Annotated in this window: 44 protein-coding genes and 1 pseudogene (2 of these 45 only partly in view); 16 read left to right on the top strand and 29 right to left on the bottom strand. The window is 69.0% G+C overall.

Annotated features, from left to right (window positions below):
* The 3 genes from P8A18_RS27420 to P8A18_RS27410 all read right to left on the bottom strand — a co-directional run.
* Positions 1 to 3,117 carry the 5' portion of a bifunctional glycosyltransferase/CDP-glycerol:glycerophosphate glycerophosphotransferase gene (locus tag P8A18_RS27420; RefSeq protein WP_306058679.1) on the bottom strand. Its footprint begins 1,350 nt before the window's first position, so the window shows 3,117 of its 4,467 coding nt (coding positions 1-3,117); its start codon is at positions 3,115 to 3,117; the stop codon falls past the left edge of the window.
* The gene (locus P8A18_RS27415; RefSeq protein WP_306058677.1) at positions 3,114 to 4,292 is read right to left on the bottom strand and encodes a CDP-alcohol phosphatidyltransferase family protein; all 1,179 of its coding nucleotides are present in this window, start codon (positions 4,290 to 4,292) and stop codon (positions 3,114 to 3,116) included. Before P8A18_RS27415 ends, P8A18_RS27420 begins: the two co-directional genes overlap by 4 nt.
* A gap of 206 nt (positions 4,293 to 4,498) precedes the next feature.
* A complete protein-coding gene (locus P8A18_RS27410) occupies positions 4,499 to 6,004 on the bottom strand; it encodes a DUF8189 domain-containing protein (RefSeq protein ID WP_306058675.1) in 1,506 nt (501 codons plus the stop codon).
* A gap of 392 nt (positions 6,005 to 6,396) precedes the next feature.
* On the opposite strand from P8A18_RS27410, the gene P8A18_RS27405 reads away from it, so the two are divergent.
* Positions 6,397 to 7,494 (top strand): LCP family protein, encoded by a 1,098-nt coding sequence (locus P8A18_RS27405; protein WP_306058673.1) that lies wholly within the window; start codon positions 6,397 to 6,399, stop codon positions 7,492 to 7,494.
* Positions 7,495 to 7,636: 142 nt separating this feature from the next.
* Here P8A18_RS27405 and P8A18_RS27400 read toward each other — a convergent pair whose 3' ends face one another.
* On the bottom strand, positions 7,637 to 8,761 hold the full coding sequence (locus P8A18_RS27400) for a PLL family lectin (protein ID WP_306058671.1): 1,125 nt from the start codon (positions 8,759 to 8,761) through the stop codon (positions 7,637 to 7,639).
* A gap of 186 nt (positions 8,762 to 8,947) precedes the next feature.
* Here P8A18_RS27400 and P8A18_RS27395 point away from each other — a divergent pair, with 186 nt between their 5' ends.
* Entirely contained in the window at positions 8,948 to 9,343 is a 396-nt protein-coding gene (locus tag P8A18_RS27395) for a PIN domain-containing protein (protein ID WP_306058668.1), read from the top strand.
* A gap of 9 nt (positions 9,344 to 9,352) precedes the next feature.
* Here the strand turns inward: P8A18_RS27395 and P8A18_RS27390 are convergent, their stop codons facing one another.
* The 9 genes from P8A18_RS27390 to ngcE form a co-directional block, all read right to left on the bottom strand.
* On the bottom strand, positions 9,353 to 10,858 hold the full coding sequence (locus P8A18_RS27390; protein WP_306058666.1) for an amino acid permease: 1,506 nt from the start codon (positions 10,856 to 10,858) through the stop codon (positions 9,353 to 9,355).
* Between the two features lie 162 nt (positions 10,859 to 11,020).
* On the bottom strand, positions 11,021 to 12,943 hold the full coding sequence (dxs, locus tag P8A18_RS27385) for a 1-deoxy-D-xylulose-5-phosphate synthase (protein WP_306061176.1): 1,923 nt from the start codon (positions 12,941 to 12,943) through the stop codon (positions 11,021 to 11,023).
* Between the two features lie 222 nt (positions 12,944 to 13,165).
* Entirely contained in the window at positions 13,166 to 14,467 is a 1,302-nt protein-coding gene (locus P8A18_RS27380; protein WP_306058664.1) for a sugar ABC transporter permease, read from the bottom strand.
* Entirely contained in the window at positions 14,464 to 15,252 is a 789-nt protein-coding gene (locus tag P8A18_RS27375; protein WP_306058661.1) for an ATP-binding cassette domain-containing protein, read from the bottom strand. Before P8A18_RS27375 ends, P8A18_RS27380 begins: the two co-directional genes overlap by 4 nt.
* A 231-nt stretch (positions 15,253 to 15,483) precedes the next feature.
* Positions 15,484 to 16,551 carry a sugar ABC transporter substrate-binding protein gene (locus P8A18_RS27370; RefSeq protein ID WP_371933722.1) on the bottom strand — a complete coding sequence of 356 codons (1,068 nt, stop codon included), beginning with the start codon at positions 16,549 to 16,551 and terminating at the stop codon, positions 15,484 to 15,486.
* A gap of 123 nt (positions 16,552 to 16,674) precedes the next feature.
* Positions 16,675 to 17,874 (bottom strand): ROK family transcriptional regulator, encoded by a 1,200-nt coding sequence (locus tag P8A18_RS27365; RefSeq protein WP_306061174.1) that lies wholly within the window; start codon positions 17,872 to 17,874, stop codon positions 16,675 to 16,677.
* Positions 17,875 to 18,120: 246 nt separating this feature from the next.
* On the bottom strand, positions 18,121 to 19,038 hold the full coding sequence (locus P8A18_RS27360) for a carbohydrate ABC transporter permease (protein ID WP_371933721.1): 918 nt from the start codon (positions 19,036 to 19,038) through the stop codon (positions 18,121 to 18,123).
* 94 nt (positions 19,039 to 19,132) lie between these two features.
* On the bottom strand, positions 19,133 to 20,056 hold the full coding sequence (locus tag P8A18_RS27355) for a carbohydrate ABC transporter permease (protein ID WP_306058656.1): 924 nt from the start codon (positions 20,054 to 20,056) through the stop codon (positions 19,133 to 19,135).
* 50 nt (positions 20,057 to 20,106) lie between these two features.
* Positions 20,107 to 21,552: an N-acetylglucosamine/diacetylchitobiose ABC transporter substrate-binding protein gene (gene ngcE, locus P8A18_RS27350; protein WP_306058654.1), complete on the bottom strand. Its 1,446-nt coding sequence runs from the start codon at positions 21,550 to 21,552 to the stop codon at positions 20,107 to 20,109.
* Positions 21,553 to 22,050: 498 nt separating this feature from the next.
* Here ngcE and P8A18_RS27345 point away from each other — a divergent pair, with 498 nt between their 5' ends.
* Entirely contained in the window at positions 22,051 to 25,896 is a 3,846-nt protein-coding gene (locus P8A18_RS27345; RefSeq protein WP_306058652.1) for a GH92 family glycosyl hydrolase, read from the top strand.
* Positions 25,897 to 25,966: 70 nt separating this feature from the next.
* Here P8A18_RS27345 and P8A18_RS27340 read toward each other — a convergent pair whose 3' ends face one another.
* The 3 genes from P8A18_RS27340 to P8A18_RS27330 all read right to left on the bottom strand — a co-directional run bounded on the left by P8A18_RS27340 (position 25,967) and on the right by P8A18_RS27330 (position 30,433).
* Positions 25,967 to 27,034 (bottom strand): WxL protein peptidoglycan domain-containing protein, encoded by a 1,068-nt coding sequence (locus P8A18_RS27340; RefSeq protein WP_306058650.1) that lies wholly within the window; start codon positions 27,032 to 27,034, stop codon positions 25,967 to 25,969.
* Positions 27,035 to 27,108: 74 nt separating this feature from the next.
* Positions 27,109 to 29,082 (bottom strand): purple acid phosphatase family protein, encoded by a 1,974-nt coding sequence (locus P8A18_RS27335; protein ID WP_306058648.1) that lies wholly within the window; start codon positions 29,080 to 29,082, stop codon positions 27,109 to 27,111.
* A gap of 139 nt (positions 29,083 to 29,221) precedes the next feature.
* Positions 29,222 to 30,433, bottom strand: a complete 1,212-nt coding sequence (locus tag P8A18_RS27330) for a HupE/UreJ family protein (RefSeq protein WP_306058646.1) — start codon at positions 30,431 to 30,433, stop codon at positions 29,222 to 29,224.
* A gap of 170 nt (positions 30,434 to 30,603) precedes the next feature.
* On the opposite strand from P8A18_RS27330, the gene P8A18_RS27325 reads away from it, so the two are divergent.
* Positions 30,604 to 31,272 carry a type 1 periplasmic-binding domain-containing protein gene (locus tag P8A18_RS27325; protein WP_306058644.1) on the top strand — a complete coding sequence of 223 codons (669 nt, stop codon included), beginning with the start codon at positions 30,604 to 30,606 and terminating at the stop codon, positions 31,270 to 31,272.
* 160 nt (positions 31,273 to 31,432) lie between these two features.
* Here P8A18_RS27325 and P8A18_RS27320 read toward each other — a convergent pair.
* A pseudogene (locus P8A18_RS27320) lies at positions 31,433 to 32,044 on the bottom strand (histidine phosphatase family protein); the annotation flags it as partial.
* 192 nt (positions 32,045 to 32,236) lie between these two features.
* The gene (gene yicI, locus P8A18_RS27315; protein ID WP_306058642.1) at positions 32,237 to 34,492 is read right to left on the bottom strand and encodes an alpha-xylosidase; all 2,256 of its coding nucleotides are present in this window, start codon (positions 34,490 to 34,492) and stop codon (positions 32,237 to 32,239) included.
* 268 nt (positions 34,493 to 34,760) lie between these two features.
* Here yicI and P8A18_RS27310 point away from each other — a divergent pair, with 268 nt between their 5' ends.
* Genes P8A18_RS27310 through P8A18_RS27295 form a run of 4 tightly spaced genes read left to right on the top strand, consistent with a single transcriptional unit; the run spans position 34,761 to position 39,210 of the window.
* On the top strand, positions 34,761 to 35,990 hold the full coding sequence (locus tag P8A18_RS27310; RefSeq protein WP_306058640.1) for an ABC transporter substrate-binding protein: 1,230 nt from the start codon (positions 34,761 to 34,763) through the stop codon (positions 35,988 to 35,990).
* 12 nt (positions 35,991 to 36,002) lie between these two features.
* Positions 36,003 to 36,962, top strand: a complete 960-nt coding sequence (locus tag P8A18_RS27305; RefSeq protein WP_306058638.1) for a carbohydrate ABC transporter permease — start codon at positions 36,003 to 36,005, stop codon at positions 36,960 to 36,962.
* 5 nt (positions 36,963 to 36,967) lie between these two features.
* Positions 36,968 to 37,822 carry a carbohydrate ABC transporter permease gene (locus tag P8A18_RS27300; RefSeq protein WP_306058636.1) on the top strand — a complete coding sequence of 285 codons (855 nt, stop codon included), beginning with the start codon at positions 36,968 to 36,970 and terminating at the stop codon, positions 37,820 to 37,822.
* 8 nt (positions 37,823 to 37,830) lie between these two features.
* Positions 37,831 to 39,210 (top strand): GH1 family beta-glucosidase, encoded by a 1,380-nt coding sequence (locus P8A18_RS27295; protein ID WP_306058634.1) that lies wholly within the window; start codon positions 37,831 to 37,833, stop codon positions 39,208 to 39,210.
* Positions 39,211 to 39,285: 75 nt separating this feature from the next.
* On the opposite strand, the gene P8A18_RS27290 is transcribed toward P8A18_RS27295, so the two are convergent.
* The gene (locus P8A18_RS27290; protein ID WP_306058632.1) at positions 39,286 to 39,546 is read right to left on the bottom strand and encodes a GlsB/YeaQ/YmgE family stress response membrane protein; all 261 of its coding nucleotides are present in this window, start codon (positions 39,544 to 39,546) and stop codon (positions 39,286 to 39,288) included.
* A 269-nt stretch (positions 39,547 to 39,815) separates the two neighbouring features.
* On the opposite strand from P8A18_RS27290, the gene P8A18_RS27285 reads away from it, so the two are divergent.
* On the top strand, positions 39,816 to 40,667 hold the full coding sequence (locus P8A18_RS27285; protein WP_306058630.1) for an FG-GAP-like repeat-containing protein: 852 nt from the start codon (positions 39,816 to 39,818) through the stop codon (positions 40,665 to 40,667).
* Positions 40,668 to 40,807: 140 nt separating this feature from the next.
* A complete protein-coding gene (locus tag P8A18_RS27280) occupies positions 40,808 to 41,710 on the top strand; it encodes an FG-GAP repeat domain-containing protein (protein WP_306058628.1) in 903 nt (300 codons plus the stop codon).
* 88 nt (positions 41,711 to 41,798) lie between these two features.
* On the opposite strand, the gene acnA is transcribed toward P8A18_RS27280, so the two are convergent.
* Together acnA and P8A18_RS27270 are read right to left on the bottom strand one after the other, a co-directional pair.
* Entirely contained in the window at positions 41,799 to 44,513 is a 2,715-nt protein-coding gene (acnA, locus tag P8A18_RS27275) for an aconitate hydratase AcnA (protein WP_306058626.1), read from the bottom strand.
* Positions 44,514 to 44,802: 289 nt separating this feature from the next.
* On the bottom strand, positions 44,803 to 45,468 hold the full coding sequence (locus P8A18_RS27270) for an MOSC domain-containing protein (protein ID WP_371933720.1): 666 nt from the start codon (positions 45,466 to 45,468) through the stop codon (positions 44,803 to 44,805).
* Positions 45,469 to 45,682: 214 nt separating this feature from the next.
* Between P8A18_RS27270 and P8A18_RS27265 the strand changes: the two genes are divergently transcribed.
* The 3 genes from P8A18_RS27265 to P8A18_RS27255 all read left to right on the top strand — a co-directional run bounded on the left by P8A18_RS27265 (position 45,683) and on the right by P8A18_RS27255 (position 48,409).
* A complete protein-coding gene (locus P8A18_RS27265; protein ID WP_306058624.1) occupies positions 45,683 to 47,212 on the top strand; it encodes a helix-turn-helix domain-containing protein in 1,530 nt (509 codons plus the stop codon).
* A 130-nt stretch (positions 47,213 to 47,342) separates the two neighbouring features.
* The gene (locus tag P8A18_RS27260; protein WP_306058622.1) at positions 47,343 to 47,735 is read left to right on the top strand and encodes a hypothetical protein; all 393 of its coding nucleotides are present in this window, start codon (positions 47,343 to 47,345) and stop codon (positions 47,733 to 47,735) included.
* A 5-nt stretch (positions 47,736 to 47,740) separates the two neighbouring features.
* Positions 47,741 to 48,409 carry a nucleotidyl transferase AbiEii/AbiGii toxin family protein gene (locus P8A18_RS27255; protein WP_306058619.1) on the top strand — a complete coding sequence of 223 codons (669 nt, stop codon included), beginning with the start codon at positions 47,741 to 47,743 and terminating at the stop codon, positions 48,407 to 48,409.
* 71 nt (positions 48,410 to 48,480) lie between these two features.
* Here P8A18_RS27255 and P8A18_RS27250 read toward each other — a convergent pair whose 3' ends face one another.
* Positions 48,481 to 49,434, bottom strand: coding sequence for a hypothetical protein (locus P8A18_RS27250; protein WP_306058617.1), 954 nt, complete (start codon positions 49,432 to 49,434; stop codon positions 48,481 to 48,483).
* Positions 49,435 to 49,887: 453 nt separating this feature from the next.
* Between P8A18_RS27250 and P8A18_RS34460 the strand changes: the two genes are divergently transcribed.
* A protein-coding gene (locus P8A18_RS34460; RefSeq protein ID WP_445978199.1) for an IS630 family transposase occupies positions 49,888 to 50,954 on the top strand; the annotation gives its coding sequence in 2 pieces (ribosomal slippage) (positions 49,888 to 50,331 and positions 50,334 to 50,954; 1,065 coding nt in all).
* Between the two features lie 28 nt (positions 50,955 to 50,982).
* Here the strand turns inward: P8A18_RS34460 and P8A18_RS27235 are convergent.
* The 5 genes from P8A18_RS27235 to P8A18_RS27220 all read right to left on the bottom strand — a co-directional run bounded on the left by P8A18_RS27235 (position 50,983) and on the right by P8A18_RS27220 (position 53,895).
* The gene (locus P8A18_RS27235; protein ID WP_306058613.1) at positions 50,983 to 51,780 is read right to left on the bottom strand and encodes a tetratricopeptide repeat protein; all 798 of its coding nucleotides are present in this window, start codon (positions 51,778 to 51,780) and stop codon (positions 50,983 to 50,985) included.
* Positions 51,781 to 51,849: 69 nt separating this feature from the next.
* Entirely contained in the window at positions 51,850 to 52,221 is a 372-nt protein-coding gene (locus P8A18_RS27230) for an RHS repeat-associated core domain-containing protein (protein WP_306058611.1), read from the bottom strand.
* Positions 52,222 to 52,305: 84 nt separating this feature from the next.
* Complete coding sequence (locus tag P8A18_RS27225; RefSeq protein ID WP_306058609.1) at positions 52,306 to 52,596, bottom strand: barstar family protein; 291 nt, start codon at positions 52,594 to 52,596, stop codon at positions 52,306 to 52,308.
* Between the two features lie 40 nt (positions 52,597 to 52,636).
* Positions 52,637 to 53,017 (bottom strand): ribonuclease domain-containing protein, encoded by a 381-nt coding sequence (locus P8A18_RS34370; protein ID WP_371933719.1) that lies wholly within the window; start codon positions 53,015 to 53,017, stop codon positions 52,637 to 52,639.
* Complete coding sequence (locus P8A18_RS27220; RefSeq protein WP_306058607.1) at positions 53,011 to 53,895, bottom strand: hypothetical protein; 885 nt, start codon at positions 53,893 to 53,895, stop codon at positions 53,011 to 53,013. The genes P8A18_RS34370 and P8A18_RS27220 overlap by 7 nt, the downstream gene beginning before the upstream one ends.
* Before the next feature lie 571 nt (positions 53,896 to 54,466).
* On the opposite strand from P8A18_RS27220, the gene P8A18_RS27215 reads away from it, so the two are divergent.
* Positions 54,467 to 55,303: an alpha/beta fold hydrolase gene (locus tag P8A18_RS27215; RefSeq protein ID WP_306058605.1), complete on the top strand. Its 837-nt coding sequence runs from the start codon at positions 54,467 to 54,469 to the stop codon at positions 55,301 to 55,303.
* A 135-nt stretch (positions 55,304 to 55,438) separates the two neighbouring features.
* The gene (locus P8A18_RS27210) at positions 55,439 to 56,848 is read left to right on the top strand and encodes a lamin tail domain-containing protein (RefSeq protein WP_306058604.1); all 1,410 of its coding nucleotides are present in this window, start codon (positions 55,439 to 55,441) and stop codon (positions 56,846 to 56,848) included.
* 38 nt (positions 56,849 to 56,886) lie between these two features.
* On the opposite strand, the gene P8A18_RS27205 is transcribed toward P8A18_RS27210, so the two are convergent.
* Together P8A18_RS27205 and P8A18_RS27200 are read right to left on the bottom strand one after the other, a co-directional pair.
* Complete coding sequence (locus tag P8A18_RS27205) at positions 56,887 to 57,543, bottom strand: DUF6928 family protein (protein WP_306058602.1); 657 nt, start codon at positions 57,541 to 57,543, stop codon at positions 56,887 to 56,889.
* Between the two features lie 49 nt (positions 57,544 to 57,592).
* Positions 57,593 to 57,671, bottom strand: the 3' end of a protein-coding gene (locus P8A18_RS27200) for an ATP-binding protein (RefSeq protein WP_306058600.1). It continues 425 nt past the right edge of the window; 79 of the gene's 504 nt are visible here — the last part of the coding sequence; the start codon falls outside the window, past its right edge; the stop codon is at positions 57,593 to 57,595.

Raw genomic sequence — 57,671 nt, 5'->3', positions numbered from 1 at the left:
CAGGCGGATGCGGGCCCGGCCGAGGCGGTGCACGCCCTTGAAGCGGTGCAGCATCTGGCGGGCCTCGACCGCGATGTCGTGGCTGCGGTCGCCGTCGTGGACGCGGACCCGGGGCTTCAGGTCGCGGTTGGAGAGCGCGACGAGGTCGCCGGGGCGGGCGGTGGCGCGCCAGCCCGCGTACCAGTCCTGTTCCTTGCGGGCGCGCCAGCGGTCGCGGCGGTAGACCTGTTCGATCGGGAGGGCGGTCTCCCGGCGGCCGTCGCCCAGGACCAGTTCGAGGCGGTTGCTGAAGAGCCGGTCGATGTCGACGCCGGTGAGGACCAGGAGTCCTTCGAAGTGGAGGTGGTCGCCGTCGGGGACGACGGTCTCCAGGACGGCCTTCTGCCGGTCGACCCGCAGCAGGGTGGTGGTCTCGGTGCGGTCGGCTTCGAGACCGCGGTGCATGCCCGCGTCGTCGATGAGGAGCTGCGGCCGGTAGGCGGGCTTGGTGTACGGGTCGCAGAACAGCTCGTAGTTGCCGGTCCGCACGGCGTGGTGCTGGAGGCGTGACATCGGCACGCCCGCGTACTGGAGGATCAGCTCGTCGGGTATCGGCCGGTAGATGTCGACCAGGGCGGGGAAGATCCCGGCGATCTCGGTCCGGCTCATGATCCGGTGGATGTTGCGCAGGTGCGGTTGCATGGAGCGGACCACGAAGCGCATGGCGAGCCGGGCGCCGCGGGCGCTCAGCCGTTCCGTCATCCGGATGACGTGGCGGCAGAGGCGGATGAGTTCCTGGGTCTTGACCGGGTCGTTCCAGGTCAGGTCGAACAGCGAGTCCCGCCGCTCCGGGTCGCGGGCGAAGGAGGTGGCGGTGGGCGCGGTCGTCACCGTACGGGCGTGCAGCAGGGCCGGAACGGCGAGCCAGGCGTCCTCGAAGCCGGGGCCGTGCCCGGTGCGCAGGGCGTGCCGGCGCAGCAGCGAGGTGCGGAACAGCTTGGCGCCCAGTTCCGCGGAGAAGATCAGGTAGGGGGCGTCGTCCAGGCGGTCGATGCGGGGGGCGTCCGCGCCGAAGTAGCGCCGCCAGGGGGCGTCGGTGGAGCTGCGCGGGCCGGGGAAGTTGTCCTGGTCGCCGACCACGACGTCGGCCTTGCACCGCTGGGCGGCGGCCACGAGCCGGCCCATGCAGTTCTCGCCGAGGATGTCCTGCGCGCGGGCGAACATCACGTAGGGCGCGCGCACGTAGCGCAGGCCGTTGTCGAAGCTGGAGCGCGCGCCGAGCCTGATCTGCGGGATCACCTCGACATTGGCGTGGTACGCGGCGAACTGGGCGAGCTGCGCGGAGGTGGCGTCGGTGGAGCCGTCGTCGACGAGGACCACCTGGGTCGCGGCGAACTCGCGCTGCGCGAGCAGGGAGCTGAGGAACTCGTACAGGTTGTACTCGTCGTTGTGGCAGTGCGCCACGATCGCGGCGTCGTACGTCTCGCGGTGGGGTGCCGCGGGCTCGGCGGGCGGGCCGTCCTGCCACCACAGCCACGGGGTGCCGCGCGGGTGGTCGGCGGTCTGCTGCTCGGTGGTCTCCGGGCGCAGGGCGAGGTTCCCGCTGACGGTCTCGTAGATCTCGTACGTGTCGTCCGGGCCGCGGTAGCGCTCGCGCCGGATGTCGAGGCCGCTGATCGCCACGGTGGTGGTGGCCCGCTCCTTGCCGTGCCGCAGCTGCACGAACAGGTTCCAGTTGCCGGCCCGGCCCGCCGCTCCGAGGGTGGCGGCCAGGTCGACCATGGTGTGGTAGCGGATGAACTCGTCGTCGACGTCGACGCCGGTCACCTCGAAGGTGTGGTCGGCCTTGGTGCTGCGGCGGCGGAGTACCGCGGTCAGCTCCAGCTTGTCCTTCGGCCCGACCCTGGCGAACTGGTTGCGGATGTAGCCGGTGACGTGGAGGGTGCTGTCCCGGATCTCGACCAGGGTGGCCTGGTTGAACAGCCGGGAGTCGGAGAGGCTGTTGCCGGTGAGGTCGAGGTCGGTGACGTCCAGGAACCGTTCGGCCTGCGGCCGGCCGAGCAGGGAGGCGGACCAGTAGACCTTGTCGTCGCGCCGCACCAGGTCGGAGCTGAGCACGCTGCGTCGCTGGGTGTAGTCGGAGACGGTGAGCGCGAGGTCGACGCGGCTGTGCATCAGGCTGAAGGCGCGTACGCGTTCCAGGGGCCCGCACAGGTCGTAGACGTCGGGCGGCAGCCCTCTGAGGTACGGCGCGACGAAGCCGGCGAAGCCCGCCCGGTACTGCTCGTCGCCCGCGCGCAGCTCCGGGGTGTAGAGGCGCAGGTCGTGCGAGAGGAACTTGGCGGCTTTGTGGGCGAGCAGTTCGCGCTCCCCCTGGCGGAGGAGGAAGGCGTCCGCGTACTGGTGCACGAGGACCCGGTCGCGGATGCTGCGCAGTTCACCGCGCCGGTTGGTGATGGAGGGGGTGTCGGTCTCGCGCTCCCAGATCCACCGGTAGACGGGGGCCGGGAGCAGGGTGATGGAGCGCGCCGAGTACCAGGCGACGGTGGAGAAGTAGGTGTCCTCGAAGAAGAGCTCTTCGGGGAAGCGGATGCCGTGGTCGAGCAGGAAGTCCAGCCGGTAGAGCTTGGCCGCGGCGATCGGGTCCTCGAAGAGTTCCGGCATCGCCCGCAGCCCGCCGTCGACGGTGCGCTCGGTGCCGTAGAGCTGGGGCTGCCAGACGGTGATCTCGTCCTTGGCGAGGTTCACGCGCAGCGCGCGGCCGGCGGTGATGTCGGCGCCGGTGGCGACCGCGGACTCCAGCAGGGTCTCGCAGGCCTTGAGGGGGAGTTCGTCGTCGGCGTCGAGGAACATCACGTACTGGCCGGTGGCGGCCATGATGCCGTTGTTGCGGGGCGCGCCGACGCCGCCGCTGTTCTGCGGGCGTTCGACGATCCGGACGCGGGCGTCGCCGGCCGCGAACTCCCGGGCCACCTGGAGCGTTCCGTCGACGGAGGCGTCGTCCACGACGACGACCTCGACGGCGCGGTGGGTCTGGGCCAGTGCGGACTGGAGGGCCCGGCCGAGCGTGGCACTCGCGTTGTAGGCGGGGACCACCACCGTCACGGTGTACAGCGAGGGGTCGGCGGGCGCAGTCATCGCACGGACCCTTCGCTCTCCGCCCAGTAGGGCAGGGCCCGCAGCTGCTGGGTCTCGATGTCCGAGGCGTGCGGGGTGTAGGGCTCGGGGTACGGCTGGAAGCCGAGGTCGTCGTCCCGCTCGGGGAGCGGGAACTGCTGGGCGAGGGCGTCCCGCTGGTCGTCGTCGCCGGCGTCCCCGCCCCTGCGGTGGCGTCCCCGGTGCAGGTGCTCGGCGATCACACCGGCGTTGGACGGCTCGGTGGCGAGCTTCTCCATGAGCCGGGTGAAGTCACGGGTGGAGAGCCAGAACTTGTACATGATCACGAGCTCGAAGAGCCCGAGGGCCGCGGCCGATATCGCGGTCGTCCACAGGATCTGGCCGATGAGCGGTGCCACGATGAAGATGAACATCTGGAACTCGATGCCGCTGATCAGGTGCGGCCTGATGCGGCTGCGCAGCAGGGCCTGGCGGAACCGGGTGTACCAGGGGAAGCGGTTGCGGAACTGCGCGTGCAGGTCGACCACGTCGCCGCTCTGCTGCTTGAGCACCTCGGCCTCGACGCCGGGGTTCTCCCTGAGCAGGTCCTCGATGAAGACCACCTTGGGCTGCTCGGGCGCGCCGGCCGCGGCGGCGGCTGTCGCGTCCCGCTGGGCCTGCTCCTCCTCCAGCGCCTTGCGCTCCATCGTGACCTTCTCGATCTTCATGCGCATGGACATGCGCATCTTGTAGATCTGGAGGGCGTCGACGTAGCGGAGCATGTCGAGGAAGACGACGGCCAGGGCGGCGAGGAGGTAGAGCTCGTTGTGGGTGCTCAGGTACTGGCCGCCCATCAGGGCGAGCGCGCAGAAGAGGACCCGGATGCGGTCGAAGACGTAGTCGAGCCAGCCCCCGAAGACGGTGCCGTTGCCCTTGAGGCGGGCGAGTTTGCCGTCGATGCAGTCGAGGATGAAGCTCAGGTGGTAGAGGGCGGCGCCGATGACGAGGGAGGCGGTGTCACCCTTCAGGAAGAAGTACGCGGAGCCGAGGCCGACGAAGAGCGCCGACCAGGTGACCCGGTTCGGGGTGATGAACTTGAACTTGGCCATCCCGATCAGCATGCGCGTGGCGACCGGATCGACCAGTAGAACGGTCCACCAGGCATCGCGCTTCTTGCATGTCAGCTTCTGAACGGCACGCAGCGACAGCTTCCCCATAACCCCTCAGACAACACGACTCACGTGGGTAACGCGGCCCCATCGGCCTGCAAGAAGTCGCAATCAAGGGGCGTTCACATAATGGACACAGGAGCTTCACCTGTGATCCACATAAAGACAGGACGAGACCCTATCAAGATCAAGGTCAAACTAGAAACTGTCAAAAGCGGTCACGTACGTGCACGCGGCCACCTTCCGGGCAGAGGTCAGGTTTCGGACCCCACCCTGACCCAGGGGGTGAAGGCGAGACCGCTCGCCCCCTGCTCCTGACGTGCGAGCCGCAGCACACCGTCGTCCCCCAGCAGCGCGAGGACCGCCCGGCCCAGGCCGTCCACCGCCACGGCCGGCGGCACCACCGAGGCTTCCCCGGCGTCGAACCACCACACTCCGCTCTCCGGCCGCCCGTCCGCGTGCGCCCCGACACAGCACGCCCCCGACTCCCCGGAACGCACCAGCACCGTGCAGCCCCAGCCCTGGATGCCGACCCCGGCGGCCGCGGCCACCGCCCCGGTGCCCTCCGGGCCGCCCAAGCTCACCGCACCGGCGCCCGGGACCTGCACGCAGACCTCGTTGCTCCCGGAGTAGCGGTAGCGCACCGTCCCCGCCTCGGGGGCCGCCGACAGGGTGCCGGGGGCGGGGCTGACGCCGGCCGTGGTGTCCAGCGCCCAGTCGCCGGAGGGCGTCTCGCGGTGCCAGCGGATCGCGGCCGCCGCGTCCCTGGTCCTGGCCCACACCTCGGGCGTCCCCGAGGCGGCGGTCAGCGCGACCAGCTCGTCGGCCACGGTGGCGCCGCGCAGATGCTGCCAGCCGCTCCACCGGCCGTCCGGCGCCTGCCGCCGCGTGCTGATGCTGTGGCCGATGTTCCGTACGAAGACGTGCAGGTTGCCCTTGGCGTCGAAGGCCGCGGCGGGGAAGCCGGCCTCACGGCCCTTGGCCCGGTCGTTGCCGTGCGGGTTGCCCACCGGGTGCCAGGGCCCGATGGGGCGCCCGCTCTGGTACTGGGTGGTGTGGACCACGTCGACGTAGTCCTTGCCGTCCGCGCGCTTCCTGCGGCGCAGGCCGAAGAGGTGCACGTAGCCCTGGGCGTCCTGGACCACTTCGAGCCCCGGCAGCAGGTCGGGCCCTTCGAGCAGCTCGGGCCCGCTCCACTCGTCCCCGCCCGCCCGCCGCTCGGTCCAGCGCAGCACCCCGGCCGCCGACGGGAGGTAGGCGGAGAGCCGGCCGTCCACGCCCCTGACGAGCCAGCGCAGCGGCAGCGGATGACGCGCGGCACCCCGTGCGCCCAGCCGCGGGTCCGCACCCGCGCGATGGCACCGCACGAACACCGGTGAGCCGCACTCCCGCTGGTACGTGCGGGCGGCGGCGACTGTGGCGCGCGCCACACTGCCGCGCAGCGGCGGCTCGGTGACGACCGGCCGGTTGGCCTCCCGGTCGATCGAGGTGTGCTCCGGGTCCGGGTCCAGGGTGGCGACCCGCAGCGGCCGCAGCTCACGCAGGGCGTCGAGCACCAGCGCGGTGATCTTCCCCGGCTCGGCGTCGATGACCCAGGGCTCTCCCGCCACCCGGACACCGCGGGCCGCGCAGTCGGCGACGGCCCGGTCGAACGCCGCCCGTTCGTCGGGCGTGCCCGGCTGGGCGCAGACGATGTCGACCTGCGAGCCGCTCTCCTGAAGTGCCAGCAGGGCCGGGGCGTCCCCCGGTGTCGCGACCACGATCGCCACACCCCCCGCCCCACTCGCCGACGCACCGGAACGGCCCGGCACCCGCCTGCCGCGCTCCGGCCGGCGCTCCCCTCTGCGTGCCATGCGCCCCGACCCCCCTCGTGTGTGGAACCGGGCGCGATGGACGTCCCGGCTTCCAAGAAGATATGCACTGTCGCTTCCGGTCAGGAAATCAGCCCATTGCGCTCAGGTATCTACCGGACCCGGACAGACATGATCAATTCCGTTCTGTCACAGTTGCGCCACAGCCTTCGTACGTACACCTGATCGACTGCTTATAGTGCTCATCCCGGGAAAACGCGGACCGGCTCCACCCCCCACCCGAGTCCCACCCCCATCACCTGCGCCCTGACCAGGCCACAAGTTGTGAGGACTCACTCAGGATGACCCAAGACGCCACCACCCCCGGCCCGGGGAGTTCCCCGGAGAAACCCCGCCGCGGGCGCAAGCGCGTTCGGACACGGGGCCAGCGCATACGCCGGGCCGTCCTGCTGTCGGTCCTGGTGCTCGTCGTCGCCGCCGGCGGAACGGCCTACTGGCTCTACAGCAGCCTCGACGGGAACATCAAGGGCGTCGACATCGACAAGGCCCTGGGCGAGGACCGCCCCGAGAAGCTCCCCACCAGCGGGCAGAACCTCCTGGTCCTCGGCTCGGACTCGCGGGCCGGCGCGGAGAACAAGGAGCTGGGCGGCGGCGTCGGGGTCAGCGGGGCCCGGTCGGACACCGCGCTGGTCGTGCACATCCCCGAGGGCCGCAGCAAGGCCGTCGCCGTGTCCATCCCGCGCGACACCCTGGTGACCCGGCCCGACTGCGCCAAGGCCGACGGCTCGACGGTCGACGGCAAGGACCGTGTGATGTTCAACTCCGTCTACTCACAGGTCGGTCCGGCCTGCGTGGTCAAGACGGTCGAGAAGATGTCCGGTGTGCGCATCGACCACTACCTGGAGATCAACTTCGCCGGGTTCAAGGACCTCGTGGACGCCATCGGCGGTGTGACCGTCGACGTCAAGGAGGACATCCACGACAAGAAGTCCGGACTCGACCTGGCCGCCGGACCGCAGCGGCTCAACGGCACCGAGTCCCTGGCCTTCGTCCGCACCCGTTACAGCGTCGGCGACGGCAGCGACCTCGGCCGCATCGGGCTCCAGCAGCAGTTCCTCATGGCCCTCCTCAGCGAGGTCAAGAAGCAGGACCTGCTGGGCAGTCCGACGAGCGCGTACAAGGTCGCCAACTCGGCCACCAAGTCTCTGACCACCGACGAGGGCCTGGCCTCCCTCAAGTCCCTCACGCAGTTCGCCCGTTCGATGAACGGGGTCGACCCGGACACGATGGAGACGATCATGCTCCCCGTGGCCTACGACAAGGTCGACCCCAACCGGGTCGTGGCCGCCGAGCCGCAGGCCAAGACGCTGTGGAAGTCGATCCGCGAGGACGCCGCCATCCCCGAGTCGGCCAAGAAGTCGCCCGCCACGGGTGGCTGACCGGACATCACGGCAAGCGGCCGTGGAACCCTCCCGGTTCCACGGCCGCTTCCGGTCCCGCAGCCGCTTCCGGTTCCACGGCCGCTTCCCGTTCCACGGCCGCTTCCGGTCCCACGGCCGCCCCTCAGGGACGCGCCGGGACTCACACCCGCTGGGCCGGCCCCAGCGCCAGGCCGGGTTCGTCGTTCTGCCGGGCCACGTAGAGACCGCCGCGCACCCCGATCACCGCGAGCACCACGCGGCCGTTCGCGTCGAGCGCCAGCGCCGGGGCCGTGGCGGTCCGTTCGCCCGTCGCCGCCCACCAGAGCCCGCCGCTCTCGTTCTCCGTTCCGCAGGCCGCGAGCATCACCCGGCCGTCGCGGTCGCGGTGGGCGAGCACCGTGCAGTCGTAGTCGTCCAGCTCGGCGCGGAGCGCGGCGACCGGGCCCTCGGCCGGGGTGTCACCGATCGTGACGGCCGGGGTGTCCAGGCGGTTGGCGGTGAGGGTGCCGGCGGCGGCGTCGGTCCAGTAGTAGGTGTTGCGGTCGGGAGCGGTCTCCAGGACGCTCACCGCCCCGCCGGCGATCTTGACGTTCAGGTTGGGAAGCTTCTCGAAGGCGCCGCCCGGTTCGTTCTGCGCCCACCTCATGGCCTTGCCTGCGCCGGGGACGAGAAGCTCGAAGCGTCCGGACCCGGCGACCGCGACAGCCATCGTCTCCTTGCCCAGGGTGCCCCGCAGGTCCTTCCACCCCTCCCACTTGCCGTTCTTGCCCTCGCGGCGCAGCATCATCCCGCCGTTGGCGTTGCGGACGAAGACGTGGACCGCGCCGGAGGAGGCGACGCCGGCCGCCGGAGGGCCGATGCGGGCGGCCCGCTCGGCGTCCTTGTACGGGTTGCCCAGCGAGCGCCACGCCGTGACCGGGCGGCCCGTCTGGTACTGGACGGCGTACACGAGGTCGACCTGCGGGCCCTCCTCGCCGGACACCGACCGCCGCCCGACGAAGTGCACATAGCCGTCCGCGCCCTGGGCGACGGAGAGATGGTTCAGGTCCGCGACCGGGAAGAACTCGGGGCCCTGCCAGCGGGGTCCTCCCGGGCGCTCCTCGGTCCAGCGCAGGACCCCGTCCTCGTTGCGGGCGTAGGCGGTGAGCCTGCCGTCCTTGCCACGCACGAGCCAGCGTCCGCCGACCGGGGTCCCGGCAGGCCCCTCGGCGCTTTCGACGTCGCACAGGGCGCCCTCGCCCTTTCCCGAGGTGCTCCCCTGGGAACGTCTCGACCTGACTCGCATGTCGTGAGGTCATCCTTCCGTGATGGTCCGCTCCCGATCTGCGGCTTTGTGTCACGACCGGCACCCGGAAGACGGGGAGCACCCATCATAGAATCACCGTTCGAACCCGCGGAATCGCCGCTACCGGCCCGCATCACGGGACTCAGCACCGTACGCCGGGGCGGCCTCCCATGACACCCTTGCGGCATGTCCGCCCCACACGCCCTGGTGATCATCGACGCCGCCAATGTGGTCGGCTCCGTCCCGGACGGCTGGTGGCGGGACCGGCGGGCCGCGGCCGAGCGGCTGCGGGACGCGCTGGTCCGCTACGCCGCCGACGGCCTGCCCGGTCTGCCCGGCCCCGTCGACCTGGTCCTGGTGGTCGAGGGGCGCGCCCGGGACGTCGCTCCGGTGCCGGAGGTACGGGTGGAGGCGGCGCCGGGCAGCGGTGACGACCGGATCACCGAACTGGCGGCCGAGGCCGCGGCGCAGTCGCCGCCGCGGCCCTGCCTCGTCGTCACCGCCGACCGCGAGCTGCGGCGCCGGGTCGAGGCGTACGGGGCCCGGTGCGCGGGCCCGCGTACGGTACGGCCCGCACGGTGACGCAGGAGGTCACGCGCGGGTGCGGCTCACCCGGCTGTGCTTGCGGCCGTACGTGAAGTAGATGATCACGCCGATCACCATCCAGACCGCGAACCGCAGCCAGGTCTCGGCCGGCAGGTTGAGCATCAGCCATACCGAGGCGGCCACCGACAGGATGGGGATCAGCGGCACCCACGGGGTACGGAAGGCCCGGTGCAGGTCCGGGCGGGTGCGGCGCAGCACGATGACGCCGAGCGCGACGACCACGAAGGCGAAGAGGGTGCCGATGTTCACCAGCGTCGCCAGCTCGTTGATGCTGGTCAGACCGGCGACGACGGCGATGAGCACGCCGAGCAGGATGGTCGGGCGGTACGGGGTGCGAAAGCGCGGGTGCGTCTTGGAGAAGAACCTCGGGAGCAGCCCGTCGCGGCTCATCGCGAAGAACACCCGGGTCTGGCCGAGCAGCAGGATCATGCAGACCGTGGTCAGGCCGACCGCAGCGCCGAAGCTGATGACGCCCGCGTAGAAGGGGTGCCCGACGGCCTTGAAGGCGTCGGCCAGCGGGGCGCTGACGGACAGCTCGGTGTAGTGCTGCATGCCGGTGACGACGATCGACACGGCGACGTAGAGCGCGGTGCAGATGAACAGCGAGGCCATGATGCCGCGCGGCATGTCGCGCTGCGGGAGCTTCGTCTCCTCCGCGGCCGTGGCCACGACGTCGAAGCCGATGAAGGCGAAGAAGACGACGGAGGCGGCGGTGAAGATGCCCATGACGCCGAAGTTCGTCGGGGCGTAGCCGAAGATCAGCTGGACCAGCGGGGCGTCGAGCCCCGATCCGGAGGGCTGCGGCTGGGCCTCGGGGATGAACGGCGAGTAGTTCGCGGTGTCGATGAAGAACAGGCCGGCGATGATGACGATCAGGACCACGGCGATCTTCACGGCGACGACCACCGTGGTGACCCGGGCGGACAGCTTCATGCCCAGCACCAGGATGACGGTCAGGATCAGGATCAGGACGAACGCGAGGATGTCGAAGCCGAATCCTTCCGCCACGTCCGGTCCGGACAGCGCGTCGGGCAGGTGCCAGCCGGCGTTGTCCAGCAGCGAGCGGACGTACCCGGACCAGCCGACCGCGACCACCGCCGTGCCCAGCGCGAATTCCAGCACCAGGTCCCAGCCGATGATCCAGGCGACCAGCTCGCCGAGCGAGGCGTAGGAGAAGGTGTACGCCGAGCCGGCCACCGGCACCGTGGAGGCGAACTCCGCGTAGCAGAGGGCGGCCAGGGCGCAGACGACGCCGGCGACGACGAAGGCGATGGCGGTGGCCGGGCCCGCCGTCTCCTTGGCGACCTTCCCGGTGAGGACGAAGATGCCGGTGCCGATGATGACGCCGACTCCGAAGACCGTGAGGTCGAGCGCGGAGAGGGACTTCTTGAGGGCGTGCTCCGGCTCCTCGGTGTCGCGGATGGACTGTTCGACCGTCTTGGTCCGGAACAGCCTGTTCCCGCTGGGGGGCAGGTCCTGCTGCGTGCTCACCGGCGTACCTCCACGCACTCGTCGTGCACGCCATGATTCGGACCCCGAGGGCCCACCTGCTCCCGGCACGCCTGTTCCGGCGGTATTTCACGCGAACGGGCCGGTCGGACCACCCTCGCGGGGTGGTGCGACCGGCCCGTTCGGCCGAGCTTCGGGTACGGGTCAGTCCCGGACGGGCTCCGCCACCGTGCGGCTCTCCGCGTCCGTCTCGTAGCGGCCGTCGAGCTTGGCGACCAGACCGGTGACCTGGCGGGCGATGTCCGGTGCGGTCAGCCCGATCTCGGCCATGACCTCCTTGCGGGAGGCGTGGTCGAGGAAGACCGGCGGGATGCCGAAGTCGCGCAGCGGCACGTCCACGTCCGCGTCGCGCAGCGCCTGGGCGACGGCTGAGCCGACGCCGCCGGCCCTGCTGTTGTCCTCGACGGTGACGACGACGCGGTGCTGCGCGGCGAGCGGGGCCATGGCCTCGTCCACCGGCTTGACCCAGCGCGGGTCCACGACGGTCGTGGAGATGCCCTGGGCGTCGAGCAGGCCGGCGATCTCCAGGCACATCGGGGCGAGCGCGCCGATGGAGACCAGCAGGACGTCCGGGCGGGCGGCGCCGGACTCGCGGAGCACGTCCATGCCGCCTGCCGTGCCGACGGCCTTGACCGAGGGGCCGACCGCGCCCTTGGAGAAGCGGACGACGGTCGGGGCGTCGTCCACCTCGACGGCCTCGCGCAGCTGGGCGCGGACCTGGTCGGCGTCGCGGGGGGCGGCGATCCGGAGCGAGGGCACGCACTGGAGGATCGACATGTCCCACATGCCGTTGTGGGAGGCGCCGTCGGTGCCGGTGATCCCGGCCCGGTCCAGGACGAAGGTGACCCCGCACTTGTGCAGGGCGACGTCCATCAGGACCTGGTCGAAGGCCCGGTTGAGGAAGGTGGCGTACACCGCGAAGACGGGGTGCAGGCCGCCGGTGGCCAGGCCCGCCGCGGAGACCGCGCCGTGCTGCTCGGCGATACCGACGTCGTAGATCCGGTCCGGGAACTCCTTCTCGAACTTGGTCAGGCCGACCGGCTGGAGCATGGCCGCGGTGATCGCGACGATGTCCTCGCGCTCGTGGCCGAGCTTGACCATCTCCTCGCCGAACACAGAGGTCCAGTCGAGCCCGGAGGTGGCGACGGGCAGCCCGGTGTCGGGGTGGATCTTGCCGACGGCGTGGAAGCGGTCGGCCTCGTCGAGCAGGGCGGGGGTGTAGCCGCGGCCCTTCTCGGTGAGGCAGTGCACGATGACGGGGCCGCCGAAGCGCTTGGCCCGCTGGAGCGCGGACTCCAGGGCCTCGATGTCGTGGCCGTCGATCGGGCCGACGTACTTCAGGCCGAGGTCCTCGAACATGCCCTGCGGGGCGATGAAGTCCTTGAGGCCCTTCTTCGCGCCGTGCAGCGTCTCGTACAGCGGCTTGCCGACGACGGGGGTGCGCTCCAGGAGGTCCTTGCCGCGGGCGAGGAAGCGCTCGTAGCCGTCGGTGGTGCGCAGGGTCGCCAGGTGGTTGGCGAGGCCGCCGATGGTGGGCGCGTAGGAGCGTTCGTTGTCGTTGACGACGATGACGAGGGGGCGGTCCTTGGCGGCGGCGATGTTGTTCAGCGCCTCCCAGGCCATGCCTCCGGTGAGGGCTCCGTCACCGATGACCGCGACGACGTGGTCGTCCTTGCCGCGTACCTCGTTGGCCTTGGCGAGGCCGTCGGCCCAGCCGAGGACGGTGGAGGCGTGCGAGTTCTCGATGACGTCGTGCTCGGACTCGGCGCGCGAGGGGTAGCCGGAGAGGCCGCCCTTGCTCTTGAGCCTGGTGAAGTCCTGGCGGCCGGTGAGGAGCTTGTGCACATAGCTCTGGTGGCCGGTGTCGAAGAGGACCTTGTCCTTCGGCGAGTCGAAGACCCGGTGCAGGGCGATGGTCAGTTCGACCACGCCGAGGTTGGGTCCGAGGTGGCCGCCGGTCTTGGAGACGGCGTCGACGAGGAAGGTCCGGATCTCTTCGGCGAGCTGCTCCAGCTGCTCGGAAGTGAGCCGGTCAAGGTCACGCGGTCCGCCGATGCGGGTCAGCAGATCCCATCCGTCGCCCACCACCGCCCGTGCGTGACGCGCTTCGCGCGGCTGTGTCACCGTGCCTCCTTGCGATTGTGCTGGTCGAGCATGCCGATCGGATGAGTCTAACGGCCTCCCCCCGGGCCGGGGGCGGGGAGTGCTGCTTGCCCGTACCGGTACGTGCCGGAGCCCGGCGCCCCGCGGAGGGGCGCCGGGCTCCGGCAGTGGTGCGCGGGTCCGCGGTCAGGCGCGGCCCGCGGTCTTCTGGGTCTTGCGCGAGACCGAGTCGATGATCACGGCGATGAGGAGCACTCCGCCGGTGATCATGTACTGGATCGCGTTCGACGACAGGTTCATCTGGTTGAGGCCCTGGACGATCGACTGGATGACCAGGATGCCCAGCAGCGCGGACCAGACCTTGCCGCGTCCGCCGAACAGGGACGTACCGCCGATGACGGCCGCGGCGATGCACATCATGAGCTGGTTGCCGCCACCGAGCGAGCGGTCGGCGCCGCCGGTCGCGGAGGCCAGGAAGAGACCGCCGACCGCACCGAGCGTGCCGGAGATCATGAACACCGAGATGCGGATCCAGGACACGTTGATGCCGGCCCGGCGCGCCGCCTCGACGCCACCGCCGACCGCGAAGACCTGACGGCCGTAGGTGGTGCGGCGCAGGATGAAGTCGGTGACGACCAGGATCCCGAGGAAGATCACCAGGGAGAGCGGGAGGCCCTGCTCCTGGTTGAACGCGTACGCGGCGAGCAGGCACATGACGGCGAGCAGCACGGTGCGCAGGATGATCTCGCTCTGCGGGCGGTGCGGCAGCTCCGCGGCCTTGCGGCGCCTCGCGTCGCGCAGCTGCGCGAGGTAGAAGGCGACGATGACGACCACGGCGAGGCCGTAGGCGGCGGCGATGTCCTCGAAGTAGTAGCTGGTCAGATCGCGGACGAAGCTGCCGAGCGGGGTGGTGATGGTGGACTTGTCGCCCATCACCCAGGTCTGCATGCCGGCCCAGCCCAGGAAGCCCGCCAGGGTCACGACGAACGCGGGCACGCCGATCTTGGCGAAGACGATGCCGTGGAAGGCGCCGATGACCGTGCCGGACAGGATGCCCACCACGATGGCGAGGGAGTCGGGTATGTCCGTGCCGACCACGGCCCACACCGCACCCGCGAGACCCGCGACGGAACCGACCGCGAGGTCGATCTCACCGAGCAGCAGTACGAAGACGATGCCCACGGCCATGATGCCGGGGCCCGCCGCGTACAGCGTGATCTGGTCGAGGTTGTACGAGGTGAGGAAGTTGCCGGTCTCCAGCTGGAAGACGATCCCGATGATGATCAGGCCCACCACGACGGGCAGCGAGCCGATCTCGCCCGAGCGCACTTTGCGCTTGAACTCGGTCCAGTAGCCCTTGAAGCCCTGCTCACGGATGAGCAGGCGGGGGTCGACGACCCTGACCGCGTCGGGCGCTGCCGCGGGAGCCTCGGTGGTGGCGTCCGCCTGGGCCGGGACCTTGGCCGGAGTCTCGTTGACGTTGCTCACTTGGATGCCTCCGCGCTGCGGGACTTGCGGCGGGTCACGGCGTTGTCGGTGGCGCCCGTGATCGCGGCGATGATTTCTTCGTGGCTGGTCGTCGCCACCGGGAAGATGCCGTTGTTGTGGCCGAGTCGCAGCACGGCGACCTTGTCGGCGACGGCCTTCACATCGGCCATGTTGTGGCTGATGAGGATGACGCCGAGGTTCTGCTCGCGCAGCCGCTCCACCAGGTCGAGGACCTGTGCGGTCTGCTCGACGCCGAGGGCCGCGGTGGGCTCGTCCAGGATCACGATCTTGGGGTTGCCGACCAGGGCACGGGCGATGGCCACGACCTGGCGCTGGCCGCCGGAGAGCGCGGCGACCGGGATGCGGACGCTGGGGATACGGATGGAGAGCGTGGACAGGAGGTCCTGCGCCCGCTTCTCCATGGCGACCTCGTCGAGGACGCCGCCCTTCTTGATCTCGCGCCCGAGGAAGAGGTTGGCGACGACGTCCAGGTTGTCGCAGAGCGCGAGGTCCTGGTAGACGGTGGCGACGCCGAGGTTCTGGGCGTCGTGCGGACGGCTGATGTCCACCTTCGCGCCCTCCCACTCGATGACGCCGTCATCGATGGGGTGCACGCCGGCGATCGTCTTGACCAGCGTGGATTTTCCTGCACCGTTGTCGCCGACCAGGGCGACCACTTCTCTGGCGTGGACTTCGAGATCGACACCGGAGAGGACCTGGACCGCTCCGAATCGCTTGAAGACCCCACGCAACGCCAGCACGGGCGTCTGTGACACGTGAACCATCTCCTTCGCCGCCTGACCGGCGGGGATGTGCCGCCTGACCGGCGGAGACGCCGCGCCACGAGGGGCCGCGTCGACGTACGGGAAGTACTGGGGGAAGAGTGTCCGGCACCCGGCCGGCAGCGGGGTGTGGGCCGGCCGGGGCCGGACAGTCATGGGGTGGGCGGACTCCGCCGTGCGGTGCGGATCACACCCGTACGCGCCGGGGCCGGCCGGCCCCGGCGCGCGGAGGGACTACTTGATGCCCAGCGCGGTGCACTTGGCGGCGATGTCCTTCACGCAGACCTTGGAGACCTCGTAGATGCCGTCCTTGATCACGGTGGACTCGATGTTGTCCTTGTTCACCACGGTCGGCTCGAGCAGCGTGGAGGGGACGCCGTCCGTCTCGCCCTCGGCGCCGATGTCCTTGCCCTGGAGCAGGTTGACGGCGAACTGGGCGGCCGCCGGGGCGAGCTGCTTCGGCGACTTGTAGATCGTGAAGGTCTGCGTACCGGCGATGATCCGCTGGATACCGGGGAGCTCGGCGTCCTGGCCACCCACCGGGATGTCCTTGATGCCGGCGTTGCCCAGGGACGTGATGATGCCGCCCGCCATGCCGTCGTTGGCGGAGTAGACCGCGTCGATCTTGCCCTTGCCCACCGAGGAGATGGCCGCGGTCATCTTCTCGCCGGCGATCTTCGGGTCCCACTCGCCGGACGCCTCGTAGGCGATCTTGACCTTGCCGTCGAGGGACGTGTGGGCGCCCTTCTTGAACAGGCCGGCGTTCGGGTCCTTCTCGTCACCGTTGATCATGACGACGTTGGCGCCGGACGCCTTGGAGCCGAGGGCGTCGATGAGGGCCTGGCCCTGGAGCTTGCCGATCTTCTCGTTGTCGTGGCTGACGTAGGCGTCGGCACCGACGATGGCGCGGTCGTACGCGACGACCTTGACGCCCTTCTTGTGCGCGTCGGCGACCCACGCGGCGGACTTCTCGGCGTCGACCGAGGAGATCGCGATGACCTTGATGCCGTCGGCGATCTGCTGCTCGAACTGCTGCTTCTGCTGGCCGACGTCGCTGGCCGCGTTGTTGTAGACGACCTCGCAGTCCGGGCAGTTCTTCTCGACCGCTTCGATGAACAGCGGCTTGTCCAGCGTCTCGTAGCGGGCGGTCTTGTTCTCCGGGAGGAGCAGACCGATCTTGGTCTTGCTGCCCGAGTCCGCCGAGTCCTTCTTGTCGTCGCCGGCCTTGCCGCAGGCGGCGAGGGAGACGGCCATCGAAACTGCGGCCGTGCCGATGACGATGCGTCGCGTCATTGCGTTCATTGGGGGTTTGCCTCCCTGACGAGGCCGCAACGTCGCGGCCGAGGTGGCTGGAAGTCAACTCGGCCGCAGGGGCGACGTCAAGGAGTAAATCCTTAACGAGATGACAACGGTGCCATTCGTTATCTAAGTGAAGGCAGGTGTGGCCGCAGGCAGGTTGCTCTCCAAAAGTGTTGAATCCCCCATCTCGCTCAGGACGAGTGCCAGGGCCCCCAGCACCTCCGCCCGGCCTCCCAGGGCCCCAGGAAGCACCGACAGCTGCCGTGCGGCGCTGGGGATGGCGTAGCGGGACACGGAGTCGCGGATGGGCCCGAGGACCAGCTCCCCGGCCTCCGCGAGCGAGCCGCCGAGCACCACGCGGCTCGGGTTGAGCAGGTTGCAGAGGTTGGCGACGCCGCTGCCGATGTGCCGCCCGACGTCGCCGATCACCCGCCGGCAGCCCGGATCGCCCTCACGGGCCAGCTGGACCACCCGCTCCATGGTGAGATCGGGGCCGTGGCTGGGCCGGAGCAGGGGCAGCACGTAGCGCGCGGCCGTGAAGGTCTCCAGGCAGCCGCGGTTGCCGCAGCGGCAGACCGGGCCCGATTCGTCGAGGGTGATGTGGCCGATCTCGCCGGCCGTTCCGCCGGGGCCCCGGTAGATGTGCGAGTCGATCACCAGACCGGCGCCGACACCGCTGGCGACCTTGATGTACGCGAGGTCCCTGACCCCCCGGCCGCTCCCCCACACCAGCTCGCCGAGCGCCCCGAGGTTGGCGTCGTTGTCCACGTAGACCGGCACGCCGAGACGGGCGGCGAGCTCGTCGCTGGGGTTGATGCCTGTCCAGCCCGGCAGGATCGACGTGGAGCCCAGCGTGCCGGACTCGACGTCGATCGGGCCGGGAACACCGAGCCCCACCCCGATGACCTTGCCGGGACTGATCCCGGTGGTCTCGATCAGGCGGTTGACCAGCTGTTCCGCCCGTCCGAAGCCCTCGGCCGACGAGGCGTCGACGTCCAGCGGCTCGGACTCCTCGGCGAGCACCTGGTGGGCCAGGTTGCCGACGGCGACGCGCAGGTGGGTGTGGCCGAAGTCGACGCCGATCACGATGCCGGCGTCGCCGCTGAGCGAGACGCTGCGGGCCCGGCGGCCGCCCGCCGAGGTGGGGGTCACCTCGACCGTGCCGCCGTCCTTCAGTTCACGAACGATATTGGAGACGGTGGCCGCGGACAGGCCCGTGCTCCTGGCGATCTCCGCCTGGGTGAGCGAACCCGCCATACGTACGGCGCGCACGACCCGCTCAAGGTTGGCGCGATGCAGAGACGTCTGCGACCCCGGAGTCTCCATCGACTCACTCACTCCTGCCATATTCTCCAACATGTGAACTCTAAGCTGACCGTTTTGGGGTCCTCCCCGTCAAGACCTTGAGCAGTCCGAGCCACGGATGAGCGCGGCTGCGCCGCACCTCCGACCTGGCGAACTCTCCCGTACACAGACGAACCGCCCGTCGGCGAGGACGCCGGCGGGCGGTTCGGTTCGTTCGGTGGTGCGTTCAGGAGGTGCGGGCAGGCGGTACGGGAAGAGGCGCGGGGCCTACTTCACCGCGCCCGCGGTCAGCCCGGCCACGACCTGGCGCTGGAAGATGATGTAGGCCGCGAGGACCGGCAGCATCGCCATCACCAGTCCGGCGAAGAGTCCGGACCAGTCGCCCTTGTAGCCCTGGCTGTTGGCCAGTTCGACCAGACCTTGCGAGAGCACCCGGTACTTCGGGTCGGTGTTCAGCACCGTCGGCAGCATGTACTGGTTCCACTGGCCGAGGAAGTTGAAGATGCCGACGCTGATCAGGCCGGGCTTGGCCATCGGCAGCATCACCTGGAAGAACGTCCGGGTGTGCGAGGCCCCGTCGATCATCGCCGCCTCCGCCACCGATCCCGGTAGCGTTCGGAAGAAGGAGGTGAGGAAGAAGACGGTGAAGGGCAGTGAGTACGCGATGTAGACCATGATCAGTCCGTGGCGCGTGTTCAGCAGGCCCATGTTGTTCATCACGAAGAACAGCGGGACCAGCGCCAGGATGATCGGGAAGCTCATCCCGCCGATGAACAGGTAGTAGATGAAGCGGTTGCCCGGGAAGTCGAACCGGGCCAGCACGTAGGCCGCCATCGAGCCGAGCAGCAGGGTGCCGATGAGCGAACCGCCCACCACGATGATGGTGTTGAAGAAGTAGTCGCTCATGTGCGCCTGGCTCCAGGCGCGCGACCAGTTGTCGAAGTGGAGCTTGTCCGGCAGCGCCCAGGGGGTCGACAGGATCGAGTCGTCGCTCTTGAACGAGGACATGATCGCCCAGAGCAGCGGCAGGACCACCAGGATCGCCCAGATGATCAGCACACCGTGGGAGAAGACGTTGAGGGTCTTGCCCTCGCTGCCCTTCTCCTTGCCGCCCGGGGCGGGCGCCTCGGACACGGGGGCCGGTTCCTTCACCGTGACCACGGGAGGGGTTTCAGTGGCCTTCACGTGTGCTCACCTCGTACTACTGTCGAGCCGGCCGCCGGGACCGGGCTGTCTTGCCTGCTGGGGGTCCGGGCGGCGTGGCCCGGGAAGCGCAGCATCAGAACTCCAGCCGCTCGCGCCGGCCCAGCCGCATCACGACGGCGGCGAACGCCATGGTGACGATAAGCAGTCCGACACCGATGGTCGTCGCGTAGCCGGCCTGACCGTCGCGGAAGGCGGTCTGGTAGACGTACAGCGGCAGGATCGAGGTCGAGTAGTCGGGGCCGCCGGGGCCGACCGTCATGACCTGGACGGCCGTGAACGCCTCGACGCCGAGGGCCAGGATGCCCATGTAGACCCAGCCCGACTGGATGGTGTCCCAGAGCAGCGGCACGGTGATCTTGAAGAACGTCGTGACCCGGCTGGCCCCGTCCAGGAGTGCCGCCTCGTAGAAGTCCTTGGGAATGGACGCCATTCCGGCCGAGAAGAGGACGACGAAGAAGCCGACCGTCGACCAGACCAGCACCACCATGACGCAGATCAGGGCCAGGCTCGGGTCGCCCAGCCAGTCCGGCTGCACGGAACCGAGGCCGATGCCCTTCAGCGCCGAATTCAGCATTCCCGAACGCGGGTTGTAAGCGAACTGGAACAGCAGGGCGACGATGACGATCGAGAGGACCTGCGGGAAGAAATACGCGATCTTGTAGAAGCCCGAGCCCCGCACGCCGGAGACCGCGGCGTTTTTGCGCCGACGGCCCCCGACGTTCAGCATGAAGGCGAAGAAGAGCGCGAGGCTCAACGTCACCAGCGGCAGCACCAGCACCAGGATCACGCTGTGCTGGAGGGACTTCCAGAAAATGTCGTCCTTCAGCATCCTGGTGTAGTTGCCGAAGCCGACCATCTTGAAGTCCGGGCTCAGACCGGTCCAGTCCGTGAAGGAATAGTAGATGGCCTGGATGAACGGCCAGATGACGAAGACCGCGTACAAGGCCAAGGGGGCTACCAGGAACCCCACAATGAACCGGTACCTGCCGTGCTGCATCGTTTACCGACCCCGATCTTTCCGCGGGTGCCGCCGCTGGTGACGGTTGCTCACTGGTGCTTGTAGTGCTTGATGGACTGGTCCTTGGCCGCCGCGTCCGCGAAGCCCTGGATCTTCTTGATGGCCTCGGTGGGTGTCAGGCGCCCGGCCATCATCTCGCCGAGACCGGCGGTGCCGATCTGCTCCTTCTGGAGCTTGACGTACCAGTCCTGCAGGCGCGGGTTCACCACGTTGTCGCCGGCCTTCTTCAGCGCGTCGACACCGGCCTGCATGGCCGTGGAGAGGGTCAGCCCGTCGGTGCCGCCGTTGAAGGCGCTCAGGGACTTGACCTGCTGGGTGAAGTTCTTCGAGGACTCCTCGGAGAGCATGATGCGCAGCTGCTCCATGCCGCCCTGCGGGTTCTTCGCCTTGGCCGGGACGACGAAGGGCTCGCCGCCGGACGCCCAGATGGTGCCGAAGGGCATCTTGTCGGACGAGTCCAGGCCGGAGGGGGCCGCGACCATCATCTTGAAGTCCTTGGGCGTGGTCGGCGCCGCCTCGTTCTCCACCCACGAACCGTTGGGGATGAAGAGCGCCTTGCCCTTCGTCCACTCGGTCTGCGACTGGATGTGGGTCAGACCGGGGGTGCCCTGGAGGATGTACCCCTTCTTGTACAGCTCGTAGTACGCCTCGAACGCCGCCTTGACGGCGGGGTCCTTCCACGCGTTCGGCTCCAGGTTGTCGATCTTGTCGAGAACCTCCCGGCCGCCGATCTTGGCGATGAACGGGTAGAGCGAGAACGGCAGGTAGTACGGGTACTTACCGGCGTACGTCCAGCCCGCGATGCCCTGCTTCTTCGCCTTCGCGCAGAGGGCGAGCATGTCGTCCCAGTTCTCCGGGTACTCCGCGTCGAGCTTCTCCAGCCCGGTCTGCGAGTACCACACGCCGTACACGGTGTACGCGTAGTACATGATCCAGACCGGGTCGCCCTCGAACTGACCCATCTCCAGGACGCCCGGACGCAGGGTGTCGCGGACCTTCTTGCTCGGGTCGTCGATGGACGGGGCGTCCATCAGCGGGGTGAGGTCGAGCAGCTGCTTCTTGCCGACGAGGACACCCATGTCCATCTGCTCGGCGCCGGAGTTGTCGATCAGGTCCGGCGGGGTGCCGCCGTTGAAGCGCGGCTGGAGCTGCGACTGGATCTTCTGCGTCGCGGTGTGCTTGACCTTGGCCTTCGGGAAGGCCGCGGTGTACTTCTTCTCGGCGTCGATCGCGTACTGCTCGCCGAAGCCGCCGTCGAAGATGACCACGTCGAGGGCGGCCGTCTCGTTGACGCCCAGCGGGTTCTTCGCGCTGGTCTTGCCCTTCTTGACCGTTTCGTCGCTGCCGCTGTCGCCGCTCGCGCAGGCGGACAGGAAGCTCATCGTCGGGACGGTGATCAGACCGAGTGCCGCAGAACGCTTGATCACATCGCGACGGCCAAGGCCCTCATTCTTGTGGGCGGAGGTGGATCCCATGCTCAAGTCCTCGCCTTCTCCAGGACTCAGGCGGTGTGTACCGGTCGCCCCGTCGTATTCGCCTCAGGCGAAGGGCCCCGCCACCGCGGTCGGTTGCGCTTGGGTGGTACAGATTTCAGGCTAACCATTGCCGTGGGGGGCGTCGGGGGACCGGACAGCCGACGCAACCTGCGGCGTCGTGTCGTCCTGCCCCCGTGTCCCCCAGCCGCGCAACCAGTGACCCGGCTGTGCAGACGCCGACAGGTATAGTCCACTTGCCGCCAACTGAGCAAGATCGAAAGCAAGTTTGCACGGGAGTCTTTCCCGAGTTGAGACCTCGCGGATACCTCGGCACCTCACGCCCTCCGCCGGATGTAACGATTTCCGCATTCCGGTCGATTCGGCAGCCGGCTCTGATCCAACACCCTTGACACCGCACGCCACTTCACTCCCTACTTGTTCGTGCGTATCTTCTGACAACGTTGTCCAAACGCACTTCCCCGGGAGGAATGGCTCGGCATGCACCCCCGAAACCGTTCTCGTACGAGACAAAGCAGCACGGCAGCGCTGATCGCGGCCTCTTTGGCCCTGGTCGTGACAGCCCCCACGGCGGCCGCCGCTCAATCGGCCGGGTCGACCGGAAAAGGTCATGGGCCCGCGGGTGACCGGACATTCAGCACGTCCTTCGAGGAGGACGAAAAGCAGCCGGACTGGCGCAATACCGTAGAACAGGGCCCTGACGGAAAGAAGCGGGCATCGGGTATCGATGGCGGCTTCTCCTCCGGAATACCGGGCAATGTGACCGACAAGGTCACCGATGTCCGCGCCAGCGACGAGAACACCGCCGGCGGCGAGGTGAAGGAGAACCTGGTCGACGGCGAGTCCGGCACCAAGTGGCTGGCCTTCGAGCCCTCCGCCTGGGCCGAGTTCGACCTCACGGAGCCGGTGAAGGTCGTGACCTACGCGCTGACCTCGGCCGACGACCACGACGAGCGCGACCCCAGGGACTGGACCCTCCAGGGCTCCGAGGACGGCGAGAGCTGGACGGACCTGGACACCCGGACCGGCCAGACCTTCGGCGAGCGCTTCCAGACCAAGTCGTACGACTTCACGGCGGACCGGGCCTACCAGCACTTCCGCCTGGACATCACCAGGAACAACGGCGCCACCGACGCCACCCAGCTCGCCGACGTCCAGTTCTCCGACGGCGACACCTCCGCCCCCGCCCCCGCCGACATGCGCAGCCAGGTCGACCGGGGCCCGTCCGGCTCCCCCACCGCGAAGGCCGGCGCGGGCTTCACCGGGAAGAAGGCGCTCAGGTACGCGGGCACGCACAAGGCGGACGGCCGCGGATACTCGTACAACAAGGTCTTCGACGTCAACACGCGCGTCACCCGGGACACCGAGCTCTCCTACCTGGTCTACCCCCAGATGGGTGAGACGGACCTGTCCTACCCGGCCACCCACGTCGCGGTGGACCTCGCGTTCACGGACGGCACCTACCTGAGCGATCTGCGCGCCACCGACTCCAACGGCGGCCTGCTGACCCCGCAGGGCCAGGCCGACGCCAAGCGGCTGTACGTCAACCAGTGGAACAAGGTCGAGGCCGGGATCGGCACCGTCGCGGCGGGCAGGACCGTGGACCGCATCCTGGTCGCGTACGACTCCCCGAAGGGCCCCGCGAAGTTCCAGGGCTGGATCGACGACCTGAAGATCGCGCCCAGGGCGCCCGAGAAGCGCAAGGCGCATCTCTCGGACTACGCCTCGACCGTGCGCGGGACCAACTCCAGCGGCTCCTTCTCGCGCGGCAACAACTTCCCCGCGACCGCCGTCCCCAACGGGTTCAACTTCTGGACACCGGTCACCAACGCGGGCTCGACCAGCTGGCTCTACGACTACGCGCGGGGCAACAACGAGGACAACCTGCCCACGCTCCAGGCGTTCAGCGCGAGCCACGAGCCGAGCCCCTGGATGGGTGACCGGCAGACGTTCCAGCTGATGCCGTCGGCGGCCTCCGGCACCCCGGACGCCTCCCGCGAGGCACGCGCGCTGCCGTTCAGGCACGAGAACGAGACGGCGAGGCCCCACTACTACGGGGTGTCGTTCGAGAACGGCCTCAAGGCCGAGATGACGCCGACCGACCACGCGGCGCGGATGCGGTTCACGTACCCGGGCAAGGACGCGAGCATCGTCTTCGACAACGTCTCCAACGACGGCGGGCTGACCCTGGACCCGGCCACCAGCTCGTTCACCGGCTTCTCCGACGTGAAGAGCGGCCTCTCGACCGGGGCGACCCGGCTGTTCGTGTACGGCGTCTTCGACGCGCCCGTCACCGCGAGCGGCAAGCTCTCCGGCGGCGGCGGCAGTGACGTCACCGGGTATCTGCGCTTCGACGCGGGCAAGGACCGCACGGTCGGCCTGCGCCTGGCGACCTCGCTGATCAGCGTCGACCAGGCGAAGAAGAACCTGGCCGCCGAGATCCCCGCCTCGCGCTCCTTCGCCGGGGTCGAGTCCCGTGCGCGGGCCGCCTGGGACGGTCTGCTGGGCAAGGTGGAGGTCGAGGGCGCGACCCCCGACCAGCTCACCACGCTGTACTCCAGCCTGTACCGGCTCTACCTCTACCCGAACTCGGGCTTCGAGCAGGTCGACGGCAAGGACACCTACGCCTCCCCGTTCTCCCCGCAGGTCGGCTCGGACACCCCGACGCACACCGGCGCGAAGATCGTCCCCGGCAAGGTCTACGTCAACAACGGCTTCTGGGACACCTACCGGACGACCTGGCCGGCCTACTCCCTGCTCACCCCGAAGAAGGCCGGCGAGATGGTCGACGGCTTCGTGCAGCAGTACAAGGACGGCGGCTGGATCTCGCGCTGGTCCTCCCCCGGGTACGCGGACCTGATGACCGGCACCTCCTCGGACGTGGCGTTCGCCGACGCGTACGTCAAGGGCGTGGAGTTCGACGCCGAGGCGGCGTACGACGCGGCCCTGAAGAACGCCACGGTGGTCCCGCCCTCCTCGGGCGTCGGCCGCAAGGGCATGGAGACGTCCCCGTTCGCCGGGTACGCCGACACCTCCACCCATGAGGGCCTGTCCTGGTCGCTGGAGGGCTACCTCAACGACTACGGCATCGGGAAGATGGGCCGGGCGCTCTACGAGAAGACGCACAAGCAGCGCTACAAGGACGAGTCCGAGTACTTCCTGAACCGGGCCCGCGACTACGTGGAGCTGTTCGACGACAAGGCCGGCTTCTTCCAGGGCAAGGACGCCTCCGGCGACTGGCGCCTGCCCTCCGACCAGTACGACCCGCGCGTCTGGGGGTACGACTACACGGAGACCAACGGCTGGGGCTACGCCTTCACCGCCCCGCAGGACAGCCGGGGCCTGGCCAACCTCTACGGCGGCCGGGACGGCCTCGCGAAGAAGCTGGACACGTACTTCGCCACCCCGGAGACGGCGGGCCCGGAGTTCGTCGGCAGCTACGGCGGCGTCATCCACGAGATGACGGAGGCCCGGGACGTGCGGATGGGCCAGTACGGGCACAGCAACCAGGTCGCCCACCACGTCACCTACATGTACGACGCGGCCTCGCAGCCGTACAAGACGCAGGAGAAGGTCCGCGAGGTCCTCGGCCGGCTGTACACGGGCAGTGACATCGGCCAGGGCTACCACGGCGACGAGGACAACGGCGAGCAGTCGGCCTGGTTCCTCTTCTCCTCGCTCGGCTTCTACCCGCTGGTGATGGGCAGCGGCGAGTACGCGATCGGCTCACCGCTGTTCACCAAGGCCACCGTGCACCTGGAGAACGGCCGCAAGCTGGTCGTCGAGGCGCCGAAGAACAGCGCGAAGAACATCTACGTCCAGGGCCTGAAGGTCAACGGCAAGAAGTGGACCTCCACCTCGCTGCCGCACGACCTGCTGGCCAAGGGCGGGACGCTGGCCTTCGACATGGGCCCGAAGCCGTCCGCCTGGGGCACCGGCAAGAACGCCGCCCCGGTCTCCCTCACCCAGGACGACCAGGTGCCGTCCCCGAGGAAGGACGTGCTGAAGGGAGAGGGCGCGCTGTTCGACAACACCTCGGCGACCACCGCCACAGTCTCCACCGTCGAGCTCCCGGTCCCGTCCGCGACGAAGGCGGCCCAGTACACGCTGACCTCGGCGACGGCGGCGAAGGCCCCGGCCGGCTGGGTCCTCCAGGGCTCGGCGGACGGCAGGAGCTGGAAGGACCTCGACAAGCGGTCCGGCGAGACCTTCGCCTGGGACAAGCAGACGAGGGCCTTCTCGGTGAAGTCCCCCGGCTCGTACGCGCACTACCGGCTGGTGCTCGACGGGGAGGCGACGCTCGCGGAGGTGGAGCTGATCTCCTGAGCCACCCGCTCCGCCCATGAGGACGGGCCGCCCGGATGCCGGGCGGCCCGTCCGCGTGTGCGCGCCGTACTCAGGAGTGCTGTTCCGCCTTGTCGCGCAGCGCCTGCTCCACCGCCTCGCGCACCCGCTCCTCCTCGCGCCGCGCACGCCGGGCGCGCGCTCGGCGGACGAGTACGAACGCCGCGACGGCCGCGCCCAGGACGAGGACCACGAGCAGCAGGAGCGTCCAGGGGACCGCCCAGCCGTGGGCCGTGGTCCGGACGGGGTCGAGGGCCCTGGTGGAGCCCGCCGCGTCGGTGAGGAGCGGGGTGACGGCGACGGTGGCCGCGAGGCGGAGGGCGGGGGTGACGTCGTGGACGGGGACCGTGACCTTCCAGCGCTCGCCGGGCAGCAGTTCCGGCGGTGCCGGGATCGTGCCGGCCTCGGTGCTCAGCGTCCCGAAGGGGCCGGTGAGGGTGACCTTCTGGGTGCCGGAGAGCAGCGCGTTGCCGGTGTTGTGGAGGCTGTAGGAGACCGTGGCACCGCCCCGGCCGAAGGGGTTGGCGGTCCCCCGGTAGTCGATGTGCACGTCCTCGACGGCGAGTGCGGGCTTCAGGGCGCCGCTGACGCGCAGCTTGATCCGGATACCGAGGCGCCGGTCGACGGTGATGCCCTCGGTGTCGCCCGCCTGCTTCAGCGAGGTGAGGATGCCGCCCACGTAGTCGCCGGGGGACGCGTCGCGCGGGACCTTCACGGTGAAGGGGATCTCGGCGCTCTTCCCGGGGGCGATCCGCACGCTCGTGCGGTCCGCCCGCACCCAGGCTCCGACGGCGCGGGACTTCTTCCCCTCGGTGAGGAGGTCGAGCTGCCCCTTGTCCGTCGTGAAGCCGTCGGCCGCGTAGACGGCGAGGCTCAGCGGCTCCGTGCCGTGGTTGGCCACGACGAGGGCGTCCTCGGCCTCACCGCCGGGGTTGACGGTGTAGCCGAAGCTCGACCGGTCCTCCCCGTAGTCGCCCGCGGCCGTCCGGACCGTCCAGGTGACGTCGCCGCCGGCGGCCCGTGCCGGGCCGGTGGACGTGCCGAACGCCAGGGCCGCGAGCAGGACGAGGAGGGCGGTGCGGACGGCGGCGGTGCGGCGAGGTGGTGCCACTGCGTGCATGGGGTCTCTCTCGGAACGGCGGCGTGGCAGGCTGCGGCGTACCGGAGCCTGCCACGCCGGTGGAGCGGGGAGGGTCAGCTGCTCAGCGCGGTGATGGTGAGGGTGGCGCGGTAGCCGCCCTTCTGGACGGAGTCCGGGATCCTCAGGTCGAGGTCGGCGCCCAGCCGGGCCGTACCGCGGGCGTGCCCCTGGGGCGCGGAGCCGAGGCTGCGGGAGAGGGCCAGGCCCTCGCCCTTGCCGTCGTAGCCGGACGGGACCGAAGGACCGGCCTTGGCGCCGGCGCCCTGGTCGAGGATGTACGGGGACCAGCCGAGGTAGGAGCCCGCGAACGTCTTCTCGGCGTCCTTGAAGGTGCTCACGCCGGCCGAGACCGCCCACGGGGAGAGCGAGCGGCGGGTGTCCGTCACCCGGATCGGGTTGATCTTGCCGGAGGCGGTGAAGTGGTCACCGTTCTCCTCCTTGGCGGTGCCGAGGTCCACCAGGCCGTTGTAGCCGTCGATGGTCCAGCCGAACTCGCCGGGGGCCGGCTTGGGCACGTTGACCTGGAGGGACTGGCCGTCACCGTTGTAGGGGTGGACGCTCACCTTGTCGACGACCGAGCCGACCGGCTGGGCGGCGGTGGTGTTCTTGCACCAGTCGCCCTTGGACACCTGGGAGTTGGGTGCCTCGCAGGTGCCGCTGCGGATGTTCTCGACGACGAGCTTGTCGTTCCGCACCTGGACCTTGACGTAGCTGCGGACGTGCTCCTGGTTCTGGACCGAGTTGTACCAGTAGTTGTCCGGGTTCAGCGGGTCGGCGCCGTTGCCCGCGCCGCTGGTGCCGCTGGAGTCGGGCGCGGTGATGTCGTAGTACTTCGAACCCGAGGCCGAGTTGGCCGTGACGTAGAGGACGCCGCCGGGGCCGGGGTAGACGTCCGCCGCGCCGGGCTGCTCGTCCGGGTCGGCCTTCTGGCCGTTCTTGATGAGGTAGCTGCGGGAGTAGCTGTGGTCGTGGCCCTGAAGGACCATGTCGACGCCGAGCTTGGAGAAGGTCGTCGGGAAGTCGACGCGGCGGACCTTGTTGTCCTTGTCCTTGGCGTGCGAGGCCGGCGAGTAGATCGAGTGGTGGTAGACGAGCACCTTCCACTTGGCCTCGGAGCCGTGCTCGTTGATGACGTCCGTGACGTACTTGGTGTGCGCCTCGTCGCCCCCGCCGCCCTGGGCGGTGTCGTAGCTGTTGCTGTTGAGGTCGATGAACAGCACATCCTTGTAGATGTACCAGTAGTTGCCGCCGGAGGTGTCGGACGCCGGGTTGCCGTTGGCGTACAGCGAGCCGGAGTTGTCGGTGTTGGGCGTCGAGAAGTGCTGCTCGTACGCCTTGCCGCCGACGTCGTGGTTGCCGATGGTGGCGGCCCAGGGGTACTGGCGCAGCTGGTCGGGCGCGAGGAAGGAGGTCCACTGGGCCTCGTTGTTGGCGCTCTCGACCTGGTCGCCGCCGGAGACCAGGATCTCCGCCTTCGGGTTGGCCTTGGTGGCCACGTCCAGGGTGTCCTGCCAGCCGGCCTGGTCCTGCGCCAAGTCGCCGGAGGAACCTATCTGCGGGTCGCCGAGGAACAGGAAGTCGTAGTCGCCCTCGAAGTCCTGGGTCGTGAAGGAGTACGCCGGGGACCAGTTGCCCTCGGTCCCGACGCGGTAGGAGTACGCGGTGTTCTCCTTGAGGCCGGTGAGCGTGGCGCTGCGGTTGTAGCCGCTGCCGGCGGTGTTCTTGGCGCCCAGGGCGTCGAAGTTGGCCGAGTCCGCGGGGAAATCGCCGCCCTTGAGCTGAGCGGTGGGGGCGAGCTGGACCTTCTGGGCGGTGTCCGCGGAGGAGTACCAGCTGACGGTGCGCTGGGTCTCGTTGGCGCCGACGCCCAGGACGATGCCGGAGAGGGTGGAGGATTCGGCCGCGGCGGCGGGCGATGCCTGCCCGCCCGCGAAGGCCACGGCCAGGCCGAGGAAGGCGGCGGTGGCGCCGGTGGCCACGCGGTGCCCGACGGGCCTGCCGGCCCGCTGGGAAGGGTTCGTTCTCATGAAGTATCGATTCTTTTGTGTACAAACGGTGGGCAGGATGTGCGCACACGAAGGACGGGCACCAAGTTCCAGGCCCTGGATGAACAGCACGCGAAGGCGATCCGGGCGGAGGCTGAACTTCACCGTCCGCCTGTGGTTCCTACGATCCGGTCACGCGCTGTACGAACCAGGCGAGGCCCATGACGGCCACCCCCGCGGACAGCGCCCCGGTCACCCACCGGCCGGCCCGCGGCGAGCGCCGGCCGAGCAGCAGCAGGAGCGGGAACAGCACGGCGATGAAGCCGAGTTGGACGGCCTCGATGCCGATGTTGAACACCAGCAGGGACCACAGGAGCGTCCACGACCACGCCGCCTCGATACCGAGGGCCCCCGCGAAGCCGAGTCCGTGCACGAGGCCGAAGCAGAACACCACGCCGAGCCGGGTCCACCCGGCCCGGTCGAGCCCGAGCCGGCTCGTCTCCGGCGCCGGGAGCACCGCCGCCCGCTCGCCGCGCTCCCGCAGGCGCCACAGGTGCCAGCCCGCGACCACGGCGATGGACAGGGCGATGACGGGCTCCACGAGGCCGGCGGGGACGTCGACCAGACCGAGCGCGGCGAGCAGGAACGTCACCGAGTGGGCGAGGGTGAACGCGGTGGCCGCCAGGACGACTTCGCGGGGTCTGAGCGATCCGGCGATGAGGGCGAGCAGGAACAGGATGTGGTCGGTGCCCGTCAGCAGGTGCTCGGCGCCCAGGCGGAAGAACTCCCAGAAGCGCTGCGGCCAGGACTGGCTGATAGAGAACTCCGGGTGGGCGCTGTCGAGGGCGGCGCTGCCGGTGTGACCGTCGACCGCGTACGTGACGATCGTCTTGGTTCCCTCGACGTACCCCTCCGGGTCGGGGAAGAGGCCGCTGCGGATCTCGTGGTCGCCGGTGCCGTGTCCGGAGCAGGTCCAGTCGAGCGTGAGCAGCGCGTAGGGCACGCCCTCCTCGGTGCCCATCCGGAACCCTCCGACGGGAGCGGGTTCGCAGTCGGCGCCGCCCGCGGTGACCGCGAAACGCCGGGTGACGTAGTCGATGACGGTCGCGCGGTGCGCGTCGAGGGCCTTGGCCTGAGCGCCGGCGTCCTTGGCTTCGAACGCGTCGGTCCCGGCCCGGAAGAGCGGGTCGTCGGACCCGGCGTCGGCGGCCGAGACGACGAGCAGGTCGTACTCCAGTTTCAGTTCGCTGCGGAGGCGGCCGTCACCGTCGGCGGTGACGTGCGCGTACACGACGGAGGTGAAGCCGTGGGCGGCTGCGGGCCTGACGAGGCCGAGGAAGAGGAAGGCCGCCGCGGCGAAGGCGAGCAGCAGGCGGCGGGCACGGTGCGACATGGGTCTCCTTGGGGTTGCCCGTGCACCGTGCTGGTCGTGGATGAACCGCCGACGACCGGTCAGCGAACCATGAGAAAACAAGCGTTCGAAATCGGTCGGACCGGTGGAGATCGTGTGGAACGGCCGAGCAGGATGTGGAAAAAGCCGCTCCGCACCGAAGGACGTCCGCCTTGCACCGCCCGTCTCTCGCCGCCGTTCTGGTGGTGGCCGCCGCCCTGCTCACCGGATGCGCCTCGGGTGACGACTGGTCGCAGCGGCGCCCCGTCCCCTCCGCCGTCGGCACACCCGGCGCGGGGTTCACCGATCCCGGCCGGCCGCCCGCGCCGGAGTCGACCGTCACGCCGAGCCCCGGTTCGTGGTCCGGGGTCCGGCCCGCGCCCGGCACCCGGGTCGTCCTGCTCACCGCGGGCACCGACCGCCCGGCGAAGACCCTCGCCGAGGCGGTGCGGGAGTGGGCGAAGGAGACGGACGTGGACCTGCGCACCGTGACCGCGTCCGACGACACCGACCTGCTGCCCGCGGTCACCCGGGCGCTGGACCTGCACCCGGATCTCGTCGTCAGCGCGGGCAACGACCTCATCGACCCCCTGACGACGGTGACCCCGAGCCATCTCGCCCAGCGGTTCCTGATCGTGGGGGCGGAGCTCGCCGAACCCACCGAGAACGTGACGGCGGTCGACTGGACCGGGGCGTCGTTCCGCGGGGAGGGGCTCGGCATGTCCTCGACGTACGACCCCGCCTCGTTCACCGGGGCCCGCTGCGCGGCCGCGATCCGGGCGGGCGCCGCGGCGGCCCTGACCGGGCGCACCGGGATCGTCGTATGGCTGGACGACTTCTAGGGCCTGCCCGAAGGGGCGGTCAGGCGCGTTCCGGGGACTCCGGCGGCTCCGGCTGCTCCGGCTGCTCCGGCTGCTCCGGCTGCTCCGGCTGCTCCGGCTGCTCCGGCTGCTCCGGCTGCTCCGGCTGCTCCGGCTGCTCCGGCTGCTCCGGCTGCTCCGGCGGGAAGAGGCTCTCGGGCAGCGTGACGTTCCACGCGGTGATGACCGGCCGGCCGTGTTCCCGGCCGAGGCGGGAGACGGCGCCCGTCGCGAGCTGGAAGAGCGTGCCCTCCGCCGGGGTCAGGCCGAGGTAGCGGGCCGTCAGGACACGCAGGAAGTGGGAGTGCGCGACGAGCGCGATGTCCTCGTCCCCGGCGCGCCGGGCGGCGCGGGCGACCTGGGCCAGCACCCGGTCGGCCCGGTCGCCGACCTCCGCCGGGGTTTCGCCCGGGTGGGCCGCGGGGCCCGCGGCGACGCCGTCCGTCCAGAGGTTCCAGCCGGGGCGGGTGCGGTGGATCTCGTCGGTGGTGATGCCCTCGTAGCCGCCGTAGTCCCACTCGCGCAGCTCGGGGGTGACGCGGGGTGCGGTGAGCCCGGCGAGTTCGGCGGTGCGCCGGGCCCGGAGCAAGGGGCTGACCAGGGTGAGCGCGATGGCGCGGTCCGCGAGCAGCGGGGCCAGGGCGCGGGCCTGCCGCTCACCGAGGGGGGTCAGCGGCAGGTCGGTGTGGCTCGTGTGCTGTCCGTCCCGGGACCACTCGGTCTCGCCGTGCCGGATCAGGATCAGCTCGCCCATATGAGGCCATCCGCTCTCGGTGCCGTTGCCGCTCACGTGCTGTCGAAGGTGGGAACCCGCCGCTCCACGATCGCATTCCGGCCCGGACCGGGCGGGGCGGGCGCGCCCGGGAGTGCCCGGATACGGCTGCGAGGTCCTGCGGGGGCGCGGTCCCGCACCGCGCCCCCCGTCCTTCGCCGGCCGCGCCCGCGTTCAGCCCTTGACCACGTCCACCGCCGGGTCGCCGACGACCACGACCTCGTACGGCCGGTCCGTGTCGGCGGTGACGCGGAGGGTGCCGCCCTCGCGGACCACCTGGTACGTGGCTGCGGGGGCGCCCGTGAGGCCGGGGACGGTCACCGTGCGGGTGAAGTCGCCGATGCCCTCGGGGGCGTACACGCGCAGCTCCAGGCCGGTCGTCCAGTCGCCGTCGGGGCGGGAGGTGTCCGCGCCGAGCGGCAGGACAGCGCCGGGGCGGACCAGCAGCGGGAGGCTGTCGAAGCCGTAGGTGCCGCGGTGCCAGGCGGGGCCGGAGACGGTCTCGCCGGTCAGGAGGTGGGTCCAGGTGCCCTCGGGGACGTAGTACTCGGTGTGGCCGTCCTCGCTGAAGACCGGGGCGACCAGGACGTCCGGGCCCAGCAGGTACTGGCGGTCCACCGTGCGGGCGGCCGGGTCGTCGGGGAACTCCAGCAGCATCGGGCGCATGGTGGGGACGCCGGTGCGGTGGGCCTCGACGGCCGCCGCGTACAGGTAGGGCATGAGGCGGTGCTTGAGCTCGGTGAACTGCCGGGCGACCGCGACCGCCTCGTCACCGAACTCCCACGGCACGCGGTAGGAGGAGGAGCCGTGCAGCCGGCTGTGCGAGGAGAGCAGGCCGAAGGCGAGCCAGCGCTTGAAGACCGCCGGGTCGGGGGTGCCCTCGAAGCCGCCGATGTCGTGGCTCCAGAAGCCGAACCCGGACAGCGAGAGGGAGAGGCCGCCGCGCAGGGACTCGGCCATCGCGCCGAAGGAGGACCAACAGTCGCCGCCCCAGTGCACGGGGAACTGCTGGCCGCCCGCGGTGGCGGAGCGGGCGAAGAGAACGGCCTCGCCCTGGCCGCGCTCCTTCTCCAGCACCTCGAAGACGGCCTTGTTGTAGAGGTGCGCGTAGTAGTTGTGCATCCGCTCCGGGTCGGAGCCGTCGTGCCAGACGACGTCGGTGGGGATGCGCTCGCCGAAGTCGGTCTTGAAGCCGTCGACCCCCTGGTCCAGGAGCGTCTTCAGCTTGCCCTGGTACCAGGCGGTGGCCTCGGGGTTGCTGAAGTCCACCAGCGCCATGCCGGCCTGCCACATGTCCCACTGCCAGACGTCGCCGCCGGGGGTGCGGACGAAGTAGCCGTTCGCCGCGCCCTCCGCGTACAGGGGGCTCTTCTGCGCGATGTACGGGTTGATCCAGACGCAGATCCTGAGGCCCTTGTCCTTGAGGCGGGCCAGCATGCCGGCCGGGTCCGGGAAGGTCCGCGGGTCCCACTCGAAGTCGCACCACTGGTACTCGCGCATCCAGAAGCAGTCGAAGTGGAAGACGGAGAGCGGGATGCCCCGCTCGGCCATGCCGTCCACGAACGAGGTGACGGTCTCCTCGTCGTAGGAGGTGGTGAACGAGGTCGTCAGCCACAGGCCGAAGGACCAGGCGGGGGGCAGGGCCGGGCGGCCGGTGAGCGCGGTGTAGCGGGCCAGCACCTCCTTGGGGGTGGGCCCGGCGACGACGAAGTACTCCAGGCTCTGGTCCTCGACGCTGAACTGCACCTGGCCCACCGCTTCGGAGCCGACCTCGAAGGAGACCTTGCCGGGGTGGTTGACGAAGACGCCGTAGCCGCGCGAGGAGAGGTAGAACGGGACGTTCTTGTACGCCTGCTCGCTGCTGGTGCCGCCGTCCGCCTGCCACATGTCGACGACCTGGCCGTTCTTGACGTACGGGGTGAACCGTTCGCCGAGCCCGTGGATCGTCTCGCCGACGCCCAGCGCGAGCTGGGTGAGCATGTGGTGGCCGCCGTCTCCGGTCGTGGCGAAGGCGGTCCCCTTGCGTCCGGCGGCGGTCAGGAGCCGGCCGTCCGCGTCGAGGAACTCCAGGCCGAAGCCGCCGGCCGCGGGCAGCCGGAGGGTGAGCGGGCCGCTGGTCAGCTCGGCGGCCCCGCCGTGCTCCCGGACGGCGGCCGCCGCGTCGCCGGTCGCGCCGGGCAGATCGAAGTCGGGGCCCGGGTGGCGCCTGCCCGCCAGGTGGGTGACGCGGACACCGATGACGCCTTCGGCGGGGGCGTACGCCTCCACGGTGATCAGGGGGGCGTTCAGCGTGTCCCCGCGCCGGGCCACGTGCTTGACCGCGGCGTAGGCGGTGAGCCGGCCGGCGTCGAGGCGGAGGTCGCGGAGGTCGGTGGCGTACGAGGCGTGGACACCGTCTCGCATCTGCCAGAAGCCGTCGGTGAACTTCATGGGGGGTCCGTTCCTTTGGGTCCTGGTTTTGATCGTACACAAAACAAATAGTTTTCGAAGCGCTTCGATTCACCCTGGGGAGGCTATGAATCCACCCGAACCGGAGCCTCGGGACCCCCTGCGAGCGGGCATGTTGCCCCTATGTGACGTGGGTGTCACCAGGATGGTCTAGAAACGAACGCCGACATGCCGTATTAGTACTGGCAGCAAACAAATCGGTCGGACGGCAGCGCAGCCGTCCGGGCCCTTGCCGACAAGAGGCAGCAGAATGTCGAACCGCTTCACCCCAGGGGTCGCCGTCCCGCTCACGGTCGTCTCCGCGCTGATAGGCGGCGTGGTCCTGTCCGGCTGCGGCCAGCAGCGGGACCCGGACGTGTACACGGTCCTGAACTCCTCGACCGACGAGTCCTACCACCGCTGGGACGCCCAGACCCTGGCACGGTGCGGCAAGCAGCTCGGGGTGACCATCGAGCAGCAGAGCGTCCCGGCCTCGCAGGTGATGACCAAAGCCCTGCGGATGGCGTCGTCCAAGTCGCTTCCCGACGTGCTCCAGCTGGACGCCTCCGAGATGCCGACGTTCGCCGAGGCGGGCGGGCTGATCCCGCTGAAGGACCTCGGCCTGTCGACGCGGGACATCCCCGAGGGGATCGTGAACTTCGGCTCGTACGAGGGGACGTACTACGGGGCCGCGCGCACCGTGAACACGCTGGCGCTGTTCTACAACAAGGACACGCTCGACAAGGCCGGTCTGAAGGTCCCCACCACCTGGGCCGAGATGCGGGAGACGGCGAAGGAGCTGACCCACGGCAAGCGGTACGGTCTGGCGCTCAGCGCGGGCGGCGCCGAGGACGGCGTCTTCCAGTTCACCCCGTTCATGTGGTCCAACGGCGGCGACGAGACGAAGCTCGACAGCCCCGAGGTGGCCGGGGCGCTGGACTACTGGAAGAGCCTGCTGAAGGACGGCTCGCTCTCCAAGTCGACGGTCAACTGGACCCAGGCCGATGTGAACGACCAGTTCATGGCGGGCAACGCGGCGATGATGATCAACGGCCCGTGGCAGGTCGAGACCCTGAACTCCAAGAAGGGCCTGAACTGGGGCATCGCCCAGATCCCGGTCCCGGAGGCGGGCGACGACTCGGTGGGGCCGCTGGGCGGCGGCGTGCTGACCGTGCCCAACACGGGTGACGGCGAGCGCGAGAAGATGTCCGCGAAGATCATCGGCTGCATGGCCGGCGAGCAGGAGCAGATCACCTACGCGATCAACAGCTGGATGGTCCCGGCCAACGAGAAGGCCGCCGCCGTGTGGCGCACGAAGGCGCCGGAGCTGGCGGCCCTCGCCGACCAGGTCGCCACGGCCCGCTCGCGTACCGCCAAGCTCGGCGCGCGGTGGTCGTCCGTCTCCCTCGCGCTCCAGAGCGCGTTCCAGTCCGCCCTGACGGGTGAGCCGAGCGAGACCGCCCTCAAGCGGGCCCAGAAGCGCGCGACGAGCGGGAACTGAGGTATCCGAACCATGTCGACCACCACCGCTTCCGCGGCCGCAGGCGCCGCGCCCGTCGCGAAGAAGGCGGCCAAGCCGCCGAACCCGGCCCGCATACGGCGCCGCAGGCGGCTCGCCCAGTGGGGCTTCATCGCCCCCGCCGTCGTGTTCATGGCGCTCTTCTTCGGGTACCCGCTCGTCCGCAACATCGTGATGAGCTTCCAGGACTACTCGCCGTCCACGTTCTTCACGGGCGAGTCCCCGTTCAACGGGACGGACAACTGGAGCAACGTCTTCAACGACGAGCTCTTCGGCAAGGCCCTGTGGCACACCATCCTGTTCACGATCGGCTCCCTGATCGGGCAGTTCTGCATCGGCCTCGGCCTCGCCGTCTTCTTCAGCCGCCGCTTCCCCCTCAACGGCATCCTCCGGTCGCTGATCCTGCTGCCGTGGCTGGTGCCGATGGTCGTCTCGGGTGTCGTCTGGCGGCGCATCCTCGACCAGGACACCGGCGTCCTCAACTCGTTCCTCGGCACGATCGGCGCCGGCGGCGACACCCCGTGGCTGACCAGCACGAGCATGGCGCTGATCTCGGTGATCCTGGTGAACATCTGGATCGGCATCCCGTTCAACATGGTGATCCTCTACGGCGGTCTCCAGGAGGTCCCCAAGGAGCTGTACGAGGCCGCCTCGCTGGACGGCGCATCCGCCTGGCGGACGTTCCGCTCCATCACGCTGCCGATGCTGCGGCCGGTGATCACCGTGGTGCTGGTGCTCGGCTTCATGTCGACGGTGAAGATCCTCGACCTGATCCTCGCGCTCACCGACGGCGGTCCCGCCGACTCCACGCAGACCCTGGGCACCCTCACGTACCAGAACTCCTTCGTCCAGCTGGACTTCGGGGCCGGTGCCGTGGTCGGCAACATCCTGATCCTGATCTCCGCCGTCTTCGCGGTGTTCTACCTGCGGGCCAACCGCAACGAGGGGAAGTGACCGGCATGGCGAGCACTGTGCGTACCCCCGCCGCCCCCACCCGTCCCACCGGCCGGCCGAAGCGGCGCTGGGGCGCCATGGTCTTCGGCATCCTGGTGCTGTGCGTGATGCTGTTCCCGCTGTACTGGATGGTGAACACCGCGCTCCAGCCCGAGTCCGGGCTGCTGGAGGTCAGCCCCGTCCCGCACGGCCTGGACCTGTCCGGCTTCCGCTCGGCCCTCAGCGACCAGGGCGGCAACCTGCTGACCTCGCTGGCCGTGGCGCTCGGCGCGGTGGCCATCTGTCTGGCGATCTCGGCGCCCGCCGCCTACGGGCTGGCCCAGTTCAAGCTGCGCGGCACCAGGACCATCGTCTTCGGCACGCTCATCACCCAGATGGTGCCGGGCATCGTCATCGCCAACGCGCTGTACAGCGCGTACGTGGACCTCGGCCTGGTCAACTCGTACGCCGGTCTGATGCTGGCGGACGCCTCCCTCGGCATCCCCTTCGCGATCGTGCTGATGCGGTCGTTCATGGTCGCCATCCCGCGCGAGGTCATCGAGGCCGCCGAGGTCGACGGCGCCGGGCGCTTCCGTACGTTCGTGCGGGTCGTGCTCCCGATGAGCCGCAACTCCCTGATCACGGCGGGGCTGTTCTCGTTCCTGTACGCCTGGAGCGACTTCATGTTCGCGCTGACCCTGAACACCACGGACGACGTCAAGCCGATCACCCTGGGCATCTACCAGTACATCGGCGCCCACGTCGGCGACTGGGGTTCGGTGATGGCCGCGTCCGTGCTGTCCGCGATCCCCGCCGCGGTCCTGCTCGTGCTCTCCCAGAAGTACATCGCCGCCGGAATCACCGGCGGCTCGGTCAAGTAAGGGTTTCCATGACTGACTTCCCCGTGTTTCCGCCCGGCTTCGTCTTCGGCGCGGCCACGGCCTCCTACCAGATCGAGGGTGCCGCGCAGGAGGACGGCCGCGGCCCGTCGATCTGGGACACCTACAGCCACACCCCCGGGAAGACGGACGGCGGTGACACGGGCGACGTCGCCTGCGACCACTACCACCGCTACCGGGAGGACGTGGCACTCCTGCGCGAGCTGGGCGTCGGCTCGTACCGCTTCTCGATCGCCTGGTCCCGTGTCCAGCCGGACGGCTCCGGCGCGGTGAACCCCAAGGGTCTCGACTTCTACTCCCGGCTCGTCGACGAACTCCTCGAAGCGGGCATCGAGCCGGCCGCCACCCTCTACCACTGGGACCTGCCGCAGGCACTGGAGGACCGGGGCGGCTGGCGGGTACGGGAGACGGCCGAGCGGTTCGGCGAGTACACGGCGATCATGGCGGAGCACCTGGGCGACCGGGTGCCGCGCTGGATCACCCTGAACGAGCCGTGGTGCAGCGCGTTCCTCGGCTACTCGGTGGGCCGGCACGCACCGGGCGCGAAGGAGGGGCGCGGCGCACTGGCCGCCGCGCACCACCTGCTCGTCGGCCACGGCCTGGCGATGAAGGAGCTGCGGGCGGCGGGTGTCCGGGAGGCGGGCATCACCCTCAACCTGGACCGCAACGTCCCGGCCACCGGCTCGGACGCCGACCTGGCCGCGGTCCTCCGCGCGGACACCCAGCACAACCTGGTGTGGACCGAGCCGATCCTGGCCGGCCGCTACCCGGCGAGCGACGAGGAGACCTGGGGCGAGCTGATCACCGGGCAGGACTTCCGGCGCGAGGGCGATCTGGAGCTGATATCCCAGCCGCTGGACTTCCTCGGCATCAACTACTACCGCCCGATCGTGGTCGCCGACGCCCCGCACCGCGAGCCCGACCCGGCGCTGCGGGTCGCGACGGACAACCGGCTGCGCGAGACCTCGTACCCGGACGTGCGCACGACGGCGATGGGCTGGCCGGTCGTCCCGGAGTCCTTCACCGATCTGCTGACGGCGCTGAAGGAGACCTACGGGGACGCGCTGCCTCCGGTGCACATCACGGAGAACGGCTCGGCGGAGTACGACACCGTGGAGCCGGACGGGGCGGTGCGCGACGCGGACCGCGTCGAGTACCTGCGTACGCATCTGACGGCGCTGCGGGCGGCGATGGACGCGGGTGTCGATGTGCGGGGCTACTACGTGTGGTCGCTGCTGGACAACTTCGAGTGGGCGCTCGGGTACGCGAAGCGGTTCGGGATCATCCGGGTCGACTACGACACCCAGGAACGCACCCCGAAGGACAGCTACCGCTGGTATCAGGGGCTGATCGCCTCCCACCGGTCCTGACCCCGGAGGGAAGCGGGCACGACGACGCCCTGCCGGCCGCGGTCCGCGGCGGGCAGGGCGTCGTCGTACGGCCGCTCAGCCGCGCCGTCGCACCCACGCGGGGCTGACGAGGGCGATGAGGACGGCGGCGACACCGATCTGGAAGATGTGCCTGATCCAGTCGATACCCGCGGTGTCACGTACGCCGAAGGCGCTGGCGAGGGCGTTGCCGACGAGGGCACCGACGATGCCGAGGAGGATCGTCAGCCAGAGGGGGATGGGCTGGCGGCCGGGGACGACGAGCTTGGCCAGCAGGCCGATGACGAGTCCCGCGATGATGGCCCACAGAAATGACACGACAACTCCTCTTCTTCCGCTGTCCGACGGGTTTTCGGAAGCTACCGACCATCTGCCCCGCCCACGCGCGGGTACGCACTTCGGTACGAACGCGGGGGTCCGGGGCCGCGGCAACGTCCGCATACCGGGGCGAAGATGTAGCGTTGGCGTCATTTCGCCAAACCCTTGGACACGTGAGGGACTCGTGAAAGGATCACCCTCAATTCCGTGGCGTGTCCCCGTATCCCGCGGCTCGTCACGCCTCGTCCCACCATCCATGGAGAACACACGTGGCCAAGATCTCTGGCCGTCGGACCGGGCGGGCCGCCACCCGTCTCACCGCCGCCGCGATAACCGCCGCTCTGGTCGCCGCCGGCGCGTCCGCCGCCGTTGCCGCCGAGCCGGGCGACGCGCCGCTGTTCGCCCTCTCGGGCGTCGACAGCTCCGGCACCGCCTACACGTACGCGCCGCAGGGTGACGGCACCCTCTCGTCGCGCGTCAAGATCGACACCGGCTGGACGAACCTCAAGTTCGTCGGCCAGGTGGACAACAACGCGGACAACATCGCGGACGGCCGCTGGCAGCTCGGCACCTCGGGCAACATCTACTACTACGAGGGCAACTCCGCCGCGAAGAAGATCGGTTACGGCTGGGACATCTACAACACCCTGGTCTCGGTCGGTCAGTTCGGCGGCGCCGAGGGCGGCGACCTGCTCGCCCGCGACACCAAGGGCGACCTCTACCTCTACCTGGGCTACGGCGACGGCACGGTCACCAAGCGCCTGAAGGTCGGCTACGGCTGGGACATCTACACCGCGATCGCCGGCAACGGCGACCTGGACGGCGACGGCAAGAACGACCTCGTCGCCCGCGACAAGTCCGGCGTCCTGTGGCTGTACAAGGGCACCGGCAACCAGCACGACCCGTACGCCAAGCGCACCAAGATCGGCAGCGGCTGGAACCAGTACAACACCATCTTCGCCGCCGGCGACCTCACCATGGACGGCATCACGGACCTGGTCGCCCGCAACGCCAAGGGCGAGCTGTACCTGTACGCGGGCACCGGCAAGGCAGCGGCCCCGTACAAGCCCAAGGCCATCATCGGGACTTCCGGCTGGAACACGTACAACCTCTTCTTCTGATCGCGGCGACAACCACGCGGTTACAGACTCATGACGAAACGTGAAGGTTTCGCGCCCGAAATCGTGACACGATTCGGCTGAATCGGTGGCCCGCCGCCGTGCGGCGGGCCACGTCCCACTTCACGATCCATGGAGTACTTGTGGCCAAAACCACTGGCCGGCACTACACACGCACAGCCGCTCGCGCGGCAGCCGCGGCGCTCACCGCCGCCCTCGTCGCCACCGGCACCTCCGCGGTGGCCGCGGACGCCCCGCAGCCGTCGCTCGGCGCGGCGGCGGACCAGCCGGCGGCAGCTGTCTCGGCCGCCGCCGCCACCCCGTCGTTCGCGCTGTACGGCGTGAACTCCGCGGGCACGGCCTACTCCTACTCGCCGGACGGCAAGGGCGGCCTGAGCGCCCGCGAGGTCTCGGGTTCGGGCTGGGTCGGCGTCAGCGCCATGATGCAGGTCGACAACCAGGTCGACGGCAAGAGCGATGGTCTCTGGTTCCGTGAGACCAACGGGGACATGGGCTACCTGAAGTTCGACTCGTCGTCGGTCAAGATCGGCTACGGCTGGAACACCTACAACAAGATCGTCTCCCCCGGCCAGATCGGCGGAGCGGCAGCGGGCGACATCCTCGCCGTGGACACCAAGGGCGACCTCTACGTCTACCTCGGCTACGGCGACGGCACGGTCACCAAGCGCATCAAGGCCGGCTACGGCTGGAACATCTACAGCGAGATCGCCGGCAACGGCGACCTGAACGGCGACGGCAAGAACGACGTCGTCGCCCGCGACAAGTCCGGCGTCCTGTGGCTGTACAAGGGCACCGGCAACCAGAAGGCGCCGTTCGCCAAGCGCACCCAGATCGGCAGCGGCTGGAACCAGTACGACCGCCTCATCTCCACGGGTGACGTCGACCTGGACGGCCGCACCGACCTCATCGCCCGCAAGGGCGGCGAGCTGTACCTGTACAGCGGCACCGGCAACGCCGCGGCCCCGTACAAGGCCAAGAAGAAGATCGGCACGAGCGGCTGGAACAGCTACAAGTTCCTGTTCTGATCCGCACGGCAGCTCTTCCCGGAGCATGAGAGAGGGCCGCACCCCCGTCGCCGGGGATGCGGCCCTCTCGTCGTACTGCCGCTGATCCCTACTTGCGGATCAGGCTGCGGAGCACGTAATGCAGGATGCCGCCGTTGCGGTAGTAGTCCGCCTCGCCGGGGGTGTCGATGCGGACGACGCCGTCGAACTCCACGCCGGTGTCGGTGGTGACCTTGACCGTGCGGGGGGTCGTGCCGTCGTTCAGCTCGGTCACGCCGGTGAAGGAGAAGGTCTCCTCGCCGGTGAGGCCGAGGCTCTCGGCGGTCTGGCCCTCCGGGAACTGGAGCGGCAGGACGCCCATGCCGATGAGGTTCGAGCGGTGGATGCGCTCGTAGGACTCGGCGATGACGGCCTTGACGCCGAGGAGCGCGGTGCCCTTGGCCGCCCAGTCGCGGGACGAGCCGGAGCCGTACTCCTTGCCGGCCAGGATGACCAGCGGGGTGCCGGCGGCCTGGTAGTTCTGCGAGGCGTCGTAGATGAACGACACGGGGCCGTCGGCCTGGGTGAAGTCGCGGGTGTAGCCGCCCTCGGTGCCCGGCGCGATCTGGTTGCGCAGGCGGATGTTGGCGAACGTGCCGCGGATCATGACCTCGTGGTTACCACGGCGCGAGCCGTAGGAGTTGAAGTCGCGGCGCTCGATGCCGTGCTCCGTGAGGTACTTGCCGGCCGGGGTGTCGGCCTTGATCGCACCGGCCGGGGAGATGTGGTCGGTGGTGACCGAGTCGCCCAGCTTGGCCAGGACCCGGGCGCCGGTGATGTCCTCGACCGGCGAGGTCTCCATGGTCATGCCCTCGAAGTACGGGGGCTTGCGCACGTAGGTGGACTCGGAGTCCCACTCGAAGGTGTCGCCGGTCGGGATCGACAGCGCCTGCCACTGGGCGTCGCCCGCGAAGACGTCCTGGTAGGACTTGTTGAACATGTCCTCGCCGATGGCGTTCGCCACGACGTCGTTGACCTCGGCCTCGGAGGGCCAGATGTCGGAGAGGTGGACCGGCTTGCCGTCCTGGTCGACGCCGAGGGCGTCCTTGGTGATGTCGATCTTCATCGAACCGGCGAGGGCGTACGCGACGACCAGCGGCGGGGACGCCAGGTAGTTCATCTTGACGTCCGGGTTGATCCGGCCCTCGAAGTTGCGGTTGCCGGAGAGCACCGAGGTCACGGCCAGGTCGTGCTCGTTGACCGCCTTGGAGACCTCCTCCGGCAGCGGGCCGGAGTTGCCGATGCAGGTGGTGCAGCCGTAGCCGACGAGGTTGAAGCCGACCTTGTCGAGGTACGGGGTCAGGCCCGCCTTGTCGAAGTAGTCGGTGACGACCTTCGAGCCCGGGGCGAGGGTGGTCTTGACCCACGGCTTGCGGGTCAGGCCCTTCTCGACCGCCTTCTTCGCCACGAGCGCCGCGGCGACCATGACGTACGGGTTCGAGGTGTTGGTGCAGGAGGTGATCGCGGCGACGGTGACGGCGCCGTGGTCCAGCTCGTACGTGGTGCCGTCGGGGGCGGTGACGGGGACCGGGTTCGTCGGGCCCGCGGCGCCGATGGCCGGGGAGTCGGAGGCCGGGAAGGACTCCTTGCCCGCCTCGTCCACGCAGTCCACGTAGTTGCGGACGTCCTGGGCGAACTGCGCCTTGGCGTTGGCGAGGATGATGCGGTCCTGCGGGCGCTTCGGGCCGGCGATGGAGGGGACGACCGTGGAGAGGTCCAGCTCCAGCTTCTCCGAGAAGTCCGGCTCGGCGGCCGGGTCCAGCCAGAGGCCCTGCTCCTTGGCGTACGCCTCGACCAGCGCGACCTGCTGCGCGTCACGGCCGGTCAGGCGCAGGTACTTCAGCGTCTCGTCGTCGATCGGGAAGATCGCGGCGGTGGAGCCGAACTCCGGCGACATGTTGCCGATGGTGGCGCGGTTGGCGAGCGAGGTGGCGGCGACGCCCTCGCCGTAGAACTCCACGAACTTGCCGACGACACCGTGCTGGCGGAGCATCTCGGTGATGGTCAGCACGAGGTCGGTGGCGGTGGTGCCGGCCGGCAGCTCGCCGGTCAGCTTGAAGCCGACGACGCGCGGGATGAGCATGGAGACCGGCTGGCCGAGCATCGCGGCCTCGGCCTCGATGCCGCCGACGCCCCAGCCCAGCACCCCGAGGCCGTTGACCATGGTGGTGTGCGAGTCGGTGCCGACGAGGGTGTCGGGGTACGCCTGGCCGTTGCGGACCATGACCGTGCGGGCCAGGTGCTCGATGTTGACCTGGTGGACGATGCCGGTGCCCGGGGGGACGACCTTGAACTCGTCGAAGGCGGTCTGGCCCCAGCGCAGGAACTGGTAGCGCTCCTTGTTGCGGCCGTACTCCAGCTCGACGTTCTGCGCGAACGCCTCGTTGGTGCCGAACTTGTCGGCGATGACGGAGTGGTCGATGACCAGCTCGGCCGGGGCCAGCGGGTTGATCTTCGCCGGGTCGCCGCCCAGCTCCTTGACGGCCTCACGCATGGTGGCGAGGTCCACCACGCACGGCACACCGGTGAAGTCCTGCATGATCACACGAGCCGGCGTGAACTGGATCTCCTGGCTGGGCTGCGCCTGGGAGTCCCAGCCGCCGATGGCCCGGATGTGATCGGCGGTGATGTTCGCGCCGTCCTCCGTGCGGAGCAGGTTCTCCAGCAGCACCTTCAGGCTGTAAGGGAGGCGGGCGGAGCCCTCGACCTTGTCCAGCTTGAAGATCTCGTACGACTCGTCGCCCACGCGCAGCGTGCTGCGGGCGTCGAAGCTGTTCGCCGACACGACAGTCTCCTTCATCAATGTGCGCGTAACTCCGCGCCGCGCCTCACCAGGGCGGGCGCCGCGTGGTGCCGCCTCGGACCACCGGGCCATCCGCTAAGGTAAGGATTAGTTAGGTAACCCTTACCGCGTGCGGCCCGCTGTGCGCCTTCGGCATATATCTCGATGTCGAGATAACTCTAGTACATGACCGCTGACGGGTCATGTCCGGGCGCCCTGGTGCGCCGCGCATCCGGGTACGGCACCAGCGCTCCCCTGCGCTTTCGCCCGCCGCACGGACACTCGGATGGCCCTACAGAGAGGTGCGTCGGCGAAGCCGCTCCTTCGTCTCCTCGGGCAGCGCGTCGGCGACGGCGAGCAGCGGGAACAGTTCCGGCTCCAGGGTCATCGCCCGGAACGACATCGCGACGGTCACCTCATGGGCGGGCCGGTGCACGATCTCCAGCGGGTCGCCGCCGCGGATCTCGCCGGGTTCGATCACGCGCAGATACGCACCCGGCAGGGCAGCCCGCGTGAACCGCTTGAGCCATCCCTCCCGCGCCAGCCACCCCTGGAACGTCGCACACGGAATCCGCGGACACGACACCTCCAGGACGACGTCCGGCCCGATCCGCCACCGCTCACCGATCAGCGCCCCGTTCACCTCCACCCCGAGAGTGGTCAGGTTCTCGCCGAACACCCCGCCCGTGAGCGGCCGGCCGAATTCACCCTCCCAGCCGTCGAGATCCTCGCGCGCGTACGCGTAGACGGCCTGGTCGGTGCCACCGTGATGCTTCACGTCGTAGGCCCGGTCACCGGCCAGCCCGACGGCTCCGGTGCCCTTGGGCCCGGGAGCCGTCACCGCGACCGGACCGTCGACCGGCCGCTTGTCGATGCCGGTCGCGCTCAGCCCCTTCCACGGATTGGGGCGGGGACGGCCGATGTTGACGGAGAGCACCTTCATGCCGTGGGACTTCATGGAGCGGGACCCTATGAGCCACACCGGCCGGGGTCGACAGGATTTCCGCCGGCCCCGGCTCGCGGCACCCCCTCCCCAACCCCTCCGCGCCTCCTCCGCGCCCACCTCCCCAACCGCCTCCGCGCCCCCATCCGGCACTCCGCCACACCCACCTCTCACCCGAACGGCACACCCCCACCCGAGTGCCATCTCATATCTGAGATAGCCTGCCGACATGTCAGATGACTACCTCGTACGTATCGGCAAGCTCATCCGTGACGCCCGTCAGCACCGGGGCTGGACACAGAGCCAGCTTGCCGAGGCGCTCGGAACCAGCCAGAGCGCCGTGAACCGCATCGAGCGCGGCAATCAAAACATCAGCCTTGAGATGATCGCCCGCATCGGTGAAGCACTCGACAGCGAAATCGTGTCGCTCGGCTACGCCGGCCCCATGCATCTGCGCGTGGTCGGAGGACGACGGCTCTCCGGGTCCATCGACGTCAAGACGAGTAAGAACGCCTGCGTGGCGCTGCTCTGCGCCTCACTGCTCAACAAGGGCCGTACGGTGCTGCGCCGGGTGGCCCGCATCGAGGAGGTCTACCGCCTCCTCGAAGTGCTCAACTCCATCGGCGTGCGCGCCCGCTGGATCAACGACGGCACCGACCTGGAGATCGTCCCGCCGGCCCGGCTCGACATGGACGCCATCGACGCCGACGCCGCCCGCCGCACGCGCTCCATCATCATGTTCCTCGGCCCGCTGCTGCACCGCATGGACGCGTTCAAGCTGCCGTACGCGGGCGGCTGCGACCTCGGTACGCGGACGATCGAGCCGCACATGATCGCGCTGCGCCGCTTCGGCCTGGACATCGCCGCGACCGAGGGCATCTACCACGCCCGGGTCGACCACTCCGTCACGCCCGGCCGCCCCATCGTGCTGACCGAGCGCGGCGACACCGTGACCGAGAACGCCCTGCTGGCCGCCGCCCGTCACGACGGCACCACGGTCATCCGCAACGCCTCCTCCAACTACATGGTCCAGGACCTGTGCTTCTTCCTGGAGGCGCTGGGCGTACGGGTGGAGGGCGTCGGCACGACGACGCTCACCGTCCACGGCCTGCCCTCCATCGACGTGGACGTGGACTACTCCCCGTCCGAGGACCCGGTCGAGGCGATGAGCCTGCTGGCCGCCGCCGTCGTCACGGAGTCGGAGCTGACGATCCGCCGGGTGCCGATCGAGTTCCTGGAGATCGAACTGGCGGTCCTGGAGGAGATGGGCGTCGACTGCGACCGCACCCCGGAGTACGCGGCGGACAACGGCCGCACCCGCCTGGTCGACCTGACGGTCCGCCCCTCCAAACTGGAGGCGCCGATCGACAAGATCCACCCGATGCCGTTCCCCGGCCTCAACATCGACAACGTCCCGTTCTTCGCGGCCATCGCGGCCTCGGCGCACGGCCAGACCCTGATCCACGACTGGGTCTACGACAACCGCGCCATCTACCTCACCGACCTCAACCGCCTGGGCGGCCGCCTCCAGCTCCTGGACCCCCACCGCGTCCTGGTCGAGGGCCCGACCCGCTGGCGCGCCGCCGAAATGATGTGCCCCCCGGCCCTGCGCCCGGCGGTGGTGGTCCTGCTCGCCATGATGGCGGCGGAGGGCACGTCGGTCCTGCGCAACGTGTACGTGATCAACCGGGGCTACGAGGAGCTGGCGGAGCGGCTGAACTCGGTGGGGGCGCAGATCGAGATCTTCCGGGATATCTGAGGGGCGGGGGCTGCCGCGCGCTGCCCAGCGGGCCAGGGGCGCGCGGCGGTCGGCCAGGACTCGGCGCGATTGCGGGTCGGCGCCGTGAGCCTTTCGGCCACTGCCGCTCTCCGGACGCCATAATGGACGCATGCCCACCGACCCACAGTCCCCCGCGTCGACGCCCAGCAGGCTCGCGGGCGCGGACGCCGAGGATCTCGCCCTGTACCGGGAGAAGTTCCGGCGACGTCTGCCCGAGACGCTGGACGAGTTGCACGGCCCGGTGCGGGGGGTCGTGCAGTTGCCGTCGCATGTGGCCTGGTCGGGGATGACCTCGTACGACATGGGCAAGCCCCGCCAACGCATGGGGCTGTACCGCACGGTCCTGCACGAGGGTCTGCGCGACGACCTCGCGAAGTACATCAACCGGGATCTGCTCCTTCAGATGTGGCCGGTACTCCGCACCCTCGTCGGCCGCACCGTGCGCTCCGTATGGGAAGACTCCTTCCCTCAGCTCGCGTCCCGCGCCCGGACAGCCGCGTGACGGACATGCCGGAGCTGCACACTCGGCTTCTGGCGGACGTGATCGCGCTGGGCTCTCCGTATCCGCTCGTCCTCACCGGCGGATACGCCGTCCGGGCACACCGCCTGGTGAGCCGGCCGAGCCAGGACCTCGATGTCGCCACCGAGAATCCGGCGCCCATGGCCGCGATCGCGACCACGCTGTGTGCCGGCCTGGAATCCCGGGGCTGGCAGGTGCAGGCGCTTGAGACCGCCCCGTTGTCCGCCCGCTTCACGGTGACCGACCCTGCGACCGGTCAGGATTGCGAGGTCGACATCCTCAAGGAGATCTTTTCGCGGCCGGTATCGCAGAGCCGGTACGGGCCCGTCCTCGCTGAGGAGGACGTGATCGGGACGAAGGTCCGTGCCCTCGGCGACCGGGGGGCGCCGCGCGATCTGATCGACGTGTTCGCGGCCTCCCGCCGCTGGTCCAACGCGGATCTTGAGGACTTCGGCCGGCGCCACGCCCGTGGCCGCTTCGAGCGCGAGGACCTGCAGGCGAATCTCACTGGCGCGGAGTGGACCGACGACGAGGCCTTCGCCGCGTACGGACTCGATGACGCCACCATCACCGCTCTTCGTACCTGGGCCCTGGAGTGGGCCGATGACCTCGCGGCGCGCCTGCTCGAAGAGGCAGACGATCCGGACGTCAACTGACCACGAGGGGTCGAGGACCGCCAGGACAAACCGCCCTGACGGCCCCGACGCGGCCTTGGGATCGTTGGAGCTCAGGATTCCTTCAGGGCCGCAGCCATTGCCTGCAGCTCAGCCACTACGGCCGTGCTCTGAAAAATGGTCTGAAAGGACTGGATGATACGGCGGCTCGGGCTGCGCAGATTACGGCTGGCGACGCCCAGCGCATTGATCAGCGCCATCCCTTCCTGGAAGGAAGCAGCTGTACTCTGCACGTCCCAATCAGCTGTCGCCACCTGGTCCAACAGCTCCTCTGCGTCGTCCGGCCATTCGGAACGCGGCGTGCTGGACGCCCATTCCAGGAATGCCTTGAATGCGGCGAAGCTGACCCCCATACGCTCCGCGAAGCGCTCGGCCGCAACCTCCAAGTCCTCTACCGGCCCATCAATGGCCTTGGCCAACCGGTTCAAGACAGCCATCCTGGCGCTCATCGACGCTCCGGGATGGCTGACACGAGCCATGTCCTCCATGACTACTCCAGTCACCTCACCAAGGTCGGTGATGGCAGCTTCCACGTCTGCCACGTTGCTACCAAGTGCTTCCATCTGGCTCTCGGCTTCGACAATGAGATCGAAAAGTCCGGGACCATCCCCGGTGTCTTCCTCTGTCACCCCCGGACTGTGCCGGGCAACCGCCGTCGTCGGCAGTGCGGAGGCAGCTCTTGCGCGCTGCGTCTCCTCCGCCAGTACATCGATCAGTTGCTGGCGAGCGCTGTCGGCATCACCGCGAAGCGAAGACACCGACATACGGTGCATCGTTCCAAAGCCCGCGAAGTGGCTGGTTCCGTCCACGACATGAACCGTGCGCCGACCGAGAGCGTGGCGCATCCCCAGCCCGAAGGAGAGCTCCGCATCCGGCCCGTCGAGAGTCGCAATGACGACATCCGCCTCGGCGAACAACCGCAGCACCTGGTCCCTGGGCAGGCCTGCCCCCGCGAGTTCATCCGCTCGCAGGAATGTCAGGCCGAGCCGTTCGCACGCAGGCCGCACGATTTCCTCGTACAGAGCGGTAGGCCGGTATTGAGCCTCTGAGAGGGAGTCGCCGTAGGAGTGAGGGTGATCGACGTCCCGCAAATGGCGAGGCAGGTAGGCATGAACAGACTCCTTCGCAAGTTGTTTCAGGGGCCGTGCCGGCATTCGCGAATGCCGGCACGGCGAGGGTGAGGTCAGTCTTCGAAGAGAGTGAGCGCAACCCCGTCAGCGAAGACCGGGCGCTCCTCAATGCCCAGAACACTGAGAAGAACCACGGTTCGCACTCGGTGGTGCCAGCCAATTCGAACTGTGGGACACGGGAACGTCTTCTGAGCGACCAGCCGCTAGGCGGTTCACCAGCACATGCCGAAGTGCCAAGCCCCGGGTTTCGTGGAGAGTGAGTTACTGAGATTGAACTGGTGGTGTCGTAGGGGGTGACGTCTGGCCGATGGCTGCGGTATCACCGGAGGTATGCGGTATCCACAAGGGGGCGGGCTGACCGCCGAACGGCAGCAGTCCCGCGAGGAGTTACGGCTCCGGGCAGCAGAGCGGTTCGCTCGGGGCGAGGGCAGTACGGCGATTGCCAGGGATCTTCGGGTCAGTGTGCGCTCGGTCCAGCGATGGCGTCATGCGTGGGCCGGGGGCGGTCCGCGGTCCCTGCGGTCGCAGGGTCCAGCGTCGCTGCCGAGGCTGAACGAGAAGCAGTTCGCTCAGCTTGAGGCGGAATTGGCCAAGGGGCCGGCCGCGCATGGCTGGGAGGACCAGCGCTGGACTCTGGGCCGTGTGAAGACGGTGATCGGCCGTCGTTTCCATCTCACGTACACGATCCAGGGCGTACGCAAGCTGTTGGTGCGTAACGGCTGGTCGTGCCAGGTCCCGGCCCGCCGCGCCATGGAGAGAGACGACGATGCGGTGGCCGGGTGGGTCAAGGAGGTGTGGCCCTGCGCGGAAGGCTAGCGGCGGCCCGTGGAGCCTGGCTGGTCTTCGAGGACGAAGCGGGCTTCTCCATGACGCCGTCGCAGGCGAAGACCTGGTCCCGGCGCGGCCGGACTCGGGTGGTGCGAGTCCGAGGCCGTTCTCGCAGACGGATATCGATCGCCGCGCTGACCTGCTACAAACCCGACCATCGGTCCAGGCTGATTTACCGGCTCCGTCGCGACGACGGCGACCGTGACGGTCGCAAGAGCTTCTCCTGGCGCGACTACCGGGACCTGCTGATCGCAGCCCACCAGCAGCTCGACGGCCCGATCGTACTCATCTGGGACAACCTCAACGTGCGCAAGGCCGCCGGCCTGCGGGAGTTCGCCGAGGCCCGGGACTGGCTGACCATCTACTACCTGCCGCCCTATGCCCCCGACCTCAACCCCGTCGAAGGGATCTGGTCGCTCCTGCGACGCGGCCGGCTCTCCAACGTCGCCTTCAGCACCCCCGAACACCTCGCCCAGACCGTCCGGCGCGGCCTACGGCACATCCAGTACCGCAGCCACCTCCTCGACGGCTGCCTCACCGAGACGGGCCTGACCATCCGACCCACCTGAGCAACGACACGACATCACGAGTTCAACCTCAGTAGCTGTACTTCCTGCGGTTGCCAATGAGGACACCACCCTCGCTCACCCGCCCAGCTTTTAGAGCCGCTTCCTTGACTTCTTGATCTGTCATTTCTGGCACCATCGCATGTGCCTCGTGAAGACCATCCCCGTCTCCCACATCCAAAAGCTTCAGAAAACAAGTCAACGCCTGCACCCGGTCCACGTCACCCCCAATTCCGTCACGACACATCATACCCAAATTCATTAGCGCGCGATACGAGCCCTGCCCAACGGCCAAACTCAAGACTTTCCTAGCCTCAAAGTAATCATTCTCCGCGAGCGCAATTTCTCCCAACTGCCGCGAAGCCGCATCCATCCCGGCATCCGACGCTTCCCGCAAAAGCCTGACAGCCCTTTCCTCATCTCTGGTTGCATCATCGCCGCGAAGCAATACTCCAGCCAGGTTGAACTTAGCCGCCCGATCCCCCGATTCCGCGGCAGCCTCAAAAAGCTTCACCGCCTTCCGCTTGTCCTTCTGCACACCAAGACCTTCGAACAACATAAAGGCCAGACCGCGTTGAGCCGAGGCGTTGCCCGATTCAGCGGCTGCACGCAAGTAGTAATACGCAGTCCCATAGTCCTTAAGGTATTCAAGAGCGATGCCGCCAATCAATTCCTGAAATTCAGAATCACCCGAGTCTGCCGCACGCTGAAGCTCCGGAATCATGCGGCGCATTTCATTTGCAGCGGCAGCACTCCCTTTCCTCATTCCATCCAGCACGCGACGCGCGACTAGGAGAAGATTCTCCAATTCAACCACTTTCATCACCATATTTCTGCAATATACAAGCGGGGTGCACCCGATAATATCAAGGGCACACCCCGCTACATCAAATCGGTGTCACGGACGGAATGTATATAGGCCAGACGGATCGATCGCCCAGTACATCCCATCTTCTGCGTAGTAGTCATAATTAGATGTTTCCCACGGGTACTTTTCCTCCCACGTCTCTCCTGTGTTGAAGTCGGGCGCAGCGTGTGACTCCTTGAATAGAAGCTCTCCGCCACAGTTCGACGAGCAGGTGCTCGCCTGACCCGTGGGGTCAGAGAACGTCACCGCATTGTTCTCCGCATAGGAGTACCCGTTAAGCGATTGCGGCTTTGTCAGATTGAGGAGGGGATCCGCCGAGAGGAATCGACCGACCTCTGGATCATATTCCCGCCCTCCTAGGTGAATCAGACCGGTGATCGAAGTGTCATCGATGCCGCCCACAAACCCCTTTGTGCCCGACCACTTACGTAGTTATAAAACAGCAGGAGCCCTACCGAAGTACGTCTCGGCAGGGCTCCCGGCCCGCTACGCGAATGTCACCGTGAAACGGTCGGGCCATCCGATGGACTCATCCTGCGATTGCACACGCAGCAGAAGGTCACGAATCTTCGCGAACTCGGATTCCCCTAGCACTCTCCTACTGAAATCCGCCTCCCTCCAGATTACATCGACGGGACGCTCAACGTCCGTCGACAGCCGATCCCACAAAGCATCCAGGTTGGCCCCATAGTAAGGGCCGAAATCAAGGGCCCTCGAAAGGAACTCGTGCAGATCCGCCTCGGAGCGGATTGCTGCGCCGTCAATTTCGATCCTCATACACCCTCATCTCCAGTTAGGCAACTGATAAAAGCTTTTATTAGTGGTCGCTGGTTACGTAAGCGAGCCCATCGCTCGAATAGACCAACCGCGTCCCCGGTTGCTTAGACCGCTTCATCGTGTTGGTCAGGCCCACGTCGGCCTCATACCAAGTCCGCCCACCAGCACTCGGCAGCCGCCCGTTGGAGTTTTCGTAGATGTTTCCAACGATTTGAGCGCCGGGCAGGTGGTTCCCAAGCTCCTTTCCAGCTTTCCAGCCAAAGGCGCCGGCCGCTTCCTTGGTCACATAATTGTTGGGCAACTTACCCGTAGCGCGGAGACTCTCGATCAATGGATTTGCTGCCTCAGCGGCCGCAAGAGCGCCACCGTATCGAGTACATGTGGAATTATGGACGAGTACCGGCGTAGCACCCGCTAGCACGTAGTAGGCGTGAATACCTGGCCGCGGTCGTCGTAGGTGGTGTCCGTGGTGCCCTGGTCGGGGTCGGTCGTTGAGATCTGCCGGCCGGGCTGGTCGTATGCGTACGTCCAGTGGTTTCCGGCGGGGTCGGTGACCTTGTCCAGTTCGTTGCGCGGTGTGTAGTGGTAGGTGGTGCTGTCGTAGGCGGCGTCAGCGGAACGGCTGTGCAGCTGGCGCAGTTCCGTGGTGTTGCCGCCGTCGGGCCCGGGGGCCTGGGTCCGGCGCTCTCTCAGGAATCCGTCGAGCAATTGGTAGGACGTGATCTGTCCACCGGTGTTGTTGAGCGACTTCGTCGCGATCACAACCGGCTTGTTCTCAACGATCGTGTAGACGTACTCCTGGGTGGGAGTCTGCGTGTTGCGGCGATCAGCAGCCCAGATCTTGGTGGTGCGTCCCAGTGCGTCGTGCGCGTACTCGGTGACGTTGTTGTTCGTGTCGGTCTGCTTGGCAACGGCTCCCCGTGCCGGATCGATGTCCGTGGTGGTGACCTGGGCCGTCGTTGCGTCGGACGCCTTGGCAGGCGGCGTGGTCACCTTCGTCTGCGCGGCGAAGCCGGTCGTGGGGGTGTAGGCGGTCGTGGTGATGCGGCCGTCGCTACGTGCGGTGCGGACAGGGGCTTCGTCGCCGATGACCGTCACGTTGGCGGTCAGGTCGGTCGCGGTCAGCTGGCGGCCGTAGACGTCGAATGTGGCTCCGGCTTCGAGGTACGTCGCCTTCGTGCCGTCGTGGCTCTTCAGCGCTGCCGTGGCTGTTGCGTCGCCCCTTTTGGGCGCCACACCGTAGTCGGCCTTGTCGTAGGCCGAGCGGACATCGGTCAGTACATCCTTGGAACGGTCCACGGGCGCGCTGCAGGACTTCGCGACGGTCTCGACCCGTGTCGGGAGACTGAGGATCGTTGCCGTCGGGTCCTCCGCGAAGGTGGTGCGGGTGCACTGGTCGTCCGCCGCCGTCGAATCGTCACCGAAGTCGTCGCTTTCGATGACTCGGCCGGCGACAAGGTCCTGCTTGAAGGAGGTCGACGTCGTGCGCCACTTCTTGCCTGCACCCTGGTCCAGGGACGTCCAGGTCTTGGTGGAAGCGGTGCCGTTGAAGTTGGAGGTGGCGGTCCCCCAGTCTCTGACCTTCTTCCCCGTCTGGCGGAACCATGGCCGGCTGACGGTCTTGCCCAGAACGTTGCCGCCGGGTTTGTCGAAGGCGACAGTCTTGTAGCCGAACCCAGCGGAAGCGGCATCGGGCGCGGAGACTTCGCCGTTGCTTTCCTAGGGGTCCTAGGTTAAACCTAGAGGTCCTAGGTTTCAGGGCCGTGCCGGGCATTTGATGCCCTGCGCAGCCATGTCCCGGAGTCCCGGCCCGGCCCCGGCCCTGTCCCGTCCCATCCCATCCCGTCCCGTCCCGTCAAGGAGACTCCTCATGAGTGATCCGACCGTCGGCAGCCTGCGGGTGAGCGGCGCGAACCTGCACTACGAAGTGCGCGGCCAGGGGCCGGTCCTGCTGCTGATTCCCGGTGGGACCGGGGGCGCGGCCTCCTTCGACGGCGTCGCCGACGACCTGGCCGCCGCGTACACGGTCGTGACCTACGACCCACGTGGCATGGCGCGCAGCACGCTGGACGACCCCGAAGCCGCGCAGCACGTGGCCGAGCACGCCGACGACGCGTTCCGGATGCTGGAACTCGTGTCGCCCGGTGAGCCCGCCCGCGTGTTCGGCGCCAGTTCGGGCGCCATTGCCGCGCTGCATCTCCTCACCGCGCGTCCCGAACGCCTGACACGCGTCGTGGTGCACGAGCCGCCCGTGGTGGAGGTGCTGCCGGACGCGGCCGAACACCGCGCTCTCCTCGCGCGGGTGCGGGAAACCTTCCATGCCGAAGGGCTCATGCCGGCGATGGCCGTGTTCGCCGCGGGCCTGGCGAAGGGCGGCGACACCGTCGAGCCGAAGGCCGAGCCCGAGGTCCCGCCCCGGGCAGCGGCGCGGGCCGAACAGACGATGGCCGGACTGCCGTACTTCGTCGGGCGGATCGTGCCCGCCTTCATGTCCTACGCCCCGGACATCCGCCGGCTGAAGGAGTCCGCGGACCGGCTCGTGCTCGCCGGCGGGCAGGACTCACCCGGCGAGCTGCCGCACCGTGCGACCGCCGCGCTGGCCGAGCGGCTCGGCACGGAACTCCGGTCCTTCCCCGGTGGGCACATCGGACTGACCACGCATCCCCGCGAGTTCGGCGAAGCCCTGCTGAAGGCGCTGCGGATCTGAGGGGTGAGCGGCGGGCGGGCCGCGCGCAGAATTCGCGCGCCGTTCGTGGGAAGTCTTCCTGGGGAACGGCGCCCCGTTCGGTCCGGGGCGGGAGCGTCGGGCCGGCTTGTCCGTGACGATCTCAGGATGGATTCCGTGACTGCATCGACTGCCCGTCGGCGGCCCCGTGCTCTTGCCCGCATTCTCGTTGCCGCGCCCCTGCTGGCCGCCTGCGGGCTGACCGGTGCGCCGGCGGCGCACGCGGCCGGGGCGGACGACGTGCGCATCAACGAGGTGGTGACCAACGGCGGCGTCAGCGACTCCATCGAGCTGTACAACAAGGGCGGCGCCGCGGTCGACGTCTCGGGATGGGTGCTCAGGGACGACGACAAGGACCACGCGTACAAGATCGCTTCCGGGACCACGCTGGCACCCGGCGGGTTCCGGGCCTTCGATGTCAGCGGCGCGTTTGGGCTGGGCTCCGACGACGAGGCGCGGCTGTATCTCGCGGACGGCAAGACACAGGTCGACGGCTTTTCCTGGAGCAAGCACTCGGGCCCGTCCTGGTCGCGCTGCCCCGACGGCACCGGCACCTTCGAGCAGGCGGGCTCGGTGACCCTCGACGGTCCGAACGCGTGTGGGGGCGGGGGCTCCACGACGCCCGTGGCATGGCCCGGGAGCGGCGACGTGGCCACCGCGGACGGCTCCAACGTGTTCGGCGAGGACCTCAGCGGCCTGTACCAGGAGGGCGATGTGCTGTGGGCGGCGCAGAACAGCGGCAAGCTGTGGCGCCTGGTGCGGGACGGCTCCGGGGGCTGGAAGCCGGACATCGCGAACGGCTGGTCCTCCGGTAGGACGCTGCGCTTCCCCGGCGGTTCCGGCTCCCCCGACAGTGAGGGGGTCACCGCGACCGGCGGCGGGGTCTTCGTCGCCAGCGAGCGCAACGGGGACGCCTCCGGCACCAGCCGCCTGTCGGTACTCAAGTACGACGTCGGCGGATCGGGCTCCTCGCTGACCGCCGCCAAGGAATGGAACCTCACCTCCGACCTGCCCTCGACCGGCTCCAACCTCGGCCTCGAAGCGATCACCTGGGTCCCGGACGCCTCGCTGACCGGCGCCGGCTTCAAGGACGCCTCAACCGGGTCCGCGTACGACCCCTCCCGCTACGGCGCCCACAGCGGCGGGGTGTTCTTCGTCGGCGTCGAGGGCACCGGCATGGTCCACGGCTACGTCCTGGCCGACTCCGGCTCGTACACCCGCGTCGCCTCCTTCAGCAGCGGCATGCCCGGCGTGATGGAACTCCAGTGGGAGCCGCAGGCATCGCGCCTGTGGGCGGTCTGCGACGACACCTGCGACGGCCGGCACACCACCCTGAAGGTCGACACGACCGGCGCCTTCACCACCGTCGCCGCGTACAACCGCCCGACCGGCATGCCCAACTACAACAACGAGGGCTTCGCCCTTGCCGGTGCCGACGAGTGCGTCGCCGGGTCCAAGCCCGTCTACTGGTCCGACGACGCCAACGACGGCGGCCACGCGCTGCGCCGGGGCCGCGTCAGCTGCTGAGTCGAAGCGCCGAGGGCGCCTCTTCGAGCGTTGCCCGGTCAGTGGGCTCGCCCGGACGGTCCCCGGTCCGTGAGGCCGAAGCCGAGCAGGGGGATCTCGTCCGGGTCGACGCCCTCGGGTGACGGGCGGCCCTCCAGGGGGAATCCGAAGAGCGCGCGGAGGGCTTCGTTGCCCAGTTCCAGGGGGTGGAACGGCAATGGGTACGGCTCCTCGTCCCATTCCGGGTCGGTTTCCACGGGCCGCTCGCCCGCCCAGTAGGGCGCCTCGAAGGGGAACGGGTCGCCGATGTTCTCCGCGATGCCGCCGTCCGGCGAGAGGCTCAGGGAGCGGCGGAGGCGGCCCTCCTCCCAGACCGCGAAAGCGAGCCAGTCCGAGACGCTGTGCATCGCGTGCGCGATCACGCGACGGCCCGCGGCCGCCTCCAGAAGGTGAGCCGGAAGCTCCGACGGGCGGTCGAACATCAGGCGCCGGTCGCAGACCAGGTCCACGCCCGGGAAACCGGCCGCGTACGTGATGCCCTCCGGCGGATACGTCGATTCGCCCAGAACGCCGCCCTGCGTCAACTCCGTCCTGCGGCCCGGGAACAGCCGGGCGACCAACTCCGCCGTCCGCTCCGCCTGCGGCTCGCCGGCCGCCTTCAGCGCCGGGACCACGTCTCCGTCCGCGTACGCCAGTAGTGCTGTCTTCGCTCCCATGCACCACACGCTAGTCCCGGCCACTGACAGCCCTGCCGGCCCCGCGGCGTCAGAGCCTGCCGGTCCGTGCGGCAGGGATCTCGTACTCCGCCCACACCGTCTTCCCCGGCGCCCGGTCCCTCGGGTAC

The organism is Streptomyces sp. Mut1 (assembly GCF_030719295.1).
GTDB lineage: Bacteria > Actinomycetota > Actinomycetes > Streptomycetales > Streptomycetaceae > Streptomyces > Streptomyces castrisilvae.
Note: the sequence above shows the minus strand (reverse complement) of the source record. Positions and strands in the feature narration are given on the sequence as shown.

Excerpts from the sequence above, each read along its gene's own strand:
- P8A18_RS27415 (WP_306058677.1), bottom strand. The coding sequence starts at position 4,292 with ATGGGGAAGCTGTCGCTGCGTGCCGTTCAGAAGCTGACATGCAAGAAG.
- P8A18_RS27405 (WP_306058673.1), top strand. The coding sequence starts at position 6,397 with ATGACCCAAGACGCCACCACCCCCGGCCCGGGGAGTTCCCCGGAGAAA.
- P8A18_RS27400 (WP_306058671.1), bottom strand. The coding sequence starts at position 8,761 with ATGCGAGTCAGGTCGAGACGTTCCCAGGGGAGCACCTCGGGAAAGGGC.
- P8A18_RS27395 (WP_306058668.1), top strand. The coding sequence starts at position 8,948 with ATGTCCGCCCCACACGCCCTGGTGATCATCGACGCCGCCAATGTGGTC.
- P8A18_RS27375 (WP_306058661.1), bottom strand. The coding sequence starts at position 15,252 with ATGGTTCACGTGTCACAGACGCCCGTGCTGGCGTTGCGTGGGGTCTTC.
- P8A18_RS27370 (WP_371933722.1), bottom strand. The coding sequence starts at position 16,551 with ATGAACGCAATGACGCGACGCATCGTCATCGGCACGGCCGCAGTTTCG.
- P8A18_RS27365 (WP_306061174.1), bottom strand. The coding sequence starts at position 17,874 with ATGGAGACTCCGGGGTCGCAGACGTCTCTGCATCGCGCCAACCTTGAG.
- P8A18_RS27355 (WP_306058656.1), bottom strand. The coding sequence starts at position 20,056 with ATGCAGCACGGCAGGTACCGGTTCATTGTGGGGTTCCTGGTAGCCCCC.
- ngcE (WP_306058654.1), bottom strand. The coding sequence starts at position 21,552 with ATGGGATCCACCTCCGCCCACAAGAATGAGGGCCTTGGCCGTCGCGAT.
- P8A18_RS27345 (WP_306058652.1), top strand. The coding sequence starts at position 22,051 with ATGCACCCCCGAAACCGTTCTCGTACGAGACAAAGCAGCACGGCAGCG.
- P8A18_RS27340 (WP_306058650.1), bottom strand. The coding sequence starts at position 27,034 with ATGCACGCAGTGGCACCACCTCGCCGCACCGCCGCCGTCCGCACCGCC.
- P8A18_RS27335 (WP_306058648.1), bottom strand. The coding sequence starts at position 29,082 with ATGAGAACGAACCCTTCCCAGCGGGCCGGCAGGCCCGTCGGGCACCGC.
- P8A18_RS27330 (WP_306058646.1), bottom strand. The coding sequence starts at position 30,433 with ATGTCGCACCGTGCCCGCCGCCTGCTGCTCGCCTTCGCCGCGGCGGCC.
- yicI (WP_306058642.1), bottom strand. The coding sequence starts at position 34,492 with ATGAAGTTCACCGACGGCTTCTGGCAGATGCGAGACGGTGTCCACGCC.
- P8A18_RS27310 (WP_306058640.1), top strand. The coding sequence starts at position 34,761 with ATGTCGAACCGCTTCACCCCAGGGGTCGCCGTCCCGCTCACGGTCGTC.
- P8A18_RS27305 (WP_306058638.1), top strand. The coding sequence starts at position 36,003 with ATGTCGACCACCACCGCTTCCGCGGCCGCAGGCGCCGCGCCCGTCGCG.
- P8A18_RS27300 (WP_306058636.1), top strand. The coding sequence starts at position 36,968 with ATGGCGAGCACTGTGCGTACCCCCGCCGCCCCCACCCGTCCCACCGGC.
- P8A18_RS27295 (WP_306058634.1), top strand. The coding sequence starts at position 37,831 with ATGACTGACTTCCCCGTGTTTCCGCCCGGCTTCGTCTTCGGCGCGGCC.
- P8A18_RS27270 (WP_371933720.1), bottom strand. The coding sequence starts at position 45,468 with ATGAAGTCCCACGGCATGAAGGTGCTCTCCGTCAACATCGGCCGTCCC.
- P8A18_RS27265 (WP_306058624.1), top strand. The coding sequence starts at position 45,683 with ATGTCAGATGACTACCTCGTACGTATCGGCAAGCTCATCCGTGACGCC.
- P8A18_RS27260 (WP_306058622.1), top strand. The coding sequence starts at position 47,343 with ATGCCCACCGACCCACAGTCCCCCGCGTCGACGCCCAGCAGGCTCGCG.
- P8A18_RS27255 (WP_306058619.1), top strand. The coding sequence starts at position 47,741 with ATGCCGGAGCTGCACACTCGGCTTCTGGCGGACGTGATCGCGCTGGGC.
- P8A18_RS27235 (WP_306058613.1), bottom strand. The coding sequence starts at position 51,780 with ATGGTGATGAAAGTGGTTGAATTGGAGAATCTTCTCCTAGTCGCGCGT.
- P8A18_RS27225 (WP_306058609.1), bottom strand. The coding sequence starts at position 52,596 with ATGAGGATCGAAATTGACGGCGCAGCAATCCGCTCCGAGGCGGATCTG.
- P8A18_RS27215 (WP_306058605.1), top strand. The coding sequence starts at position 54,467 with ATGAGTGATCCGACCGTCGGCAGCCTGCGGGTGAGCGGCGCGAACCTG.
- P8A18_RS27205 (WP_306058602.1), bottom strand. The coding sequence starts at position 57,543 with ATGGGAGCGAAGACAGCACTACTGGCGTACGCGGACGGAGACGTGGTC.